Genomic DNA, 56,771 nt, shown 5'->3' on the forward strand with positions numbered 1-56,771 from the left:
GCCTGCGCCCCCGGGCTGCGCCCCCGGACCCCGCCCCCGGACCCCGCCCCCGGACCCCCGCATCGGCATGGCGGCCTCGTCCTCAATCGCCGGACGGGCTGGATGTGCCCGGGGCGGGCTTGAGGATTGAAGGGCCGAGGGTCGAGGGCCCCGGAACGGGCCTGGCGAAGGCCCATTCGGGCAGCCCAGGCGCGGAGCGCTTGCGAACGGGGTCTGGGGCGGAGCCCCGAGGCGTCCGGAGCGGAGTTCCCCGGGAGTCCCCAGGCAGACTTGGTGAAGTCCGGTCCGGTGTGGCGCCCTGTAAGTAAGGGGCGCGGAGCCGTATCGATTTGCGGTCCCGCCGCGAGGGGGAGCGACCGGCGACCCGTCGGGGGCGCGGGACAGTGTCGATTTGCGGCTCCGCCGCGGGGCGCGACCAGCCCTCACCGGCCCGAAGCTTCATCACGGTTCCTCCAGCGGGGCGCCCAGCAGCAGCCACCGCGGCGTCCAGGGGCAGAGCCCTTGGCGGGTAAGGGGCGAAGCCCCGCCCCTTACAGCCCTTACACCCCAAGGCGCCGCAGGCACCCACAGCGGTAGGGTGTCGCCCTCGGGGGATCGCCATCTGCACGGAGGGGCTGACTAATAACGTGAACCTGCGCGACAACCTGCGCCGCTTGCTGCTCAGGGTCTACGCACGCAGGGTGGAGGTCCACCTCGACCACGACCAGGTGCCCAAGCACATCGGGGTCATCATGGACGGCAACCGGCGCTGGGCGAAGGCGGCCGGGAGCACCACGGCTCAGGGACACCGTGCCGGCGCGGACAAGATCGAGGAGTTCCTCGGCTGGTGTTCCGAGACCGACGTCGAGGTCGTCACCCTCTGGCTGCTGTCCACGGACAACTTCGACCGGCCGCAGGAAGAGCTGGGCCCGCTGTTCGGGATCATCGAGAACGTTGTGCGCACGCTCGCCGCCGACGGCCGCTGGCGCGTCCACCATGTCGGTACGGCGGACATCCTGCCCTCGCATGTGCAGACCGCGCTCAAGGAGGCCGAGCAGTCCACGGCCCATGTCGACGGGATAGTGGTGAACGTCGCCATCGGTTACGGCGGCCGTCAGGAGATCGCCGACGCCGTCCGCTCGATGCTCCTCGACCACGCGGACAAGGGCACCTCAATGGAGCAGCTCGCCGAGAGCGTCGACGTCGACATGATCGGCAAGCACCTCTACACGAGTGACCAGCCCGACCCTGATCTCGTGATCCGTACCAGTGGGGAACAGCGGCTGTCCGGATTCATGCTCTGGCAGACGGCCCACTCCGAGTACTACTTCTGTGAGGTCTTCTGGCCGGCCTTCCGCAAGGTCGACTTCCTGCGTGCCCTGCGTGACTACGCGGCGCGACACCGCCGCTACGGAGGCTGAGCCTCCGCTGGCAAAGGGCCTCAACAGGGCGTAGTCAGTGATGTATGTCATCTGGAGTTAACGCGCTCGCCGTCACATGCCGTGGCATGGCCGCGCCTCATCCAGGGCATAAGCCCTCCAGGTCGACACCCGAACCACGGGTGTCGTATCTCAGCGGACGGCACGGGGCCGTCCGCCCGGGAGGCCCTTTGCACCAGCCCGACCGTGCGGTCAGTACGGACGAAGCGGAGGGCCGGTTCTCGGCCCGTGCATCGGTGCCTGAGACCGGTCCAGATCCTCTCCGTCGCTCCCCGACCTCATCCGAGGGGGTACGTCCTTCCGTGGTGACCAGCACAAAGCGCCACCAGCCAGACCGGCGCACTTACGTTCTCGACACCAGCGTCCTGCTGGCCGACCCGCACGCCATGAACCGCTTCGACGAGCATGAAGTAGTGCTCCCCGTCGTCGTGGTCACGGAACTGGAGGCCAAGCGGCACCATCCCGAACTCGGTTACTTCGCCCGGCAGGCCCTGCGTCTGCTCGACGACTACCGGGTGAAGTATGGCCGCCTCGACGCCCCCATTCCCATCGGGGACCTGGGCGGGACGATCCGTGTCGAGCTCAACCACTCGGACCCCAGCGTGCTGCCCACGGGCTACCGCCTGGGGGACAACGACTCCCGCATCCTCGCGGTCGCCCGCAACCTGCAGGCCGAGGGGTTCGATGTCACGGTCGTGTCGAAGGACCTGCCGCTGCGCATCAAGGCGTCCTCCGTCGGCCTCCTCGCCGAGGAGTACCGCGCGGAGCTCGCCATCACGGACTCCTCCGGCTGGACCGGAATGTCCGAACTGACGCTGCCGGGTGAGCAGGTGGACATCCTCTTCGAGGAAGGCCACGTCTTCGTCCCCGAGGCCGCCGAGATGCCCGTGCACACCGGGCTGACGATCCATTCCGAGCGCGGCAAGGCGCTGGGCCGGATGACGCCCGAGGGCAACGTCCGTCTCGTACGCGGCGACCGGGAGGCCTTCGGCATCAAGGGCCGCAGCGCGGAGCAGCGCATAGCGCTGGATCTGCTGCTCGACCAGGACGTCGGGATCGTGTCGATGGGTGGCCGGGCCGGCACCGGCAAGTCCGCGCTGGCTCTGTGCGCGGGTCTGGAGGCCGTGCTCGAACGCCGGCAGCACGAGAAGGTGATGGTCTTCCGGCCGCTGTACGCGGTGGGCGGGCAGGAGCTCGGCTATCTGCCCGGCAGCGAGGCCGAGAAGATGAGCCCGTGGGCGCAGGCCGTCTTCGACACGCTCTCGGCGGTCACCAGCCGCGAGGTCATCGAAGAGGTCACCGCACGCGGCATGCTGGAGGTCCTGCCGCTCACGCACATCCGTGGCCGCTCCCTCCACGACGCGTTCGTGATCGTGGACGAGGCCCAATCCCTGGAGCGGAACGTCCTGTTGACCGTTCTGTCCCGAATTGGCGCGAATTCACGGGTCGTTCTGACCCATGACGTGGCCCAGCGGGACAATCTCAGGGTCGGCCGGTACGACGGAGTGGTCGCCGTCATCGAGAAGCTGAAGGGTCATCCGCTCTTCGCGCATGTGACCCTCACCCGGTCCGAGAGGTCCCGGATTGCGGCACTGGTGACGGAAATGCTGGAGGATGGGCAGATCTGACCGATGTGCTCAACTTCATAGCGGTTGCGCGCTAGTTGGCGCCGTCCAGCAAAGGCACTGAGCCTAGTTGGGCGGCGCCTCGGCGTGTGCGGGTTTCCGAAATCTCCTGGGTCAAACAAGGTGTGAGTTTTCACACGCAGCACAGAATTGCCTCGCACCGTCGGGTTACGGCAGAGTCTCACTCCTGTCAGGCCCCGCATACGACACATCTGTACCCCCAGCGGTACGGCACAACAGCAGCACCCCAGAACTCCATACAGTCGTCGTATGCCGCCCGAGCACCACGCGGCGCTCCCGTCAAGGGAGTTGCCCACCGGGCCCGTGCCTCCCGTGACCCCGCAGTTGGGAGGCCAGCGTCAGGGGCACGATTGCGTCCGCCAGGGTCACCGCGGCGGGCGATGCTGGAAGGAAACCGTGTGAGCCGGATCTCGGTCCGGGGATTCGCAGTGGCCTCGGCCACCGCGGTCACCACTGTCGGCTGTGTCGTCGGTGTTGCCTCGGGTACCACCGCACAGACCTCGTCGGAGGACGCCGAGGCACTCGTCGGCGACTCGACGCTCCTCGCGGACATCCCCGCGGGCCAGCAGGCCCAGGTGCAGACCGCGTCCCTGACACAGCAGGCGGACTCTCAGGCCATCGCGGCGGACACCACCGCCAAGAAGGACGCCGAGGCAGCCGCGCGCAAGCAGGCCGCCGAGAACGCGGTCGCCAAGCAGAAGGCCGCCGAGAAGGCTGCCGAGAAGGCCGCGCAGGAGGCGAAGGAGCGCGAGGAGGCCAAGCAGGAGGCCGCCAGCCGCTCCGCGACGCGTGACCCGTCCAGCTTCCCGGTGCAGACGTCGTACAGCATCGAGGAAGTCAAGGACATGGCCCGGGCGATCGTCCCGGCGGACCAGTTCCAGTGCTTCAGCAACATCGTGGACCACGAGTCGAGCTGGAACTACCAGGCGACCAACCCCTCGTCGGGTGCGTACGGCCTGGTGCAGGCGCTGCCCGGTTCCAAGATGGAGTCCGCCGGCTCCGACTGGCGGACCAACCCGGCCACCCAGATCAAGTGGGGCCTGAGCTACATGAACGACCGCCCGAACTACGGCAGCCCCTGCGCCGCCTGGGAGTTCTGGCAGGCCAACGGCTGGTACTGAGCCGCTCGCCGCTCAACCTTGCGGAGCCCCTCACCGTCCTTCGGTGAGGGGCTTTCGGCATGTACGGTCGGACGCGACAACTCCGGGGGGAGTGGTGGGCGGCTCAGGGGGAAGAGGACGGATCATGTCGCGAGTGCCAGGGTGGCTCGGCCGGGTCGGTGCCGGGTTCACCCGCATGGGAGAGCGCCTGGAGGAGCGGCGCCGCGCCGAGGCCGAGAAGGACGTCCAGGAGGACGCCGAGGCCCCCGCTCCCGACCACGCGCCGCCCCCGCCCCCGCCGCCGTACGCACCTGCCGTCGCCGCTCCCCGCCCCGATCCCGCCGCGGCCGTGCCGTGGGGGATGCGGGTCGCCGCCGAGGCCGGCTGGCGGCTACTCGTCCTCGCGGGCACCCTCTGGGTGCTGATGCGGGTCATCAGCGCCGTACAGCTGGTCGTTCTCGCCTTCGTGGCCGCGCTGCTCATCACCGCTCTGCTCCAGCCGACGGTGGCCCGGCTGCACCGGACCGGGGTGCCGCGCGGGCTTGCCACCGCGCTCACCGCGATCCTCGGCTTCGTCATCATGGGGCTCATCGGATGGTTCGTGACCTGGCAGGTCATGGAGAACATCGACAACCTCTCCACGGAGATCCAGGACGGCATCGACGAGCTGCGCCGCTGGCTGCTCAACAGCCCCTTCCACGTCACCGAGGACCAGATCAACGACATCGCGCGGAACCTGCGCGAGGCGATCAGCGCCAACACCGACGAGATCACCTCGGCAGGCCTGGAAGGCGTCACGGTCATCGTCGAGGCGCTGACCGGCATCCTCCTGACGATGTTCTCGACGCTGTTCCTGCTCTACGACGGCAAGCGCATCTGGCAGTGGACGCTCAAGCTCGTCCCGGCCGCCGCCCGCCCCGGCGTCGCGGGCGCGGGCCCGCGGGCATGGCGGACGCTCACCGCCTACGTCCGCGGCACGGTGCTGGTGGCGTTGATCGACGCCGTCTTCATCGGCCTCGGCATCTTCTTCCTCGATGTCCCGATGGCCGTTCCGCTCGCCGTGTTCATCTTCCTGTTCGCGTTCATCCCGCTCGTGGGTGCCGTCGTGTCGGGTGCGCTGGCGGTGGTGGTCGCGCTGGTGACGCAGGGCGTGTTCACGGCGGTCATGACCCTGGTCGTCGTCCTGGCGGTCCAGCAGATCGAGGGCCATATCCTCCAGCCCTTCATCCTGGGGCGCGCGGTCCGCGTCCATCCCCTCGCGGTGGTGCTGGCGGTCGCGGCGGGCGGCCTGGTCGCGGGGATCGGCGGCGCGGTGGTCGCGGTGCCGCTGGTCGCCGTGACGAACACGGTGGTCGGCTACCTGCGCGCGCACTCCCGTGAGGCGTCACTACGGCACTCTCCGGCGCCGCACGGGGCCACGGCGACGGACGCGGCGCTGGGGGCGGGGACGCGTCCTGCGCCGGAGGCCGGTCCGGCTTCGACTTCGGCCCCGCCTTCAGCGGAGGCGCCGCCTTCGGACAAGCCGTGACCGACGTAGCCCCTGCGGCTACTCCGCCAGCACGGCCTCCGCGTCCAGCGTGACGGCCACGGCCTGAATCACTGCCGCGATCTTGAACGCCTCCTGGATCGTCGCGCGGTCGACTCCCGCCCTGCGGAGTGCCCGCTCGTGGGAGTCGAGGCAGTCGCCGCAGCCGTTGACGGCGGACACGGCGAGGGACCAGAACTCGTGGTCCGTCCTGTCGGCCCCCGGACGACCGAGGACGTTCGTACGGAGGCCTGCGCGCAGGTTCCGGTACTCCGGGTCGGAGAGCAGATGCCGTGTGCGATGGAAGACGTTGGTCATCGCCATGGTCGCGGCGGCGGACTTGGCGGCCGTAAACGCCTCGGGAGACAGCTTCGCGGCGGCCTCCTCGGCCAGCTCACGCAGCACACGGGGCGAGCGGGAGGCGATCGCGCAGGCCAGCACCGTTCCCCACAGCCGCTGCCGGGGCAACTCGCTGCCGACGATCACGGATTCGAGGTTCCGCCGCAGATCCTTGGCGTAGTCGGGAAGGGCGGACTTCAGCGCCTCGAGAGCCATGCGGCAACACTATGCCGGAAGGGCTGAGTACCAGCCCCTCCGGCATTTGGGGAGCGGGGGACAGGGCGCGGAGCCCTTTGTCCTCACTCCGTGCGCAGCCCTTCCGGCCGCATCAGCCGCAGCTGGGGCGGCAGACTGCGGAGGTGTATTTCAGCCCCTCCGGCGTTTGAGGAGTCGGGGGTCATAGGGGCGCGGAGCCCCCTGTCTTCACTCCGTGCGCAGCCCTTCCGGCCGCATCAGCCGCAGCTGGGGCGGCAGACTGCGGAGGTGTATTTCAGCCCCTCCGGCGTTTGAGGAGTCGGGGGTCATAGGGGCGCGGAGCCCCCTGTCCTCACTCCGTGCGCAGCCCCTCCGGCCGCATCAGCCGCAGCAGGGGCGGCAGGCTGAAGAGGGTCACGACGAGGACGACTCCCGCGCCTATGCCCGTCATCGCGAGGACGCTCGGCCAGTCGACGCGTACCGGGGTGCTCGTCATCTTCAGCAGGACGGCGCCGAGGGTCAGGCCCACCGCCGAGGCGAGGGCCAGGCCGAGTGCGATCGGGATCGCCGTCTGCCACAGCACCGACAGGCTCAGCGTGCGGCGCCGGGTGCCGAAGGCGACCAGGGCGGACAGGAGCCTCTTGCGCTCGCGAAGCTGCTCCAGCTGGGAGACGAGCAGGCTCGCTCCGATGAGGAGCAGGACACAGGCCGCACCGACGAACAGGCCCGTACGGATGGACTCGAAGCGCCGGGTCTGCTCGGTCGCGGCCATGGTCGTGGAGTCCGCGAGCGGGTCGAGCCGTGCCGCCGTGTTACGTACGTACTCGCCGGCGTCCGGCACCGACGAGTCGAGCCCGACGTAGACCCCGACGGTGAGGGCCGACGCGGCCTTCGCGGGCAGGGCGCCCGGTGTGGCCAGGATGCCCTCGCGCGCCCAGCCCGTCGGGTCCTTGCCCTCGGTGGCCTCCCTGATGCCCTCGGGCATCGTCCAGACGACCTCCTCGCCCGCGGAGCCGGTGTACGACGGGTCGATGTACAGCTTCCGGCCAGGCTTGCCCAACTGCGGCGCGCTCGTGTCGTATTCGGCGTTCTGTACGGTGAAGACGTCACCGTCGCGGCACGAGGGCAGCTCGGCCACCTCGCGCAGCGCCGCGCAGTCGCCGACGGTCAGGTTCGCGACATTTTCGGGGTCCTTCCTCCGGTCGCCCACCCCACCGTCGGACAGGGCCAGTGTGTGCCGTACGCCCTTGGTCTGCTTCAACTGCCGGTCGGCCTCGGCAATGGGGACCTCACTCGGCAGGCGAACCGTCATCTGGGCGCGTGAGAGGTCCTGGCCCGTGGGCTTCGTGTAGTCGTCGGAGACCCCGGAGAACAGCATCTGCAGGGCGATCGCGCCGGCCACCGCCACCGCGATGCCGTTGACCATCCGGGCCGCCGTGCCGCTGCTCAACTGGAGGCGGCGTACGGCCAGTTGCCAGGCGACCGAGCCGGAGCCGAGCCGTCCGACGACCGCCTCCACGATCCAGGGCAGCAGCGCGGTGATGCCGACCAGCAGCAGGATGACACCGGCGGTCACCATGTACTGGTTGAAGTCGCCGTTGTCCCGGCCCTGCCCGACCATCGGATAGAGCAGCCCGAGTCCGCCCAGCGGCAGCAGCAGCCGCCACCACAACCGTCGCCGCGACGGCTTGGCGGTGCGCACCACGCCGAGCGGCTCGATGACGACCCCGCGCAGGGCGAGCAGCGTCACCCCCACCGCCGCCGCCGGGACCGCGATCGCGACCAGCAGGGCGAGGGTGGGCGTCGGGTCGAGGTAGCTCGGGAAGACGCTGACGTGGAGGATCTCGGCCGAGCCCGCGATCTGACGTCCGATCAGGAAGAAGCCGGCACCGAGGACCAGCCCGAGCACCGCGCCCGCGAGCGCCTCACCGGCGGCGATGCGCCGGGTCATCCGGCTGTCGGAGCCCACCAGCCTGAGGGCCGCGAGCCGCCGGTCGCGCCGCTCGCCGCCGAACCGTACGGCCGCTGCGATGAATACGGCGACCGGCATCAGCAGCACCACGAAGACCACGAGGATCAGCAGCAGGAGGACGGGGTCCGTCCTCTCCCGCTCGCCGGCCTGTTGCGGCCCGAACCGGTCGATGCGAGCCACCCGGTTACCGCTGCCCGGGTCGGAGAGTCCGTCGGAGCCCCGGTAGAAGGCGAGTTCGGCCGAGCCGATCAGCCCGCTCTCGCCGATCGTGCCGACGATCCGCTGCGGCAGCCGTTCCCGCAGCAGCTTTCCGGAGTCGGACTCCAGAAGCTCCTTCAGCGCGGGGGAGACCACCATCTCGCCCACCGCCGGGAACTCCTCGAGGCCGGGCGGCAGCGGGGCCCGCGGCCCTTCCGGCTTCAGCTCACGTCCCCGGACGTCCTTGTCGCGAAAGGTCGTATCCGTGTGCGTAATGAGGAGTGAGCGGTCCGATCTGGGCACGTGGGTGCTGGTGTCTCCATAGTGGAGGTCGCTGCGGGCCTCCTCCCGGTCCTGCCGCGCCGCCAGTGCGCTCGGGATCGCGGTGGTCAGCAGCAGCAGCGCCACGCCGAGTCCGACACCGGTGGCAGTCAGCAGGGCGCGCCCCCACCCCTCACGCCCGCCGGTGAACGCGAACTTGAACCCCATGCCGAGGTCGCGCGACCACTGGCGCATCCTCATACGATGCGCTCCATGTCCCGGGACTTCCCGTCGCGTACGACGATCTCGCGGTCCGAGTACGCGGCGACGCGGGCCTCGTGCGTGACGAGGACGACGGCGGCGTTGGCGGAGCGGGCGGCGTCCGTGAGCAGGTCCATCACGCGCTCGCCGTTGAGGGAGTCGAGTGCTCCGGTGGGCTCGTCGGCGAACAGGACGCGCGGGCTGGTGACCAGTGCTCGGGCGACGGCGACGCGCTGCCCCTGGCCACCGGAGACCTCGCCGGGCCGCTTGCCCCTGAGGTCGTCGACCTCCAGGCGTTCCATCCACTGCAGGGCGGTGCGCTCGGCCGACTTGCGGCTGGTGCCGTTCAGGCGCAGGGGCAGGGCGACGTTCTCCACGCAGGTCAATTCCGGTACGAGCTGGCCGAACTGGAAGACGAAGCCGAACTCCGAGCGCCTGAGCGCGCTGCGCCGGGCGTCGTTCATCGTCGCCATCTCGTGGCCGTCGTACGTGATCGAGCCCGAGTCGGGAGTCACGATCCCGGCGAGACAGTGCAGCAGGGTCGACTTGCCGGAGCCGGACGGGCCCATCACCGCGACGACCTCGCCTGGGTGGATGGAGAACTCCGCGCCGTCGAGCGCGGTGGTCGGGCCGTACGTCTTCCGCAGGTCGACGGCGGCGAGCAGGGAACCCTCGGGGGTCATCGGATCACCGCCTCGGCGAGCTTGTCGAGGCGGGCGGCGGTGAGTTCCAGCCACCGCAGGTCGGCCTCGAGGTGGAAGAGCGCGTGGTCGCAGATCAGCTGGTCGGCGAGATCGCCCTTGCGCTTGCGGTCGGTGAGGATCCGCATCATGCGCAGATGCTCGGAGCGCTGCGCGTCGAGGATCTCGACGGCGTTGCGGTGCGTGAGCAGCGCGAGGACGACCTTGGTGTAAAGGGTCGACTGGAGGTACGGCTCCGGCTTCTCCGGCGTCGCGAGCCACCGCTGGACGTCGGTGACGCCCGCCTCGGTGATCGCGTACCGCTTCCGCTCCGGGCCGTCGCCCGCCTCTACGCCGTCGACCTCCACGAGGCCGTTCTTCAGCAGCCGGGACATCGTCGAATAGACCTGGCCGTAGTGCAGCGGCCGGTCGTGACCGAACTTCTCGTCGAAGGCCCGCTTCAGGTCGTAACCGTGACGCGGTCCCGACTCCAGGAGCCCCAGAAGGGTGTGACCGATGGACATGCGGAGCACTCTACACACGGCGTATACACCTCGTGTATACGCGCTGTATGTAGACAGCGGCGGGGTGTACGGGGATGCAGGTGGGGGCCGATTGTCACAGTTCTGCTACGCGGGTCGGGGGCGGCCTCGTGGGCCGGGAGGGCCCGAAGCGTCCGGCGCGAGACGGCTCACACGTACTGGCGCAGAGCAACCTTCCGCGCCCCTCGGTCGTCGATTCCTTTGGGCAGGTGCTGATTGTCACGTCCTGAAAAGACCGGATCGGCCGTCCTATGTCACAACGCGTGGTGTTAGTTTGCTTAGCTGACTTGAACGGCGAACCTGTGTGACGCGTGAGTTGAACAGACACTGAAGGCGAAGCGGAGCGGATCGGACCCATGGGAAGAGCGGAAGACAGACGGGCGCGGCAGGGCGGTGGCCGCCGCCGTGCCGCCCCGAAGCGCTCCGCCGAACGGAGCGGCATACGCCGGTTCTTCACCTGGAAGAAGGTCCTGGGCTCGTTCTTCGGCTTCTGCCTGCTCGGTATGGCCGCCTTCGTCGTGATGTACCTGATGATCGACATCCCCAAGGGCAGCGCGGCAGCGGCGGCGGCCCAGCAGCAGAGCAACGTCTACAAATACAGCGACGGCACGATCATGGCCCGTAAGGGCAAGGTCAACCGAGAGATCGTGGAGCTCGCCGAGGTCCCCAAGCCCGTCCAGAAGGCCTTCGTCGCCGCCGAGAACAAGTCCTTCTACAATGACGCCGGCGTCGACTTCAAGGGGACCACCCGAGGTCTGCTCAACACCCTCTCCGGCAAGGGCAAGCAGGGTGGTTCGACGATCACCCAGCAGTACGTCAAGAACTACTACCTCGACCAGGACCAGACCGTCACGCGCAAGCTCAAGGAACTGGTCATCTCGCTGAAGGTGGACCGCACCACGTCCAAGGACGACATCCTCGCGGGCTACATCAACACCAGCTACTACGGCCGCAACGCCTACGGCATCCAGGCCGCGGCCCAGGCGTACTACCGCGTCGACGCAAGCAAACTGACGGTGGAACAGGGCGCCTATCTCGCCGCGGTGTTGCAGGCCCCGAGCCAGTACGACTGGGCGGTGGCGACGGACACCGGCAGGGAACTCGTCAAGCAGCGCTGGGAGTACGTCCTGAACAACATGGTCGAGGAGAACTGGCTCGACTCCGCCAAGCGCGACGACATGAAGTTCCCCGAGCCCAAGAATCCGAAGGGCACGCCGGGCCTGGAGGGGCAGAACGGCTATCTGTGGGACGCGGCCAACAGGGCGCTGCAGAAGCAACTCGTCGCCCAGGGCACCGCCCCCGACCTGGATGAGGCCGAGAGGATGGTCACCGCGGGCGGCTGGACCATCACGCTGAACATCGACAAGAAAAAGCAGGCGCTGCTCGAGAAGGCCGTCAAGACACAGCTCACCAGCAAACTGGACGCCAAGAAGCGCAAGGTCGACGCCGACGTCCAGGCCGGAGCCGTCTCCGTCGACCCGAAGACCGGCAGGGTCGTCGCGCTGTACGGCGGCGTCGACTACTTCAAGCACTACACGAACAACGCGACCCGCACCGACTACCAGCCCGCCTCCACCTTCAAGCCGGTGATCCTCGCCGCAGCGGTGGAGAAGGAGGCCGAGACGCAGGACGGCACGCCGATCACGGCGGACACCATCTACGACGGCACCAGCAAGCGCCCCGTCACGGACAACGGCAAGAAGGTCGGGTTCTCGCCCCCGAACGAGGACGACGTCGACTACGGCGACGTCACCGTGCAGACGGCGATGAACAAGTCCATCAACTCCGTCTTCGCACAGATGGGCGTCGACGTCGGCATGGACCAGGTCATGAAGACCGCGCGCGATCTCGGCATGGACGACGCGGACCTGCAGGCCGTGCCCGCGCAGACCCTCGGCTCGATGGGCGCGAGCCCGATGGAGATGGCCGGGGTGTACGCGACCCTCGCCAACCATGGCAAGAAGGTCACCCCCGCCCTGATCAAGTCGGTCGAACACAAGGACCGTACGGTCGAGATCCCGGACGCGATCGGCGACCAGGTCATCAGCCCCGAGGCCGCCGACACGGTCACGTCGGTCCTCACCGGGGTGGTCGACGACGGTACGGCCAAGACGTCGGTGCGCGACAACCCGGCCCGTAACGGCCAGCAGGTCGCGGGCAAGACGGGTACGTCCGACTGCAACAGGTCGGCCTGGTTCACCGGTTACACGCCGAAACTCGTCACCTCGGTGGGCCTGTTCGGCGAAGCGGCCAAGGCGGGCACCACGCGGTGCGAGAAGGACAAGCCGGCAGTGAAGGTCAAGGCGTTCAGTCAGGTCACGCTGTCGGGCGCGGCCGGTGGCGGCCGGGTCAACGGCGGTGGCTTCCCGGCCGCGATCTGGGCCGCGTACACCTTCAACGCCATGGGCGACGTCAGCAAGTTCGACCTGGACACCGAGCAGGGTTCGGGCGTCCAGCCGACGTTCACCCCGCCGCCGGCCGAGGAGCCGGAGCCGACGGAGGAGCCGACGTCGGAGGATCCCGCGACGCAGCCTCCGACCGAGGAGGAGCCGCCGACGCAGGAGCCGACGGAGGAGCCCCCGCCGGAGGAGCCCACCGAGGACCCGACGACGGACGAGCCCACGCAGGACCCGATCCCACCGACCGAACAGCCCCCGGAGGACGGCGGCGGGGACGGCGACGCGGACACGGGCCCGGTGGTCCCGTAGCGAAACAGTGCCCCGCGCCTCTTCAAGAGGCGCGGGGCTTCAGGCACTTGGCGAACGGCGGTGCCGCCCGAGCGGTCAGCCTCGGTTCAGCTCGAACCAGACGACCTTGCCGGTACTGAGCCGGGTCCGCCCCAGCGCCTGGCCGGCTTGTTCACCAGGTACGGCCCGCGCCCGCCCTCGTCCGTGGAGCGCGCCTGGCGCAGTCGCGGCAACTGCGGTACGTCGTCGCCGGCCTCGCAACGCAGTACGTCCGTGCGCAGCAGTGAGCGCGTGAGAAGGGCGCCCGGAACCACACCGGGCGCCCTTGCTTGTCCCGGCAGCCCCACTCCTTGAGGTCTTTCTTCCCGTCGCTGGACAGCCGCAGGATCTTGCCCTTGTAGCCGGGGTCCATATACAGGCACCAGTAGTCGGCGAAGGCTCTTCTGCCGTCGGCGTGGCCGTGACAGACGGCTCAGTTGTGGGCTCGTCGGCGTGGGCCGCCGCGCCAAAGGAAAGACGGCGACGCCTGTGCCTGCTCGCCGGGTTCAGCTAATCCCGGCCCGTTGGTAACGCAACGAGATCAATTCACCTTGCGTGATGCCGATATCGCGGCATGACGATGTAGAAACCCCATGAAGACGTCATCCACCCGTAGGTGACGGCGCACTTGTGCGGCGGCCGGGTCAAGGTCACCGGAATGCGGCGGTCACCATAGGCACAACACAAGTTTGCGGGCAAGAGTGCGAACTCGGCATGGCTGGAATGGGGTGGTCGAACAGGCAAGACGCAAAGAGCGTCGAATCCTGTGTGACACCAGCGATCAGCAGGGTGGCAGGGCAATCGGGTGGGTGATCGACGTGGCTGGATATTGTCCACCAGTCATGTGAAAGGCTCGCGACCTGGTCCGACAGTGAAGCCCTCGGTCGGGGACCCTGTCCCGTGCGATAATTCTTGATTCTGGACATTGTGGGGTGAAATCCTCTTTGTGTGCAGCCTTTGCCTCCGGAGGAAAAAGCTTGACGACCCCTCTCGATCGGGTTTATTTTTTCTCGACTCCACCGAGTTGCGGTGGTTGCATATTTGCGTGTTCTTTGCCCGCTGGTGCCTTTCCTCGGTAATTCCGCAACGGCACTGGTGGGTGAATTTCACCTGCAAAAAAAGAGGGGGAAGATTTCTGTGGCCGATGAGATGGTCAGACGGGCCCAGCAGTTCGTGAACCAAGTCTACGGAAGCCGCATCGGCATGACCGTGGCGGAGAACGGTCAGACGGGTTGGAACACCATGTACGCCCTCACCCGCGCTCTCCAGTACGAACTCGGAATCTCGTCGCTCTCCAACAGCTTCGGGCCCACCACGCTCTCCACGCTCACCTCGAAGCACCCCAAGCTGAACGCGTCGACCGTGCCGTCCGCGGACTTCTGCCGCATCATCCAGTCGGCGATGTACTGCAAGGGCTACGACGGCGGCGACATCGACGGTAAGTACAACTCCCGCGTCGAAGCCGGGATCTCCAAGCTGAAGGCCGACATGGGCCTCGAAGACGCCTTCCCGGGCGGCAGCCTCGAACCCAAGGTGTTCAAGGGCCTGCTGAACATGGACGCCTACGTCACCGTCAACTCCGGCTCCGACGCGATCCGCAACGTCCAGCGGTGGCTGAACGGCCGATACGTGAAACGCAGTGACTTCTTCATCATCCCGTGTGACGGTCACAACTCTCGCGACGTGTCCAAGTCCATGCTCTACGCCATCCAGTACGAGCTCGGCATGGCTGACGGAACTGCAAACGGCGTATTCGGGCCGGGGACCCAGAGCGGGCTGAAGAGCCACACGGTGACGGTCGGGGAAACCGGCACCTGGGCCCTGCTGTTCTCCGCCGCCATGATCCTCAACAGGCGACCGGTGTCTTTCGGAGGCTTCACCGCGGCCACGCAGACGGCGGTGGAGGACTTCCAGCTGTTCGCGCGGCTCACCGTCAGCGGCAAGGGTGACTTCCCGACCTGGGCCTCCCTCCTCGTCTCCTACGGCGACCAGTCCCGCAAGGGCGAGGCCTGCGACGGCGTCACCAAGATCACGCCGGCCCGGGCCGCCGCCCTGAAGGCGGAGGGCGTCAAGTACGTCGGGCGCTACCTCACCAACCCGAGTACGACCAGCCTGCCGGAGAAGGAGATCCAGCCGGGGGAGCTGCAGACCATCGCCGACAACGGCCTGCGTTGCTTCCCGATCTACCAGACGTACGGCCGCGATGCCTCCGGCTTCAATTACGCCGCCGGGCGGGCGGCAGGCCAGGCCGCGGTCAACGCTGCCCTGGATCACGGATTCAAGCCGGGCACCCGCATTTTCTTCGCCGTCGACTTCGACGCCCTGGACGCGGACGTCACCAGCAACGTCCTGCCCCACTTCAAGGGCATCCAGGACGCCCTCCAAGAGGATGGCATCCGGTTCGCGATCGGCGTGTACGGACCGCGCAACGTGTGCACGCGGGTCGGCGAGGCCGGCCACTCCGGTGCCTCTTTCGTCTCCGACATGTCCTCCGGCTTCTCGGGCAACTTCGGCTACCCGCTGCCCAACGACTGGGCCTACGACCAGATCGTCACCAAGTGGGTCGGCTCCGGCGACGGACGGATCGAGATCGACGTCAACATCGCCTCCGGCCGCGACATCGGACAGAACTCGTTCAACAAGCCGCGTACCGCCATGGCGGACGTCCGGTTCAACGGCGACTACCTGGCCTCCCTGCGCACAGACGTCGGTAAGTACATGCAGTCGATCGGCTTCCCGAACGACGGCGGCAACCGCATCTTCACCCACGCAGAGTGCTTCGATACGATCCTCGCCAACGACGACGTCATCACCGCGCAGTCGAACCGGTTCAACATGCGCAAGGCGCTGATCCAGACGTCGGCGTACTGGGAGATGCGCCACTACGACCTCGTCGACCAGACGGTGGACCACCAGGTCGCCTCGTACCACCTCAACGGCGTCGGTGCGGTGAAGGATTCCTCCACGGGCATCGCGCAGATCAGTGGTGACGTCGGAATCCGTGCCTGGAACCACTGCATCGACGCAAGCCGGGCGGCAACAATCCTCCCGATGGCGAGAAACCCCTGCGGTTCATGAGCCTCGACTACAAAGAGTCGGAGATATTCCAGATCCTGCGCCGTTATCAGGGATGGGGAAACGAGGCGGAGGAGCATGCGACCAAGCGCATGGGCCTCTACCAGGTCTTCGAGAAGTACAACGGAATTGTCCGAAACCTTTGAGTGGGGCCCTGTGAGCGACAGCCAGCCGAACGTCCTGGCCGTACTGGTGATCGTCCTCGTCGGTCTGGCCGTAGCGGGGGCTCTCGCCGTGTACGGCTGCACCACGCTTGCCCGGCACGGTGTGAGACGTTCGGGCCCGGCTGTCCTGCTCCGCGGCTGCGCCGCACTCGCCGGCTGCGCCGCGGCGGCCCTGTACGTCTGGGGCGCTGTCCACCTCATACGCGACGAGACGATGACGGACCAGGCATGCAAGGAAGCGGTGCCGTCGGCACAGGCGGCCGGCATCGAAGGCTACTCCGTTTCCTACGTCCCGCTGCAGTTGGACTGCCACGTCAAGGGCGCCGGCACGTACGCCGCGGCCGTCCCGGACTACGTCAACCCCGGCGTGATGGCTCTGGCCCTGCTCGCCGCCGTACTCGGAATCTCGGCGGGCTTCGCGACGGAGCTCCGCGCAAGAGCCGACTTCAGGAAAGAGACTTCCAGTTGAACCCCTCCCACATCACACGACGTGGCCTCCTGGGCCGTGCGGCGGCGATCACGGGTGCCGCGATCGCCGCCTCTCTCCCCGCCTCCCAGTTCCTTGCCTCCCCTGCGTACGCAGCCGCGCAGGACCCGACCCCGGCGGAGGTGCGCGAGGCCGTGCGCAGAGCGCAGGAACGCAACAGACGTGTGCTGACAGGCAAGCCGTCAGGCAACGGCTGGGAGATGGAGCGGGTCGCCGACGGCGGCGGTTCCGTCTACACCCGTCCCGTCCCTGGCACGCCCCTGGCCGGCATCGCGGTACGCATGGGCGAGGTCGAGACCGTCCTCGTGCATGTCGTGCGCCGTTTTCACTACGAGATCGACGAACTGCGCGCGGGCGATGTCGTCGGATGGCGCTCCCCGGCGACGGTCCGCAAGGGACTGGCGGAGTCGAACCAGGCGTCCGGCACGGCCGTGCAGATCCGGCCGGGCCACTACCCGAGTGGGGCGCGCGGCGGCTTCTATCCCCAGCAGTTGCTGGTGATCCGCGATGTCCTCGCCGAACTCGACGGTGTCGTCCGCTGGGGCGGGGACGACAGGAGAGCCGACGAGGCGCTGTTCTACATCGACGTCAAGCCCGGCGACAAGCGCCTGGCCAAGGTCGCGGCCAAGATCCGCGGCTGGAGCGATGACCCCGCGGCCGGGGCCGGCGCTCCGGTGAACGTGTTCTCCAGCAGTCGCCGCGAGGCGGCCGGGGCACTCGCGGAACGTCAACGCGACGCGGCGTAGGAAACGGCGGTCGGTCTGCCGTCCGAGTGCCCGGTGCCGAGCGGCGGCCCCGGGCACTCGCGCGTTGAACGGACGGTCCGTCAGTCCACTGCGGCGGCCGGACCACGGCACGAATGTCACGCGCCATTCAGGACGGGTAGTCGCCGCGCTCGATCGACTCCTGCAAAACGCGGCGGGGCAGTCACCCCCGGTTCATTTCGAACCAGACCACCATGCCTGTACTGGGCCGGGTCGCGCCCCAGCGTTGTGCGGCTTCGCCGCGTGGGCAGCACGCCTCCTACGCGGCGGAGCCGCAGCCAGGTCTGCGGTGTCCACCCCAGCAGTCAACGCTGCTCGCTGGCTCTCGGCAACGCGAGTGAGGGTGTAGGGCTACGCGGACTGCCGCGTTCACCCAATACTCACCCAAATGTCGCCATATCGGGACCGTTCGGTGGCACCGGCATGCCCCCCGGGGCCGCCCGCGCCGCACCGCCCACCGCGTACGTGCCGCCCGATGGAGGGCCGGGCCGCCGCAAGGAAGCCGGGAGGGATGGCCGCGGTCGAGGGCGGCCGTACGGGAGGCGCTCGTGCGGCCGGGGCCGCTGCGCGGAAGCAGGTGTGAAGAGCGGAAGCAGGTGTGAAGAAGGGACGGCCGCGGCCGTCGGCCGGGCGTGCGAGAAGTCACCGTGGTGCGCTGAGGGCGGCACCGCGGTCGTCGGCCGACCGGGGGACCGCCCCTTACGCCCCTACCCCTACGCCCCTACCCCTGCGCCGCTACGAAGCGGACGGCACCCCGAGCTCGAACCAGACCACCTTGCCGGCGGAGAGCCGGGTCGCCCCCCACCGCCTGGCCACCTTGTTCACCAGGAACAGGCCGCGCCCGCCCTCGTCCGTGGCGCGCGCCTGGCGCAGGCGCGGGAGCTGGGGAACGTCGTCGCCGACTTCGCAGCGCAGCACGTCCGTGCGCAGCAGGCGCAGCGAGACGGGCCGTGAGGCGTAGCGCACGGCGTTGGTGACGACCTCGCTGACGAGCAGCTCCACGGAGTCGCTCATGTCCTCCATGTCCCAGCGGGACAGTGCGCGCCGGGCGAGGCGCCTGGCCTTGCCCGGCGCCGTTTCCTCGGGGTCCAGATGCCAGACCGCGACATCGCTGGGCGCGATGCCGTCGAAGCGAGCGGCCAGCAGGGCGATGTCGTCGTCCCGGTCGCCCGGGCCGAGCATGTCGAGGACCTCGTCGCACAGCGCCTCCAGTGGCGGCGAGTGGTCCGCACCGGTCAACTGGGCGGTGGCGGCGAGCCTTTCGCGCAGCTGCTCTATCCCGGTCCACACGTCGCGCAGCCGGGACTCGACCAGACCGTCGGTGTAGAGGAGCAGCGTGGCCCCGGCGGGTGCGTCCAGCTCGACCGCCTCGAAGTCCACCCCTCCTACGCCGATGGGGGCGCCCGGCGGCACCCGCAGCACCTCGGCCCGGCCGCCCAGGTGCAGCAGGACCGGTGGAGGGTGGCCGGCGTTGGCGATGGTGATCCGGTGTGCGACCGGGTCGTAGACGGCATACAGACAGGTCGCCATGCGATCCGTGCCCAGCCGCTGGGCCTGCTCGTCGAGGTGGTGCAGCACCTCCTGCGGCGGCAGATCGAGCCCGGCGAGGGTCTGCGCGGTCGTGCGCAGCTGGCCCATGATGGCCGCCGAGGTCATGGAGTGGCCCATCACGTCACCGACGACGAGGGCGACCCGGCTGCCTGGCAGCGGAATCGCGTCGTACCAGTCGCCGCCGACCCGCGCAGTCTCGGCCGCCGGCAGGTAGCGCGAGGCGAGCCGCACACCCGTCGGTCGCGGCAGCGTCTCGGGGAGCATCGTGCGCTGCAACTCGTCGGCGATGTACGCCTCGCGGCCGTACAGCACCGCCTTGTCGATGCCGAGCGCGCTGTGCGTGGCGAGCTGGGCCGCGACGAGGAGATCGTCGGCCTCGAAGGCCGGCCGGTCGGGGCGGCGCAGGAAGAGCGCGGCGCCGATCACGCGTCTGCGACCGCGCAGCGGGGCGAGGATCGCGCGCTGGCCGCCCGGAACGGTCAACTCCTCGCCGATCAGCTCGGGCAGCGCGGCGCGCGCCGCGGGCGCGTCCGCGAAGACGGGACGCACGCCGCGCAACACCTCGGCGAGCGCGCCGCCGGGCCGCACCTCGCACAGCTCGGAGGTCGTCCCGAGGTCGGGCTCGCTCTGGAGCGCGGGCAGCAGGAAGCCCTCGGTGTCCCGGTCCTCCGGGATCCGGTCCGTACGCCGCAGCCGCAGTACGACGGGCCCGGTGGGCCGCTCGTCGCCGACCGGCAGCGGATCGCGCAGATAGACGAGGATCGCGTCCGAGTAGGTCGGAACGGTGGCCCGGCACAGGCCCATCACGATCTCGTCGAGGTCTATGCCACGGGCGATCCGCCGGGTGGCGGCACCCACGAAACGCAGCCGGTCGCCGTCACGCCGCATGGGCATGGGCGTACCGGGCGCCGGGCCCTGCCCCTTACGTCGGTCCGGCACGGCGGGCGCCTCCGACTGCACCGGAATGGATCCCGGCACCGGGCGCGGCCGGTGCGGATCGGGTTCGGCGGCCGACGGCTGGGAGTGCTCGGGACCCGCGGGCGCGGGCGTCCCGGCCGGGCCGTGACCGTCGGAGGGAGCGGGCGTGCCGTGGCTGCCCGCGGGCGTTCCGGTGGCGGCACGACGGGCTTCGGCGGGAGCGGGGGAGCTCAGCGGGCCGCCCTGTGCTGGTAAAGCCGTGGAGCCGGAGCCCTGGGCCGACGGATCCGGGGTACGCAGCAGCGCCCCGCGGGGGTCCGCGGGGGCGTTGGGCCCGGCAGCTCCTGGCTGGTGGCCCTCGTGGGAGTTGGGGTGCTCCGTCACGCGTGTCGAATCCATCCGTCCGGGGCTGCGTGCCATGCGTGCGGTTCGTCCCGCAGGAATGCCGATACCCGGATTACGCGCCCCAGGAACGGAATTCCCGCGTGCTCAGACAGCCTCTCAGGACCGGGCCCGGCCGGCGACGCCGACGGGGACAGCCCGTCCAGCCGTTTCCCAGCCGTACGACCGTACCCCTCGTACCCCTCGCTCACGTCCTGCCGCCCCTCGGTGACGTATGGTCAAGCCCAGCGCATGCCGCGGGAGTTGTTGCTGCTCTGCAGCCCTTGCGGAGGACGATCCTACGGTTGTACCACGGGGGCGCAACAAGGGTCTCATGTGGACACGTGGGTGGGCGTACGGTCCCAGTCGTCCGGCAACGACGGCACGGACCAGGCCGGATCCGGGCGCCAGTGCTGCCAGCCGTCCGAGAACGGCGGGCCCCAGGCGCGGATCACCTCCACCGCCGACCGCCCCGCCTCCCGTACATCTTCGGCCACTTGAAAATCCATCAGACCGTCCCGCTGAGCCTGCGCGAACTCGTCCTCGTCGCGCCAGCCCCAAGTCCGGTCCGGATACACGCTGATGTCCAGGAAGTGGTCCTCGGAGTCGACCCCACCAGCCCATCTGACCAGCGGTTCCTCCAAGTTGACGTACCAGTTCTTGAACTTCCAGCCCGGCTCCCAGAACAGCCACACCGACCACGCCTCACGGGGCCGCGCCAGCTTCAGCACGCCCGTGCCGAACCAGCGGTCGCGCTGTACGGTCCGCGGCCTGGTGTAGCGCGACTCCAGCGGCTCGGCATGCAGGGGCGTGCCGTCGGCGAGCACCGGCTTCACGCACTCGGTGCCGGGGGCCATCCATACGGCGAGCAGCTCGGCGTCGTCCCGCACGACGGTCACGGGACGGCAGATATGGACGCGCGCGCCGCCGTTCTCCCGGTACCGCCACAGGATCTGACTCCCGGGCGCCCAGAACGCCGCCGTTCCGCCCGCCTGCACGTCTGCCACCGCTCCACCCTCTGTCATGGCCAGATTTTAGGTGCCCAGGACATACGACGCTGCGGTGCGCGTCACGGTTCGCGCGCCTGGCCGCAAGGTGTTACGGGTGCGTCATCCCCAGGACATCCAGCGCCTCGTCCAGCTGCTCGAGCGTGAGATCGCCGCGGTCGACGTACCCGGACTCCAGGACGACCTGGCGGATCGTCTTGCGCTCGGAGAGGGACTTTTTGGCCACCTTCGCGGCCTGCTCGTAGCCGATGTACTTGTTGAGCGGCGTCACCACGGACGGCGACGACTCGGCGTACTCGCGGGCCCGTTCGCGGTTCGCGGTGATCCCGTCCACGGTCCGGTCGGCGAGCAGCCGGGAGACGTTCGCAAGGAGGCGTACGGACTCCAGGACGTTCTTCGCGATGACCGGGAGCATCACATTGAGCTCGAAGTTCCCGGCCGCGCCCGCCGCGGCGACGGTGGCGTCGTTTCCGGTCACCTGCGCGGCGACCATGAGGACGGCCTCGGGAATGACCGGATTCACCTTGCCCGGCATGATCGACGAACCGGGCTGGAGATCGGGGAGTGCGATCTCGGCCAGTCCCGTACGCGGCCCCGAGGCCATCCAGCGCAGATCATTCGCGATCTTGGTCAGCCCGACCGCGATCGTCCGCAGCTGCCCGCTCGTCTCGACGATCCCGTCCCGCGCCCCCTGCGCCTCGAAGTGGTTGCGCGCCTCGGTGAGCGGCAGCCCGGTGGCCCGGGCGACCTCGGCGATGACGGCGGCGGAGAACCCGGGCGGGGTGTTGATGCCGGTGCCCACGGCCGTTCCGCCCAGCGGCAGTTCGGCGAGCCGTGGCAGAGAGGCGCTGAGCCGCTCGATCCCGTACCGCACCTGGGCCGCGTACCCCCCGAACTCCTGGCCCAGCGTCACGGGCGTCGCGTCCATCAGATGCGTACGCCCCGACTTCACGACGTCGGCGAACTCCTCGGCCTTCCGCTCCAGTGAACCGGCCAGGTGCTCCAGGGCGGGGACGAGGTCGCGGGTGACGGCGGCGGTGGCGGCGATGTGGATGGAGGAGGGGAAGACGTCGTTGGACGACTGGGACGCGTTCACGTGGTCGTTGGGGTGTACGTCCCTGCCGAGCCGTTCGCTCGCGAGGGTGGCGACGACCTCGTTGGTGTTCATGTTGGACGAGGTGCCGGATCCGGTCTGGAAGACGTCCACCGGGAAGTGCTCGTCCCAGCGCCCCTCGGCGACTTCGCCGGCCGCGTCCTGGATCGCCTCGGCGACGTCCTTGTCGAGAACCCCCAACTCGGCGTTCACCTGGGCGGCCGCCGCCTTGATCTGGGCCAGTGCCTCGATGTGGGCGCGCTCCAAGCGCCGGCCGGAGATCGGGAAGTTCTCGACGGCACGCTGGGTCTGGGCCCGCCACTTGGCGTCCGCGGGGACCTGGACCTCGCCCATGGAGTCGTGCTCGATGCGGTAGTCGGTCATGCGGGGTATAGCGCCCCCGCCGCCCCTGCCCATTCCCGTCCCTGGGGCTCCGCCCCTGGACCCCGCTGGGGCTGCGCCCCGACCCCATCGGCCTGAACGGCCTCGTCCTCAAACTCCCCCAGCTACCGCCGGGAGGTGCCCCCAGACGGGCTGATTGATGCCGGCCTGCGCTGACAAGGTTCGGCCGCGCAGAGGGAGTCCGTCGGGCGGAAAATCAGCCCGTCCGGCGTTTGAGGACCGGGGGTCCGGGGGCTGGCCCCCGAATCGAGGTCCGGGGCGGAGCCCCGAAGGGGGTCTGGCGTAGCCCCCAGCGGGGTCCAGGGGCCGGCCCCGGGACGGGACGGGTAGGGGCGGCGGGGGCGAAAACACCTAGCCCAGCCCCGGCCCCCGCACGGGAATCGACGTGAACGTAGGAGCCGGCGCCGGGTCCTTGAAGAAGTCGTTGCCCTTGTCGTCGACCACGATGAACGCCGGGAAGTCCTCGACCTCGATCTTCCAGACCGCCTCCATGCCGAGCTCCTCGTACTCGACGACCTCGACCTTCTTGATGCAGTCCTGGGCGAGCCGGGCCGCCGGGCCGCCGATGGAGCCGAGGTAGAAGCCGCCGTGGGTGCCGCACGCGTCGGTGACCTGCTGCGAACGGTTCCCCTTCGCCAGCATCACCTTGGAGCCGCCCGCCGCCTGGAACTGTTCGACGTAGGAGTCCATGCGCCCCGCGGTCGTCGGGCCGAAGGAACCCGACGCGTAACCCTCCGGCGTCTTGGCCGGACCCGCGTAGTACACGGGGTGATCCTTCAGGTACTGCGGCATGTCCTCGCCCGCGTCAAGCCGCTCCTTGATCTTGGCGTGCGCGATATCGCGCGCCACGACGAGCGGACCGGTGAGCGAGAGCCGGGTCTTCACCGGGTACTTGGTGAGTTCCGCGAGGATCTCGTCCATCGGCCGATTGAGGTCGATCTTGACGACGTTCCCCTCTTCAGAGAGGTGCTCGTCCGTCGTCTCGGGCAGGAAGCGCGCCGGGTCCGTCTCCAGCTGCTCCAGGAAGACGCCCTCCGCCGTGATCTTCGCGGTCGCCTGACGGTCGGCCGAACAGGAGACGGCGATCGCCACCGGACAGGACGCACCGTGCCGGGGGAGGCGGACGACGCGTACGTCATGGCAGAAGTACTTGCCACCGAACTGTGCCCCGATCCCGATCCGCTGCGTCAGCTCGAAGACCTTCTGCTCCAGCTCCTTGTCCCGGAAGCCGTGGCCGAGCGGCGAGCCCTCCGCCGGGATCTCGTCCAGGTAGTGCGCGGAGGCGTACTTCGCGGTCTTCAGGGCGTACTCGGCGCTCGTACCGCCGACAACTATGGCGAGGTGGTACGGGGGACAAGCGGCCGTACCCAGCGAACGGATCTTCTCCTCCAGGAACTTCATCATGGAGGCCTCGTTCAGGACGGCCTTCGTCTCCTGGTAGAGGAACGACTTGTTGGCGCTTCCGCCGCCCTTCGCCATGAACAGGAACTTGTAGGCGCCGCCGTCCGTCGCGTACAACTCGATCTGCGCCGGCAGGTTCGAGCCGGTGTTCTTCTCCTCCCACATGGTGAGAGGGGCCATCTGCGAGTAGCGCAGGTTGAGGTTCAGGTAGGCGTCGTAGATGCCACGGGACAGCGCCTTCTCGTCCTCACCTTCGGTGAGGACGTTCTGCCCGCGCTTGCCCATGACGATCGCCGTGCCGGTGTCCTGGCACATCGGCAGCACGCCCGCGGCCGCGATGTTCGCGTTCTTCAGGAGGTCCAGCGCCACGAACTTGTCGTTCGACGACGCCTCGGGGTCGTCGATGATGCGGCGCAGCTGGGCGAGGTGGGCCGGCCGCAGATAGTGCTGGATGTCGTGGACGGCCTCCTCGGCGAGCTTGCGCAGCGCCTGAGGCTCGACCTTGAGGAATGTGCGCCCGTCGGCCTCGAAGGTGGAGACACCCTCGGAGGTCACCAGCCGGTACGGGGTGGTGTCCTCTCCCTGGGGGAGCAGATCGGTGTACGCGAACTCAGGCATCTCGCCCATTCCTCACTCGACAGACAGCGGCTGGCCTCCGTTGGCAGCGCCCACCAGCGTAGAACCTGCGTCGGACGGCGAGCTTGTGAGGTAAGGCTCAGTTCGTCGCCCACACCCCTAGTCGCGATCTATCGCGTTTGGGTACGCTGCTGCCGTGGACCTTCAGAAGCGCCCCACCCAGGAACCGCCGTCTCCGGCCGAGCTGCGCGCCTCCGACGCCGACCGCGACCGCACCGCCGACATCCTGCGCGACGCTCTCGCCGAGGGACGCCTGACCGCGGAGGAGCACGCCGAGCGGGTCGAGGGGGCGCTGGCCGCCAAGACCGTCGGTGAACTCGAGCCGCTGGTCCGCGACCTGCCCGGCGAGCACCGGACGCGAGCGACAGGCACGTATCAGCCGCCGCCCAACCACCCCACTCCGGGCGCGATACCCATGGTCGCCGACGAGAACGTGGTGGCGGTGCTGAGCTCCGCGACCCGCAAGGGCCGCTGGCGAATAGGCCGCCGCACACATGCGTACGCCATTTTCGGCAGCATCGAGATAGACCTCAGCGAGGCGATCTTCGAGCACCGGCAGGTCGTCATCAAGGCCGTCTCGGTCTTCGGCAGCGTGGAGATCCGCGTCCCGGAGAACGTCTCGCTGCGGGGCAGCGGCGGCGGTGTTCTCGGCAGTTTCGAGGTGCGCACGCTGGATTCGGGCGAGCGGGACGCACCCGTGGTTTATGTGGACGGACTTGCCCTATTGGGAAGCATTGAGGCAAAACCCAAGCGCGGCAAGCTGGTTGAGGACCTTCTGGACCGGTTCGGTGACCGGGTGAACGACAAGTTGCGCAAACACCTGGGTCATTGACGGTCGCGAATTCGAGGGCGGCTCGGCGGCAGTGCGGCGGCGCTTCGGCGGCAAGCGGAGCGATCTGATCCGCTCGTACCCGCTCGGACCTGCGAAGAACTCCCGTGCTTCGGAACTCAGTGCATAGGCGCGCGCACAGCGGGTAGGCCTTGTCGCATCGTCGCTCGCTCCCGAAGCCGTCGTCAGGAGTAGACCGTGCTGCATCCGCCGCATCAGTCCCTGCAGGTCGCTGCCGTTCCGCCCCAGGGGGTTCCGGTGCGTGAGAGGGACCAGGACGCCCCGTGGCATACGGAGGCCGTGTGCCGCCGCGACGAGGCCGGGCTGTTCTTCGCACCCTCAAAAGAGCCCACAGCGGCCCGGCTGTCCCGCGAGGACGCGGCGAAGCGGGTCTGCGCACGCTGCCCGGTGATGGTCCAGTGCCGCGAACACGCACTGCTGCAACCCGAGCCGTACGGAGTATGGGGCGGCCTCACCGCCGCCGAGCGCCGCGTGGTCCTGGCCCGACGCCGCCGCCGCGACCTCGAACTCAAGAAGGCGGCTCGCTCCACGGCGGGACAGATAGCGGCGGCTGGATAGTCAGGCATGAGAATGGGGCGCCCCTCCGCACAAGGGGGCGCCCCATTCGCGTACGTACGACGTTCAGGTACGTACGACTTCTACTTCGCCCGGTCGAAGTCGATCGTGCTGTAAGCGCGCAGCTTGCTCAGCCGGTGCTCGGAGCTGATCTGGCGGACGGTGCCGGACTTGGAGCGCATGACGATGGAGTCGGTCGTCGCCGTCTCGGCGCGGTAGCGCACGCCGCGCAGCAGCTCGCCGTCGGTGATGCCGGTCGCGACGAAGAAGACGTTCTCGCCGGCGACCAGGTCGTCGGTGAACAGGACGCGGTCGAGATCGTGGCCCGCGTCGACGGCCCGCTGCCTCTCCTCGTCGTCCTTGGGCCAGAGCTTTCCCTGGATGGTGCCGCCCAGGCACTTGACCGCGCAGGCCGAGATGATGCCCTCCGGCGTACCGCCGATGCCCAGCAGCAGATCGATGCCGGTGCCCTCGCGCAGGGCGAGAATCGAGCCCGCTACATCGCCGTCGGAGATCAGCTTGATGCGTGCGCCGGTCTCCCGGATCTCCTTGATGATGCCCTCGTGCCGTGGCCGGTCGAGGATGACGACGGTGACGTCCTCGGGCGTGGACCGCTTGGCCTTGGCGACCCGGCGGATGTTCACGGACACCGGGGAGTTGATGTCGACGAAATCGGCGGCCTCGGGGCCGGTGACCAGCTTGTCCATGTAGAAGACGGCGGACGGGTCGAACATGGTGCCGCGGTCGGCGGCGGCCAGCACGGCGATCGCGTTCGTCATGCCCTTCGCGGTCAGCGTGGTGCCGTCGATCGGGTCGACGGCGATATCGCATTCGGGGCCCGTCCCGTCACCGACGCGCTCCCCGTTGAACAGCATCGGGGCCTCGTCCTTCTCGCCCTCCCCGATGACGACGACGCCGTTCATCGAGACGGTGGAGACGAGGGTGCGCATGGCGCGTACGGCGGCGCCGTCGGCGCCGTTCTTGTCACCGCGGCCGACCCAGCGGCCCGCGGCCATAGCGGCGGCTTCGGTGACCCGGACGAGCTCCAGGGCGAGGTTGCGGTCGGGGGCCTCGGACGGGACCTCGAGTTCGGAAGGCAAGTGATGCTCGGTCATCGGAGCGCACCTTTCTGATACGACGACGGCCGGATGAGGGTGTGGCTGACTCTATCCTCAGTCCGACAAAATGAGCAGGGCCCCCCACGGATGAGCAGACCAGTACACCTGCGACGATGAAGGGCGTGGCAGGTATGAAAGGCAAGCAGTCGGTCCGGGACATGGTGCTCTCCCTGGGCCTGATCGGAATCGTTGCAGGAGTCATCTACGTCTTCATTCCCCATGACGAGTCCGAGCCTCCGCTCAAGCGGGTGGACTATCGCGTGGAGCTCCTCACGGCACGCCGCGCGGCCACCTATCCCGTGGCGGCCCCCGAGGGCCTGTCCAAGGAGTGGAAGGCGACGTCGGTGCGGTTCGAGGGCGACAACTTCGACGCCTGGCACCTCGGCTTCCACGATCCCGACGGTGAGTACGTGGCCGTCGAGCAGTCCACTCAGAAGCCCTCGACGTTCATCGAGGAGGCCGGCCAGGGCGCCGAGGAGACGGATGTCACTGAGCGCATCGGCGAGCGGACCTGGACGCGGTACGAGGGCCAGAAGTACGACGCGCTCGTCCTGCGGGAGAAGGGCTCCACGACGGTGGTGACGGGAACGGCGTCGTTCGGGCAGCTGACGAAGATGGCCGAGGCGCTGAAGATGTCCTGAGGGATTACGTCGAAGATCTCCCGAAGGTTACTCGGAGTCGTCAGCTGCATCTTTGGTCGCATCGGCGGCCGACGACTCCGCCTCCTCCTCGGCCAGCGCCGCGTCCAGCCGCTTGCGCGCCCCGTCCAGCCAGCGGCGGCACACCTTGGCGAGTTCCTCGCCGCGCTCCCAGAGGGCCAGGGACTCCTCGAGCGTCGTGCCGCCCGCCTCCAGGCGGCGTACGACCTCGATCAGCTCGTCCCGCGCCTGCTCGTACCCGAGCGCCTCGTCCACTTTGCTGGTCATGCGCCCCACCCTATGCATCCACTCGGACTGTGCTGTGCTGTCCCGGGGGACAAACCCCGGACCCCCGGCAGGACCGGGAACGGGCCCATGCTGTTCAGTCGGCCCGGATCACCGTGAACTCACCCTCGGCGACCCGCGCCCGCAGCGGCTCCTCGGCCGTCACCTCGTCCGGGGCCCGGACCACGTGGCCGTCGGTCTTCTGCAGGACCGCATAGCCGCGCCGGAGGGTCGCGGCGGGGGAGAGGCCCACCACGCGCGCGTGCGTGTGCGACAGCTCCGAATCGGCACGGTCGAGGAGGTGCCCGAGGCAGCGCCGGGCGCGGTCGAGCAGTGCGGAAACCTGGTCCTCGCGCTCGTCGATCATGCGGTGCGGATCCTCTATCGAGGGCCGGGCCAGCGCGTGCGCAAGCCCGCGCTCCTCCCGCTCGATGAAGGACAGGACGCTGCGCCGAGCCCGGTCCTGAAGGAACCGCACCCGTTCGTACTCCTCGCCGACGTCCGGCACGACCTTCTTGGCCGCGTCGGTGGGCGTGGACGCGCGCAGGTCGGCCGCGTAGTCGAGCAGCGGGTTGTCCGGCTCGTGCCCGATCGCCGAGACCACGGGCGTACGGCAGGACACGACGGCCCGTACGAGCTGCTCGTCCGAGAACGGGAGCAGGTCCTCCACGCTGCCGCCGCCGCGCGCCACGATGATCACGTCCACGTCGTCGAGCGCGTCCAGCTCCTTCACGGCCTGGATGACCTGGGGCACCGCGTGCACGCCCTGCACGGCGACGTTGCGCACTTCGAAGCGGACGGCGGGCCAGCGGTGCCGTGCGTTCTCCAGCACGTCCCGCTCGGCGGCGGAGGCCCGCCCGCAGACGAGGCCGATGAGCTGCGGGAGGAACGGCAGCGCCTTCTTGCGCTCGGGCGCGAACAGGCCCTCGCTCGCCAGGGCCTTCTTCAACTGCTCCAGGCGGGCGAGCAGTTCACCCACGCCCACCGGCTTTATCTCGGCGGCCCGGAGGGAGAGCTGGCCCCTGGGCGCGTACCACTCCGGCTTCGCGTGGACCACCACGCGCGCGCCCTCGCTCACCACGTCGGCCACCGCGTCGAACACCTGCCGATAGCAGGTGACGCTCACGGAAATGTCGTACGACGGATCGCGCAACGTCATGAAGACGACGCCCGCGCCCGGCCGCCGCGACAACTGGGTGATCTGCCCCTCGACCCACACGGCACCGAGCCGGTCGATCCACCCCCCGATGAGCCGCGACACCTCACCGACGGGCAGCGGGGCGTCCGCGGACGTGTTCAGAGCCATGCGCCCGAGAGTAACGGCCGGGTCCGACAATGCGGGCGCCTCCGGCGGTTGAGCGGGGTGCGTGCGGCTTCGTCGTGGGTCGGGGCCGCGACGGGGGTGTCCGTCCTCGGTCTGGCGCGGGATCGGTCGGCTGGTAGAGGTTGCCCGTGTTGGCGCGCCATCCGTTGCGGGCGGACACCCCCGCCCCGTCCCCTTCCCGCGGTGGGCGGCCGCGGGTCCATGGGGGTACGCGTCCACCCTCCGGCTGTGGGGCGGGCCGTACGAGGGCCGGGACGACGACCTTCGGTGCGCCCCCGTCTGTCCACAACGGCGATCTTCGGCCCGCCGGGCGGGCCCTTACGATGGTTGGCATGACTGCTTCGACTGGCCGCCGTGTCCTGCTTGCCGCCCCCCGGGGCTACTGCGCGGGTGTGGACCGCGCCGTGATCGCCGTCGAGAAGGCCCTGGAGCAGTACGGGGCCCCGATCTATGTCCGTCACGAGATCGTCCACAACAAGTACGTCGTGCAGACCCTGGAAAAGAAGGGTGCGATTTTCGTCGAGCAGACGGCGGAGGTCCCCGAGGGGTCGATCGTCATGTTCTCGGCCCACGGCGTCGCGCCCGTCGTCCACGAGGAGGCCGCCCAGGGCAAGCTCGCCACCATCGACGCGACCTGCCCGCTGGTCACCAAGGTGCACAAGGAAGCCGTCCGGTTCGCCCAGGACGACTTCGACATCCTCCTGATCGGTCACGAGGGCCACGAGGAGGTCATCGGCACGTCCGGTGAGGCGCCCGACCACATCACGCTCGTCGACGGCCCCGAGGATGTCGCCAACGTCGAGGTCCGCGACCCCTCCAAGGTCGTCTGGCTCTCCCAGACCACCCTCTCCGTGGACGAGACCATGGAGACGGTCGACGCCCTCAAGGAGAAGTTCCCGCAGCTCATCGCCCCGCCCAGCGACGACATCTGCTACGCAACGCAGAACCGTCAGCTCGCCGTGAAGCAGATGGGCGCCGATTCCGACCTGGTCATCGTGGTCGGCTCGCGCAACTCCTCGAACTCCAAGCGCCTGGTGGAGGTCGCCAAGCTCGCGGGCGCGCGTGAGGCGTACCTCGTGGACTTCGCGGACGAGATCGACGAGGCCTGGCTGGAGGGTGTCACGACGGTCGGTGTCACCTCGGGCGCGTCCGTGCCGGAGGTACTGGTCGAGCAGGTTCTGGAGTTCCTCTCCATGCGCGGCTTCGAGGACGTCGAGCTCGTCAAGGCCGCCGAGGAGTCCATCACCTTCTCGCTGCCCAAGGAGCTGCGCCGCGACCTGCGCGCGGAGGCGGCGGAACTGGTGGCGGAGCGCACGGCCGAAAAGCAGCCGGAAGGTACGGCCGAGAAGTGACTGTCAGTCGTACGTCGTAACGTGGGCCCATGCAGATCTTCGGCGTGGACATCGGTGGATCCGGGATCAAGGGCGCTCCCGTGGACCTGGATCGGGGTGACCTCGCGGCTGAGCGCCACAAGGTCCTCACCCCGCACCCCTCGACCCCGGACGCGGTGGCCGACGGTGTGAAGGAGGTCGTCGGCCACTTCGGCTGGACGGGCCCGGTAGGGGTCACGTTCCCGGGTGTGGTCACCGGCGGCGCCACCATCCGTACGGCCGCCAATGTGGACAAGGGCTGGGTCGACGTCGACGCGCGGGTGCTGCTCAGCGAGCGGCTCGGCGGACTACCGGTGACGATCCTGAACGACGCGGACGCGGCGGGCGTGGCCGAAATGCGTTTCGGTGCGGGCCGCGATCGTCAGGGCACGGTCATCGTCCTCACCTTCGGTACGGGCATAGGCAGCGCACTCTTCATCGACGGCATCCTCGTGCCGAACACTGAGCTGGGCCACCTCGAACTGCACGGCCACGACGCCGAGAAGCACGCCTCGACCAAGGCCAAGGACGACCTCGAGCTGAGCTGGGGGCACTGGGCCGGGCGCGTCCAGAAGTATCTCGCGCATGTGGAGATGCTCTTCTCGCCCGAGCTCTTCATCATCGGGGGCGGCGTCAGCCGCAAGTCGCACAAGTTCCTGCCGCTGATCGAGGGCATCAAGGCTGAGATCGTCCCGGCGCAGCTGCAGAACAACGCGGGGATCGTTGGGGCGGCCATGCGGGCGGCGAAGGCGGGGTAGCGGCGGGGGCCCCGGCGTCTCGTACGACGAGTGGAGGTCCGTCTCGTACGACTGTGGAGGGCCCGTCTCATACGACTCTGGAGTGGCCAGTACGGGACGGCGGGCGGGCCGGCTGTTGCGGGGAGACGGGTCTTCCGGCCTCAGACCTCGCCTCAGGCCGTGCGGCGTCCCGGCTGAGCCTGCGCCCTGGCCTGGGCCGGGCGCCTCTTCTGGGCCGGAGGCCGGGGGGATTGGGCCGCCGCCCGGCGCTGTGCCGCCCGCCGGCTCATGAGGCGGATCTTGCGGACGGTCACGATGAGGCCGGCGATCAGCGTGCCGCCGTACAGCCAGCCCGCGTGCATCGCGAGGGCGGTGAACAGGCCCATCAGCCCGCCCCAGAACCCTCCGTCGCTGTCGGCGATGGGCAGCAGCCCGAAGGCGAACGCGATGGGCACGGCGACCGGCGCCGTCACCAGGTCGGCCCGGCGCACCCAGATCGCGGTGAGCGCGCAGACCGGCAGGAACAACACCCCGTAGACGACGAGGGACGACCCGAACAGCAGCCGGTCGAGAAGGGCGAGCGCGAACATCGTCGCGACGCAGAACAGACCGCTGCCGAGTCCGGTGAGCCGAGGGTTCGGCATCCTACGTACGGCCAGTACCAGCGGGGACACGGGCAGCGGGCTCCGGGGAACGCCGGGCCGGTCCTGCTGGGTCGTACGGGCTCCGCCGCGCCCGGCCTGCGGGGGAACGGGTGGGCTGCTCCGCGGCCCGGGCCGGGGCTGGGGCCGGGACTGAGGGGGACGCGTCCTGTGTTGCTCCACTGGTCCAACTTAGGTCGGTTTATGTGTGGAATGGCTGCCGGGACACGCGCTTTGATCGACCTTGGCCATGCGTTCGATACGTCGCCGGTCCGGGGATCGGCACGCCGTAGACTGGTGGACCGGTCCGCCCGGGTCTCCTCCAACCTCAGTTACGGGAAGTCGCAACGTGTCGCTCACGATCGGAATCGTCGGTCTGCCGAATGTCGGCAAGTCGACCCTGTTCAACGCCCTGACCAAGAACGACGTGCTGGCGGCCAACTACCCGTTCGCCACGATCGAGCCGAACGTCGGCGTGGTCGGCGTCCCCGACGCCCGGCTGGCGAAGCTGGCCGAGATCTTCGGTTCGCAGAAGATCCTCCCCGCCACCGTCGACTTCGTCGACATCGCGGGCATCGTGCGCGGCGCGAGCGAGGGCGAGGGACTGGGCAACAAGTTCCTGGCGAACATCCGTGAGTCCGACGCGATCTGCCAGGTCATCCGTGCCTTCAGGGACGAGGACGTCGTACACGTCGACGGCAAGATCTCGCCGAAGGACGACATCGAGACGATCAACACCGAGTTGATCCTCGCGGACCTGCAGACGATCGAGAAGGTCCTGCCGCGCCTGCAGAAGGAGTCGCGGATCAAGAAGGACGTCGCGCCGAAGGTGGCCGCGGTCGAGGCGGCCAAGGAGATCCTGGACGCCGGTCAGACCCTGTTCGCGGCGGGCATCAAGCAGGACTCGGACCAGGAGGCCCTCCTCCACGACCTGCACCTGCTGACCACCAAGCCGTTCCTGTACGTCTTCAATGTCGACGAGGACGAACTGACCGACGAGACCTTCAAGGCCGAGCAGCGCGCCCTGGTCGCCCCCGGCGAGGCGATCTTCCTCAACGCCAAGCTGGAGGCGGACCTCGCCGAACTCGACGAGGAGGACGCCCTGGAACTCCTCCAGTCCGTCGGCGCCGAAGAACCCGGCCTCGCCACACTCGCCCGAGTCGGCTTCAACACCCTCGGCCTCCAGACCTACCTCACGGCCGGCCCCAAAGAATCCCGCGCCTGGACCATCAAGAAGGGCGCCACGGCCCCCGAGGCGGCCGGCGTCATCCACACCGACTTCCAGAAGGGCTTCATCAAGGCGGAGATCATCTCCTTCGAGGACCTGGTGGAGATGGGCTCGGTCGCCGAGGCGCGCGCCAAGGGGAAGGCGCGTATGGAGGGCAAGGAGTATGTGATGCGGGACGGGGATGTGGTGGAGTTCCGGCACGGAGGAACCTCTGGAAGCGGGAAGAAGTAGTCCCCCGCAGGAGAGAACGATGGCCCACGAATCCTCTGAACCTTGACGAGGCCGGCGAATGGGCTGGCCTGTGGTGGCTGCCGGACGACCCTGACGAGCAGGTCCCGGGCGTGCTCCGGTACGACCCCGAGAGCGGCCTCTCGCTCTCGTTGATCGGCGCGTTCGCGGACCGCATCACGTCGAACCCTGCTCCTGGGGTGACCGCGTACCACGAGGGCACCGTCCGACGCGAGCCGCGGCACCTCCCGCGCATCCGCGGATCCGGTGCTCCAGGCCTGCTCGAAGCCCTCGTAGATCCAAAGCGCCTTGCCCAGCTCCTCCTGCGCGAGGACCGTGAGCGAGCGGGCCCGGCCGAACGATCCCCGCTCGAGCAGGGCGTGGGCGTCCGCGATCAGCCCGGACGCGCCCTCGCTCCGTGATCGAGCGGATGGAGCGCTACGGCAACGGCGAACTCGACCTGGAGTTCCGACAGATCGCCATCACCGCCGATGACGTCCGCTCCGGCCAGCTCACCACCCACGACGTCAACATCCGCGATGTCAACTTCGCCCGCTACCACGAGAGTGCGACGGGCCGACCCGTAGGGCTGGGTAGTTGAGCAGGGCGGTGTTCCGAGTCTGCGCTATTGGGGGATGGTGAGCAGGATGCGGCCGTGGCCACCGCCGGCGTCGACGTGGTCGTGGGCCTTGGCGATGTCGTCCAGCGGGTGACGGTCGCGGACGTCGACGGTGAGGGCGCCGACGGCGGCGGCGGAGGTGAGGTCGCGGGCGGCCTGGCGCTTGGCCTCGGCGGGGAAGTCGTCGCTGCCGAGTAGCCGCAGGGTGACGTTGTTGAACAGCAGGGGCCAGAAGGGGATCTCGGTGCGGTCCGTGAGGGTGGCGTAGGCGGCGATGACGGCGTTGTTGGCGGCGACGGCGTTGTCGAGGTCGGCGTTGTCGGACAGCGCGACCTCGATGATCCGGTCGACGCCCCGCGGCGCGTACGCGCGGATGGCTGTGGCGGGGTCGCCGGTGTCCAGGGCGATGGCGTGGGCGACGGCCGGGTCGACGTGGTCGAGGTCCGCGGTTCGGCGGACGGTGGCGATCACGGTGGCGCCGGCCCAGTGGGCGAGCTGGGCCGCCAGGGAGCCGACGCCGCCGAGAACTCCGTGGACCAGAACCAGTTGGCCGTCGACCGGGCCGTCGGCGAAGACGGTGCGGTGGGCGGTGATGCCGGGGATACCGAGGCTCGCGCCCAGCTCGTCACTGAGGTGGTCGGGCAGGGGTGCGGCCTGGTGGTCGGGTACGACGGTGTACTGGGCGGCCGTGCCGAAGGGGCGGTAGGACTGGGCGCCGTATACCCAGACCCGTTGTCCGACGCGGTGGGCGTCGACTTGGGCGCCCACCGCGTCGATGACTCCGGCGGCGTCGCTGTGCGGGATCACTTGTGGGAAGGGCATGGACGAGCCGAGCCAGCCGCGCCGTTTCTTGGTGTCGCCGGGGTTGACGCCCGAGACGGTGACGCGGACGCGGACCTCGCCGGGGCCGGGGACGGGATCAGGGAGTTCGCCGACGTGCAGGACATCGGCGGCGGGTCCCTGGTCGTCGTACCAGGATGCAAGCATGGGGGTACCTCCGTGGGCAGTCAGCTCGCGGGAGCGGCGGGCGCATGTGGATCGCTGTCGGTGCATGCGGTGTCGAATGCGGGCGGTTCCTCGCCGAGGGTCTCGCGCAGCCAGGTCCGTTCGGCGCGGCTGGTGGCGCGGGCGGTGAGCAGCATGCCCCGCCGGTAGGGGTCGGGGATCTCCTCGGCACGCAGGGGCCGCTCGCTGTCGTAGAAGAAGCTCGCCGGTTCTTCCAGGAACTCCAGCCGTCTGCGCAGCACCGCGTGCTGTTCGGCCACGTCGGGCAGGTGGGAGAGGAAGGCCAGGACGACGTAGAACCGGGTGAAGTCGGTGATCTCGTGGTCGGCGGGCTTGCGCAGGCGCTGAAGCATGTCGGCCCGTCCGGCCGCGGTCAGGCTGAGCACGTACCGGGCTGCCCCCGCGGCCGGGTCTGCGCGCCGCTCGATCAAGCCCGCCCTGGTCAGACGATTGATCGCCGGATACAGGCTGCCGTCACTGACCGGCCGCGTATAGCCGGTCAGCTGTGAGACGCGGCGGCGCAGCTCGTGTCCGGGCAGGGGGCCCTCGGCGAGGAAGCCGAGTATCGCGAGTTCCAGCATGAGTCCATCTTCGCACGCGTAACATCGAATCGATGTGAACATCGATTCGATGTTACGCTCGCAGGTACCCGCTCAAACGTCTCTGGAGAGGCACAGCAAGATGCCGTCGCAGTCCACCGAGTCAGTGATGAACCGCTTCGTCGAGTTCATCAACACGGGCAACGAGGATCTCGCCCGCGAGGTCATTTCTCCGGACGCGGTGTTCCACGCGCCGAGCCACCCGGAACCACTGCGGGGGCCCGGTGGGTACTTGGAAGTCATCGGGATGATGCGCAGCGCCTTCCCCGACGTCCAGTGGACGCTGGAGGAGACGGTCGCCGAAGGCGACACCGTGGCCGCGCGGTTCACCATGCGAGGAACCCACGACGGTGAATTCTTCGGGATCCCGGCGAGCGGCAACAAGATCTCGGTGCAGGCCATGAACTTCTACTACCTGGCCGACGGCCGGATCGTCGGCGAACGGGGCCAGCCCGATCTCCTCGGGGTGATGCAGCAGATCGGTGCCCTACCGGCGCCGTGAACCTCGTAGCGCCGGGTGAGCCTTCTGCCGCGCGGGATTGCCGCTGCCGGGAGGGGCCCGTACGGCGCGGTGGCAGAGGGCGAAGGCCCGCACCGGAGCGCGGGCGACCGGCGCGGGTTCACCGCAAGAGGCCGGTCTTCTTCTTGATCCGGCGTCTTCGCGCAGACAGCGCCCGTTGCGGCGAGAGCTTTACACCTTGTCACCGCTGACGTGACCGAGCCGGTACGGAACTGCTCGCTCTACGGCGAATACTGCAACCATCGAATACCGACAGTCCACCAGTGTCTTCGAAGACGAGGCCCGGTTCTCCATGACGCCGCCGGTCGCCCGCACCTGGGGCCGGCCTGGTTTTCACATCACCGACCCCGCCCTGAAAACCTCAGTAACTGCGCCAGCAACCAGACGGGACACCAAGCAACGAAGGTCCGACAAGCCCAGTGGTCACACCTCTTCGGAATCGGTTTCGAGCTGGGTCGTCTGGGCCCGCAACCATGCCGTCAGTTGGCGGACGCGTACGTCTTGCTCGGGTGGTTGACGACTGAGGAGGTGGTAGCTGGTGCCGTCGGGGACGAAACCAAAGGGTGCGACGAGTTGTCCCCGCTCCAAGTCGTCGCGGACGACGGCATACGGGGCGATCGCGACCCCGACGCCGGCCGCGGCAGCCTGGAGAGTCAGGTAGAAGTGCTCCAGGGTCTGCTGGGAGGCGGGCTCTGCTTTCATGCCGGTGATGCGTCGCCAGTCGTCCCACGCCTGCGGCCGCGTACCGGTATGGAGAAGGGCGGCCCCCGTGAGGCCGGCGGCGCCGGTCAGGCGGGCCGCGAGATCGGGCCGGCAGACGGGTCCGATCCGCTCTGCGAACAAGCGGGTCCGGCTCACCTTTTCGGGAAACGGGAAGTCGTCTCGGCGGATCGCGAGGTCGATGTTGTCGCGCTCGAAGAAGACGGGGCCGCCGCCTGCGGAGAGGTGGACGGTGATGTCCGGCGCGTTCACGGCCAGATCGGGCAGCCGGGGAATGAGCCACCGCATCAGGAGTGTGGGCTCGCACGAGAGGGTGAGCGGTCCTGCGGGTGTGCGCTGTGAGATCTGCCGGGCGGCCGCATCGATCTGATCGAGTGCGTCTCTGACGACGGCCGCCAGCTGGCGCGCCTGCAGGGTCGGGCGCAGGGCGCGTGTCTGCCGCTCGAACAGCGATATCCCAAGGGACCGCTCCAGGTTCTGGACCTGTCGGCTCACCGCGCCGTGCGTCACATGCAGCTCCTGCGCCGCCGCGGTCATGCTCGCGTGCCGAACGGTCGCTTCGAAGGGCAGCAGAGTATTCAGAGGAGGCAGACCCGACCATCGCATACGTGAATTTTACTCACAGGTCTCGTGAGAATGAATCGCTTGTCCAGCTCTTTTGCCTGCCTGACTATTGATCCAGTCACGGAAACGCTGACCAATGGAGAGGTGGGGCATGACATTCCGCAACGACGAGCGGTCGGGCATCGCCATCCTGGCGGATGACCTCACCAGCGCCGGGGACGGTGCCGCGCCGTTCCGCCGGGCCGGGCACGACGCCCGGATCCTGCTCTCCGCCCCGGCAGCGGTGCCGCAGCACACCACGGGCGTGAGTGCGGTCGACCTTGGAAGCCGGGTGCTGGACGAGGAGGCCGCCACTAGGCGTACGTGGCGGGCGGCGCGCCTGTTCGCCGACTCCGGGCTGCTCTTGAAAACGGTGGATTCCACCTTGCGCGGTCATGTCGCGGCAGAGGTCCGGGCTGCATGGGCGGGATCGCGGAGGCGGGCCGTCGTCATTGCTCCTGCCTTCCCCGCGGAGGGCAGGGTGACGGTGGAGGGAGTCCAGTATGTGCGGGGCGTGCCGGTCCACGAGAGCGACTTCGCACGCGATCCGGTACATCCCGTGCGGTGCTCGGACCTCACCGTGTTGTTCCCGGAGGCCGTTCTCAGTCAGCCGGACCGGGCGGCCGAGCTGCCCGAACTGATCGGGAACGGTGACCTGATCGTCTACTCCGCAGCGGGTGATGACGACCTCGACCGCCTGGTGGCAGCGGTGCCGCGCCTCGACGAAGTGTTGTGGGTCGGCTCCCCGGGGCTGGCGGCCGCCCTGGCCCGAAGGTGCGCACGCGCTGCCGGCAGCGCTACTTCGGTGCCTGCGCCCGCCCGACGTCCGCTGATCGTGGTCGGCAGTGCCAACCCGGCGACACGGCGGCAGTTGGCCGCGCTCCACGCCCGGGCGGATGTCCAAGGGATCACCGTCAGCGGCGATCCGGCCACGGCAGTGGAGACGTTGCGCGGCCTGACGGCCCCCGTTCTCACCCTGCAGACACCCGAAGAACGCCGCGCGCCACAGACCGCGCGAGCACTCGCCCGCTCGCTGGCAGCAGTCGTCCAGGCTCTCACCGAAGAGCACACGATCGACGCGCTCATCGTCACCGGGGGAGAAACGGCCGCGACCGTGCTCCAGACCCTCGGTGCCACCGGCATCGGCCTGCTGGACGAACCCGAACCCGGCGTCGCCCGCGGAACGCTGCTCGGGCAGCTCCCCCTCCCCGTGCTGATCAAGGCGGGCGGCTTCGGCGACGACGCCATGCTCCTGCGCCTGTGCCACCTCATCCGACATCCCCTCGACCCAGGAGAGCACGCATGACCCCGATCGCCATCACCATGGGCGACCCCTGCGGAATCGGCCCCGAGATCACCCTCAAGGCGTGTGCCGATCCCCGGCGCACCGTGCCCGTCGTTGTCATCGGCGACGTGGGCGTCCTCGCCCGCGCCGACCGGGTCGCCGGAACCCGTCTCACCCTTCGCCCCGTCGCATCCGTCGATCAGGCGGCGTTCGCGCCCGGCACGGTGGACGTCCTCACCGAGGACGGCCTTCCGGCCGACCTGCGCTGGGGCACGCTCGACGCCCGCGCGGGAGCGGCGTCCTTCCAGTACGTCCGCCGCGGTATCCAGCTCGCCCTGGCAGGCGAGGTACGGGCCCTGGTGACCGCGCCGATCAACAAGGAAGCACTGCGCATGTCCGGCGTCCCCTACCCCGGGCACACCGAGATCCTCGCCGACCTGTCCGGCACCAAGGACTACGCGATGATGATGGCCACCGACGAGCTGCGGACCGTCCTGGTCACCGTGCACCAGTCCCTGCGCACCGCGATCGACGCGATCACCACCGCCCGCGAACTCGACATCATCCGCCTCACCCACCGCACACTCCAGCGCGGCGGCCTGCCCGCCCCGCGCATCGCCGTCGCCGGCCTCAACCCCCACGCAGGGGAGAACGGCCTGTTCGGCCGCGAGGACCTGGACATCATCACCCCCGCCATCCAGGCCGCGCAGAGCGAAGGCATCCAGGCCAGCGGACCCTGGCCCGCCGACACCGTCTTCATGCGAGCCCGCGCCGGAGCCTTCGACGCCGTGGTCGCCCAGTACCACGACCAGGGCCTGATCCCCGTCAAGTACCTCGGGATCGAACACGGCGTCAACATCACCATCGGCCTGCCCTTCGTCCGCACCAGCGTCGACCACGGCACCGCCTTCGACATCGCAGGTCTGGGCACGGCCGACCACACCAGCCTGCTCACCGCCCTGCGCCACGCCGACCGCCTGTCCTCAGGGCCACCGGCCCGCCCCTGACCACCGACTCACACCAACCCGGAACACAAACCGGAACAGAAAGCCGAAGGACACCGTGGACTTCATCTTCATGCTCACCCGCGACGACCGCACCGTCACCGACTGCCTCGAGGTCCTCGACACCATCAAGGACCTCGGCATCACCCACATCGGATTCAAGGACATCGGCGTCGACCGCGACACCCTCGCCCAGCTGCACGCCCGCATCAAGGACATGGGTGCCACCACCTACCTCGAAGTCGTCAGCACCGACCGGGAGCAGGCCCTTGCCTCCGTACGGACGGCCACCGAACTCGGCGTCGACTGGCTGATGGGCGGCACCTGGATCGAGGAGACCCTCGATCTCCTGCAGGGCACGGCCATCGGCTACCTGCCCTTCGCCGGAGAACCCCTCGGGCACCCCACCCGCCTCGCCGGAAACCCGGACCGCATCGCCGATGACTGCCGACGGGCGGAAGCCGCGGGCTGCGCCGGCATTGACCTTCTCGCCTATCGCGCCACCGATGCCGACCCCCTCGACCTGGTCCGCGCCGCCCGCGGCGCCACCACCGGCCGCCTGGTCGTCGCCGGCTCCATCACCAGTACCGACCAGATACAGGCACTCGCATCAGCTGGAGCCGACGCCTTCACCATCGGATCCGCCGCCTTCGACGGCTCCCTTCAGCCCAACACAGGAACCATCCGATCCCAACTGGCCCCCGTGGTCGGCCTGTAGCGAGAGCCGCCCCCGGGAGCCCAGAAGAAGCGACCAAGCAAGGTCACGGGCGGGGTGAGGTCGAGTCACACGGCCATCGGCTGGCTCTCTTGACTCCTCCCTAAGCCGCTGTCACTCTGTGCCGAATACCAGCACGATGTACCACATTGTGGCACGACGGAAGGGTCCGGGGGCTGGGGTGGATCCCCGAACCCGGGACGAATGCGAGCGTTGGGGCCCCAAGGGCGCGCCCCCTCCAAGTCGCTACCAAGCATCCTCACGCTCGGGACCCGGCTTGCGGCCCCGGCGATACGAAAGGAAACCCCCGTGTCAGCTGCCAGGAAGCGCGTCGCCGTGGTCGGCGTGGGAACGATGGGCAGCCAGGCCGCCTGGCGGCTGGCGGCCCGGGGCGCCGAGGTCGTTGGCTACGACCGGTTCGCCCCCGGCCACGACCGCAGTGCCGCGGGCGGTGAGACCCGGGTCTTCCGCAGTGTGCAGACCCACGACGGCCGCTATGTGCCGCTCGTCCGGCACGCCGACGCCCTCTGGAAGCAGTTGCAGGCGGAGACCGGACGGGAACTGCGCCGCCTGACCGGAGCCCTGGTCATGGGGCCGGCCGACCACCCCGAGATGCGTACCGTCATGGACGGCATCGCCGAGCACGGCCTCGACCACGAGGTGATCGACGCCGAGGCGATGGCCAAGCGCTTCCCACAGTTCCGCGTCGGCGAAGGCGACCTGGTCGTCCTCGACTCCCACGCGGGCTTCATCCGCCCCGAGCTGACGGTCCAGACCGCAGCCCGGCGCGCCGAGGAACTGGGCGCCCAAATCCGCCGCTACACCCCGGTGCGGGAAGTCACTCCCGTCCCCGGGGCAGGCGTGGAGATCCGCACCGACACCGACACCGAGCGCTTCGACGCCGCGGTGGTCACCCTCGGCCCGTGGGTGGGCGACCTGCTGCCCGACCTGCCGTGGGAAGTGAGCGTCTACCGCGCGATCAGCGCCTGGTTCCTGCCCCACGAGCACCACCCGGCAGACGCCGAGCGTCCCGCCTTCATCCGCTGCGGCGACATCCCCTTCTACGGCATCCCGTCCCCGGACGGCCTGACCGTCAAGCTCGGCCTGCCCCAGCCCCACCACAAGCCCGTGGACGACCCGAACCGGCTGAACCGGACCGTCGCACCGGAGGAACTGGAGTCCTTCACCACGGCGGTGCGGCGCCACCTGCCCGGCCTGAACCCCGATCCGGTGCGCCTGTCCGTCTTCATGGACGGCTACACCGACAGCACCCGGCCGCTGGTCGGCCCCCTGCCGGGCTGCGACGACATCGTCCTGCTGGCCGGCTTCTCCGGCCAGGGCTTCAAGCTCTCGCCCGCCATGGGCGACATCGCCGCGGACCTCGCCCTGGAAGGCCGCACCTCCCAGCCGATCGACTTCATCACCACAAACGGCCGCACCGCGGCCTGAGCCCGAACGAGGAAAGCCATGACGCTGACCATCGGCCCGCTGCGGGCCGAGCCCGGCCAGAAAACCCGCGGGAGCCTGCCCGCCGACCTCGGCGCCACGACAGTGGAGGTGCCCCTGATCCTCGTCAACGGATCCCGACCCGGCCCCCGGGTGGTGATCACCGGTGGCGTCCACGGCGGCGAGTTCATCGGCGTCGCCGCCGCCACCCGCCTGGCCGGGCTGCTGGAACCGGACGAGGTCGCCGGCCAGGTGGTGATCTGCCCCGTGGCCAACCCCCCGGCCGTCTACGGGGGCAGGCTCAACATCTCCCCGCTGGACGGCGTGAACATCAACCGCGTGTTCCCCGGCGACAAGGACGGCGGCCCCACCGACCGGATGGCAGCCTGGCTGTTCGAGCACCTGATCGACGGCGCCGACTCCTACGTGGACCTGCACAGCGGCGGCATCGACCAGCATCTGCTCGACTTCGTCGGCTACCGGCTGACCTCCGACGACGAGCTGGGTGGGAAGATCAAGGCGATGGCCCACGCGGTCGGATACGAGCGAGTCATCTTCGGCACCAGCCCGGACGGCGGCAACAGCCACGCCGCGGCGAACCGGCAGGGTGTCCCCGCGATCCTCGTCGAGACCGGGCAACTCGGCGACCGTGACCCCGCCACCGTGCGCAGGCTGCTCGACGCGCTGTACCGGCTGCTGCACCACCTCGGCGTCATCGAGGCGCCGCAGCACCTCGCACCGGTGACCGTGCAGCCGCGCGACTGGATCTGGACCGGCGAGGTCGAGTCTGCGGTCGCAGGCCTCTGGTACCCGGACGCGGCCACCGGTGACGAGGTGACCGAGGGGCAGAGCATCGGCCGCATCATCGACCCGGTCGACGGCGCCGAGCACAAGGTCGCCGCCGTCTCCACCGGAACGATCATCTACTGCATGAACGGGCTCTCCGTCCGCCCCGGCACGCACCTCGCCGCCATCGCCAGCCCCCACGACTGACGGGCTTCCTACCCGCCCACTGAACCGCCCGCGCCGTCGCGTGCTCGGGGCTGCCGGGCTATGGGGCCTCGGGCCGGGGAATCTCCAGGACATCCGGGACGATGCCGCCAGATCTGTAGTTCCGGTTCAACCTGTGATAAGAGGCGGCTTCACCAGCGTAAATACTCGAGTCTGAGGCGCTGAGGGTGCGATCCGTGCCCCTACACCGACTAGTGGAGTTCCGCTTCAACGTTCAGCTTCACCTCGAATCGCCCCCTGGTCTGCGTTTTCGCAGGTCAGGGGGCGATTCGATGCCCGGAGCCGTACGTTGCGGCGGAACGTTCAAGGTCTGGGTTCGCGAGATGCAGCAAGGTGTTTGCGCAGGTCGGGTGCTGGCGGTCCGGTAGTTGAATCTGGGCGGGGTTTCCGGTCCCGCATCCGCGTTCTGGGAGGCGACACCCAGACCCTTACCTGAAAGAGGGTGGTACAGGAGCGTTTAGGGGGGCGACTCGAGTCGATGTACCGGGCCTTCGTACGTCACTGTGGACTTGCCGGGCAATGCCTCCGCCGCGGCCATGGGCCTGGCGGTGTCAGCGGTCGGCGGCGTGCGTACGGGCACGGTCGTCCTGCTGTCGTCCGGTGAGATCGACGAGGCGGTCCGTCAGAAGGTGGAGTACCGCGCCCCCGGCGCATGACGCCACCGTTGCCGGCCGCCGGAAACGACCCGCGCCCGCGCCACTGATTGCCGTGTGGGCCCCCGTCCGGTTGGTGGAGTTGGTGCGTCACCGGCACCGTGGGATTATGTACATAACTGGACAAAAGGGGATCGAAATGTCTGCGATCAAAGAAAGCGTCGACATCTCCTGCCGCCCCGAAGAAGTCTTCTCCTATGTGACCGATCCCTCGCACCTCCCCGAGTGGCAGGAGAGTGCCGTGTCGGTACGCCCCGTGGGAGACGCTCCTCTGGCCGTGGGTTCGAGAGTCGTCGTGACCCGGCGGATCGGTCGCCGGGACATCCCTATGACCTCGGAGGTGACCGAGCTTGATCCGCCGAGAAGCTGGCGGGTCGACGGCATTGACGGTCCCATCCGAGGGCACGTGAAAGGAACGATCGAGCCGCTCGGCGACGGCGAACGGTCGCGCCTGACGATGTCCCTCGACTTCGAGACGCATGGGATCGGCAAGGTGCTCGTTCCGCTCGTCGTCCGTCCGCATGTGCGCAAGGAGATGCCGAGGAACGAGCAGACGCTGAAGAGACTGCTCGAGGGGAGTGCGTGAACCCGGCGTCGCTCTCTGGCTTCGGTGCCGGCACAGGCGCCGCCGCCTTTGTGGGCCGCGGCGGAGCCCGCCGCGGACGCCCCCCAGTCGTCTCCCGCGGAGGCAGGCCGGACCTGGCCGGCCCCAGACTTCCGATTGCGTGAGGTCGCCAGTTTCATGGCCCGCGATCTCGCCGGTCACCTCGAGCAGTTCCACCACCACACCGCCGTAGCACCGGCTGGCCCATCGCCACCGGCGCCGTCGAGGCCGCCAGCCGCCACCTGATCGGCGACCGTCTTGACGCCACCGGCGCCCGCTGGGGCCTGGCCGGAGCCAAGGCGTCCTCCAACTCCGCGTTCTGATCGCGAACGGCGACTTCGACGCCTCTTGGGCCTTCCATTTCGCCCGCGAGCACCAATGCCTCTATCTCACCCCCGACCAGCAGAACTACGACCTCACCGCGGGATCTCGGCCTTCAAGAAGTCGACCTCGCCGACCGGTTCGACGCAGCCGTCGAGACGCGCACCGGGGCGCTCGTCGAGCACGGCATGAGCAGGCCGGTGGCCGAGCAGATCGCTGCGGCGCAGGACGAGACGATGGGCCGGGTCCTGCTCGCGCTCTACCGTTCGGGCGCGCAGCTGGTGATGGCACAGCTCGGTCGGGACCTGGAAGAAGACCTTCAAGCGCCGAGGCCGGGGCCACGTACCGGCCTTGAGATGTCCGCCGGACGACGGAACCCTCGGTGTCGAGCTGTACCGCAGGCCGTTTGGCCCGCGCGTGGCCACCCCGGCCGGACGCGGCGGCCCCACTCCTGGATCCGTGCTGGATCGTGTTCCGAAAACGGCGGCCTTTGCAGTTCATTGCACCGCTGCCGATGTTCCGCTTCAACGTCCAGTTTCGTCTCGAATCGCCCCCTGGTCTGCGTTTGTGCAGGTCAGGGGGCGATTCGCTGCTCGGATCCGTGCGTTGCCGTGGAGCGTTCAAGGTCTGGGTTCACGAGATGTGGCTCAGTGTTTGCGCAGGTCAGGGCGTTGTCATCCGGTAGTTGAATCTGGGTGGGGTTTCCGGTTGCTGGATTGGTGCGCAGCCCACAGGTCGCCGAGCTGCGGCGGATGCCGACCACGGCCGGGAACGTACGCACGGGCCGCGGCCGGCGACGTGGAGCCGCACGAGCTGACGGAGCGTCAGATGCCCTTGGAGCAGTCGTTCATGGACCTGACGCGCGATGCGCTGGAATACCGGGCGGAGAAGGAGGCGAGCCGATGAGCCGGATGGCCGCGCAGACCCGGCTGAGGGTAGGGGACGCGCTCGCGCGAGTGCGGCCGCAAACTTCGCCCGCGGCCCCGAAGCCGACGGGCCGGGCGTCGTTCCGGCACTGTCTGCACGCCTCCCTGATCCGGATGCTCACCGGCCTGACCGTGCCCACCGACGGCAAAGTCCTGTGGGACGACACCGACTTGGCCACTGCCCATGCGGAGTCGGTCTGGCGGCACGTTGGACGCAGAAGAACGGCCATTGGCCGCAAAGGTGCATGCATGGACTGCTGCGACGGCGGGGCACACAGACAGACGATGCGGCGTCGCTTACCGGCTTCCGGCGGCGATCCGGACGCAGTCGTGTGAGTGGGCCCGGCCCGTCGGCCGGTCTTCGGCCTGTCGTTCGCCCCACGTGCTGCGGCTGGAAAGGCATCGCCTGTCATGTGGCCGTTCAGCCCCATTACAGCCACGGGACATCTGCGGTCCCCAGGATGCACGGCATCCAACGTGTCCCGGGAGTGATGGTCTTGAGAGAACTGCCGCAAAGAGCCGATGGCTGGAATCGCAGACGTTTCCTCGGTGCGATGGGCGGCATTGCCGGCCTCGCCGCGCTCGCGCAAGTGCCCCTCGCGCACGGAGCGCTCGCCGCTCCACGCCCGCCCTCGGGCGGCTATCCGTTCTCGCTGGGTGTCGCTTCCGGTGATCCCTCGCCCGACGGGTTCGTCCTGTGGACGCGCCTCGCGCCGGACCCGCTGGCTGCCCACGGCGGCGGCATGCGGCCGCAGCCGGTCGCCGTCGAGTGGAAGGTGGCCACCGACGAGGCGATGACCAAGGTCGTACGGCAGGGCACGGTCGCGGCGCTGCCCGAACTCGCCCACTCCGTGCACGTCGAACCGACCGGGCTGCGTCCCGACCGCGAGTACTGGTACCAGTTCCGCTACGGCGCCGACCTCTCGCCGGTCGGCCGGACCCGCACCACGCCCGCGCCGGGCACGCGGGTGTCGAGCATGTCGTTCGCCTTCGCGTCCTGCCAGAACTGGTCCAACGGCTACTACCCGGCCTACCGGCACCTCGCCGGGGAGGACATAGACCTCGTCGTGCACCTGGGCGACTACGTCTACGAGGGCGGCATCCCGGCGGACGGCGGCTACCGGCGCACGCCCGTACCGGCCACACTGAGCGAGCAATGCCGGACGCTGGACCGCTGGCGGCTGCAGTACGCCCTGTACAAGACCGACCCGGATCTCCAGCTCGCGCACGCGCGGTTCCCCTGGATCGTCACCTGGGACGACCACGAGGTGGTGAACGACTACGCCGGCGAGGAGTCCCAGTACGCGGGCAGCATCAAGGAGTTGCGTGCCGCCGCCTATCAGGCCTTCTACGAGCATCAGCCGCTGCGCCGTGCCTCCATCCCGCAGACCGATGAGATGCGCCTGTACCGGCGGCTCGGCTACGGCGACCTCGCCGAGTTCAACGTGCTCGACGGCCGGCAGTACCGCAGCGTGCCCCCGTGCGGCTGGGGGGAGGCGCCTGCGTGCGCCGCCGGCTACGACCCATCCGTGACGATGCTCGGCCGACGGCAGGAGAGCTGGCTGCTCGACGGGCTCGCGGCCTCGGGTGCCAGGTGGAACGTCCTGGCCAACAACGTCATGATGGGCCGCCTCGACCACGACGGGCCGTCCGGCGACATCCTCTGGCACGACGCCTGGGACGGCTTCCCCGCGGCACGCAACCGCCTGACCGACCACCTCGCCCAGGCCGAGGTCAGCAACCCCGTCATCATCACCGGCGACTGGCACTCGACCTTCGTCAACGACATCAAGCGGGACTTCGACAGGCCCGACTCCCCGGTCGTCGCAACGGAGTTCGTCGGCACGTCCATCTCCAGCAACGGTGATGGCGAGGTCTACGGCCCGTACTACGGCCCGATGATCCAGTACAACCCGCACATCCGCTTCTTCGACGGGGACCGCCGCGGGTACGTCCGCTGCACCCTGGACCGGGGGCAGTGGCGGACGGATCTGCGGATGGTGACCACCGTCAGCCGCTCCGACGCGCCGGCGTACACCTTCGCCTCCTTCGCCGTCGAGGACGGAACCCCCGGCGCACACCAGGCCTGAGCGCTGAGCCACACCTCGACGGGCGCCCCGCCGTCCCGCCCTTCCCGGGCAGGGCGGCAGAGCCCGCCGCCTGATTGCTCTGTAACGCCGAGGGCCAAGCCCTCGGCCCGGCACACATGCCCAGGAGCGGTATCAGGATGCTCTGCCAGGGCCCCTCACCCAATCTCGGCCGTCACGAAGAGTGACCGCGCCATATAAGTTGAGACAGGGCCTGAGTTTCAGTAACGCCTTGCCTCGATCCGGATCCATCGCCTTCTGCGCGAAGAGACGGCCCGGAAGCCTCAGTTCCTGCCCGAGCGGTGATGTGCGACAAGCGCGCTCACGGCACGGTGACCACGGCCTTGCCGCGGGCGTGGCCCTGCTCCACATGGCGCACGCCCTCGGCCGTGTCGGTCAGGGAGTAGGTCCGGTCGACCACCGGGGTGAGCTTGCCTGCCTCGATGAGCGCGGTGACGGCGAGCAGGTCCTCGTGGGTCGGCCCGGCCGGGGCCGCCGGGAGGATCAGACGGAGCTGCTGCCGTACGAATGCGTTGACCGCGATCAGGTGCAGCATGGAGCCCACCGCCCCGAACACGTGGCCGGGCGAGCCGCCGCCGTTGGCCACCAGGGTCCCTGTCGGAGTGAGCGCCTGGCGCAGCCGGCTCAGCGGGCGGTTGCCCACGTTGTCCAGGATCACGTCGTAGCGCACGCGCCCGTCGGTGAAGTCCTCCCGGGTGTAGTCGACGACGTGGGCGGCGCCCAGTGAGCGGACCAACTCGGCGTTGCGGGCGCTGCACACCCCGGTGACCTCCGCGCCCAGGGCCGCGGCGATCTGCACGGCGAACGTGCCCACGCCACCGGCGGCCCCGTTGACCAGCACCCGCTGCCCGGCCTGCGCATGGCCCACGGTCCGGATGCCACGCAGGGCGGTCACCGCCCCCATCGGCACGGCTGCGGCCTGTTCGAAGGTCAGGGTCGCGGGCTTTTGCACCAGCAGATCTGCCGTGGTGCGCGCGTACTCGGCGAAGGAGCCCGGGCAGAAGCCCAGGACCTCGTCGCCGGGCTCAAGCCCGTGCACGTCGACGCCGACCGCCTCCACCTGTCCGGCCGCGTCGATCCCCGCCACCCGGGACTTCGGCCGGGTCAGTCCCACGGCTCCCATCAGCCGCGCCACGTACGGATCGCCGCGCATCATGTGCCAGTCGTAGGGGTTGAGTGCGGCGGCGCGCACCCGCACCAGCACCTGGCCGGCCCGGACCTCGGGCCGCTCGGTGTCCGCCAGGTGCAGGATGTCCGGCGGGCCGAACCGCTCCTGAACGATCGCCTTCATCGAGTCTCCCTCATCGCCTCGAGATCGATTACCTGCTCGCTGTCCTCGTCCGGTACGGCACCGACACATCAGCCGCGAGACAAAGGTGTACGTCGTACACCTCGTACGGGCACCGTAGGTGTACGCCGTACACCTGTCAAGGAGTGAAGAGGGCCGAGTGTGGGGCGCGTGAGCCGCGCGCGGGACTAACGGGAGCAGGAGCGGGGTTCTGGGCGACGGCGCCGACTGAAGGCCTCGGGCAGGTGCTGCCAGGTCCTTCACCAGCGCGTCAGACCGTGCCCCGGAGCCGCTCGAGGCCGTCCAGCGTCAGGTCGAGGGCGAACTCGAACTCGAACTGGTCGTCGCAGCCTGAGCCGACGACGGACTCCGGGTCGTGGGCGACCGCCATGGCCAGTTCGGTGATGTGGGGGTAGCGCGCGGCCATCTCCTCGGGCGGCATGGCGTCCGGATCCGGCGCGCGGTCGGGGGTGTCCTCGAACAGCTCCTGGGAGAAGCCCAGCAGGCGGCTGCCCATGACGTGCATCGCGTGATGGACCAGGTCGATCGAGAACCCTCCGGCCCGGAAGATCCCGATCATCGAGTCCAGGTACTCCATCACCACCGGGGTCGGGGTGGTCCGCGCCTTCATCCGTGACTCGATGACCCCGGACGCCCACGGGTGGCGCAGCAGCATACGGCGGGCCGACAGTACCCGCCGACGGATGGCGGTCTTCCATTCGGTGTCGGTGGCCGGCGGGTCGATCTCGCCGACGAGGACATCGATCATGCCGTCCAGCAGCTCGTTCTTGTTGGCCACGTGCTTGTACAGCGCCATGGGCACAACGCCGAGCGCCTGCGCGATCTTGCGCATGCTGAGCGCGTCGACCCCGCCTTCGTCGGCCAGAGCGACGGCGGTGCCCAAAATCCGCGCCCTGCTCAAGGGTGCGCGGGGCTGCGCGGCGGCGTCGGCCTGCGTGGCTATCTCCACCATCCCCTCTCGTCGTACGGGCAAGGCCCGGAGTCGGCCGCCCTTCCCCTTGACGGGTGTACAGCGTCCACCTACTCTACTTCCACGGGAGGTGTACGCCGTACACCCCTTCTTTGTCGGTGCCCGAGACCACCGGAACGATCGGATTGCCTGATGCCGGAAACCGGAAACGATGGCGCGCGAGCCAGGGTAGCTCCCGACCTCCACGACGAAGCCACCGCCGCCTACGAGGCCCGCAAGGAACTGGGCCCGGAGTACGAGCGCGCCGTATTGGAGTCCTTCATCGCCGGAGCCACGGAATCGATCGACCAGCGGGTGGACACCCGCCTGGCACAGCAAGGCATCGGCAAGGCTCCCCGGAAGCCACAGGGGCAGCAGCCCGACAACTCGCATCTGGCAGTGCCGGTCTTCTCCCTGCTCTTCGGGGTCCTCGGCTCGATCTGGCTGACAGCTGGCGCGGGCGCGGACTCGGACAGCGTGTTTGCCATGTGGCTGGGGATCGTCCTGGTCAACCTCGTCTTCGTGCTCCTGTTCAGGAAAGCGCAGTAAACCGGAGCCCCATCCGCGGCCGGCGCGGCACCAGGACATGATGGGCGCACCCAGGGCACCGGACGCCGACGACGGTTACAGCCGCCCGCTCGCCTTCTGCACCGTGGCGCAGCCGACCCCCATTCCTGCGCATCACGGCCCCTGGCACCGCAGCCCCGACGGAGATCGCCGCGTCCCGCTCGCCCCTGGACTTCGGAGCCGTCGACGCACCCTCAGCGGTATGGAGCACATCCATGCTGCGACAGCAAGCCTCCGAGTGTTGCCAGATCTCGATCTCACCGATACCCGCACAACTCCATCCGAGGCGTTCTCGTCCCTGAGTGACAAGTGGCGTCAGGTTCCACGATCTGCCTCAAGACCTTCGCCGGGTTCTACCGGCTCGGCACTCGAGGCGGTGCGCCCAGTCGGGCGGACCGGTGCCACGCCAGGGGCTTTTCGCCGCCGAATCGGTCGGCCACCTGGTCGCCGCCGACTCGGCGGGCACCAGCAGCTCGGCGGCCACGGCCGACGGGGTCCAGGCCGAGTTCGGCGGCGAGTACGGCGATGACGGCCCGGTCGGTGAAGACGGCGACGACCTCGGCCGGGCACGCCTCACCGGCCATGTTGAGGGTCAGACCCGCGGGTCCGTCCTCTCCGCGATGCGGCCCGACGAGCCCGAGCAGCAGCCGGCCGGGGTGCTGTCTGAGGAGCGCACCGAGCAGAAAGCGGGACGCCGGTGCCTGTGCCGTACGGCGAGCCGGAGCATTGAACACAGGTGACTCGGAGACCGTCGCGCGCACCCACAGCCCGATCACGACCAGCACGGTGCTGAGCAGGAACGGGATCCGCCAGGCGCCGTTCGTGAAGCCGTCCCGGCAGGCGATGTGGAGGGTGGGCAGGATGACGGCACTGGACAGCAGGAAGCCGAGCGATGGGCCGACATTCGGGATGGCCGCGTACATCGCACGGCGTCCGAGCGGCGCGTGCTCTGCGGCAAGCAGCACTGCCCCGCCCCATTCGCCGCCCATGCTCAGGCCTTGCAGCAGACGCAGCGTCACCAGCAGTACGGGAGCGAGGAGTCCGGCGGTCTCGTACGTGGGGAGAAGGCCGACGCCGACCGTTGCCACGCCCATCAGCAAGAGGGACGTGACCAGGGTCTGCCGGCGGCCCAGCCGGTCACCGATCGTCCCGAACAGTACGACGCCGAGGGGGCGGGACAGGAAGGCGGCGGCGAACGTGAGGAACGCGGCCAGGGAGGAAGCGGTGGCATTGCCGGAGGGGAAGAAGGCGGGTCCGAGGACGAGCGCGGCGGCAGTGCCGTACACGGCGAAGTCGTAGTACTCGATCGTGGTGCCGACCAGGCTCGCGACGGCGACCCGCGACGCCTCGCCCTTCGGTGCCGCCGATGGTGCCGCGGCCGGTCCGGGGCCGGCGGTCTCGGAAAGGTCTTGGACGTTGAATCGGGCATGGGGGGATCACTTCCGGTACGCCTGGAGCGGGGGAACAGTCCGGGTCCAGGTGGGGGACGGCCTCGCATATAGCACGAACCGGAGTGCGCCTGTCACCCTAATCCCGGGAATTCAATTTCAACAAGGTTGCCCCCTCGTCCGATTTACCGAACAAGGCCGCCGGGATCCACGAAGGAATAAGCACCCATTGACACGTGGCACCAACAAATAAGGCCTCGATGCGGCTGTGAGCAGGGGCAGGCCGCCTCAGTGCGCATGCGGCACACTGCACCCACCTTCTGACGATTTACCGCACAAAACCCCCACGATCACCACACCTCGGCGCCGTCAACCCCGTCATTCCTGTCAATTCGCTGTCAATATTCATGCGGCCGATGGCATAGAAATTCGCCGGGGATCACACCTTGCCAACCCGAGATCACCCATGAATGCTTACACGGGGTCGAACTTGAAAGTTCTACGACCCTCGTTTTTCGGACACCGGGACCTCAAACGGGATGATGCTGTTCGACTTTCCGAAGTGTTCAATCGAAGCCGCTGCCGGACCTTTGCCATGCAGCCTTTGGGCTGGGAAGGCGCATTATCCATGCTGAAAACTGGCAAGCCATTGCGTATGCGAAGACTGTCGTTGGCGGGTGATGACCGGTACCTGTTCGTCCCGCTCGACCACAGCGTGTCGGACGGCCCGCTCGTCCCCGCCGGCCAGTGGGACGATCTGCTGCGGGCGCTGGTCGCCGGCGGGGCCGACGGGATCATCGTCCACAAGGGACGTGCCCGTGCCCTCGCACCGGAGGTCATCAGAAGCTGCGCGCTGGTGGTGCACCTGAGCGCCAGCACCGCCTGCTCCGCCGATGTCGATGCCAAGGTGCTGGTCGGCGACGTCGAGGAGGCGCTGCGGCTCGGCGCGGACGCGGTCAGCGTCCATGTGAACATCGGCTCGGACACCGAGGGCCGGCAACTCGCGGATCTGGGGGCGGTGGCCAGCTCCTGCGATGACTGGGGCATGCCGCTGATCGCGATGATCTACCCTCGGGGCCCCCGGATCGAGAACCCGCGCGATCCCGCCCTCCTCGCGCACCTGGTCAATGTCGCCGCGGACCTGGGTGCCGACATGGTGAAGACCTCCGTCGCCCTGCCGCTCGACCGGATGGCCGAGGTGGTGGCCCACAGCCCCATCCCCGTCCTGGCGGCCGGAGGGCCGCCGGACGGCTCCGACCTCATCGAGTACGGCACCGCGGTGATGGCCTCCGGCTGTCAGGGGCTGGCCGTCGGTCGCCGGATCTTTTCGGCCCCCTCGCCCGCTTCTCTGGTGTCCGGGCTCGCCGCGGTCGTGCACGGCCGTGGTGCCGACGGCGCCACGCCGGGGGACACCAGGCAGGCGACGCGTCCCGACGGAACGACCGATGGCATGGGCATGACTCACTACTCGACGATCGTGGCAGGTGTCGCATGAGGTTCGCGTGGATCGATCTCCGTGAAGTCCCACGGCCGCAGCTCCAGGCGGTGGTGGACGCGGCCATCCACACCAGGATGGCCGGGGTGCTGGCCGCCGATGCCGAGCTGCTCGGGACGCTGCCCCCGACCATCACCCGGGTGCTGGTCCCCGCGAGTCCGGCCGCGGCCGCCGCGAAGAAGCCGGGCGACAAGGAGGTGCAGGGCACCGGGGGCACGAAGGACGCCAAGGGCGCCAAGGAGGCGAAGTCCTCGGTCGACGCCACTTCCTCAGCCGCCGCCACCTCCCCGGCCGGAGCCGGAATCGACGTCCTGTTGCGGCAGTTCAGCACCCAGGACGAGCTGGACGCGCTCGCCGCCGACAACCGTGCCGCCGGTGGCACGGTTGTCGTCGGCCTCATCGACGTACGGGACGACCGCACCCTGCAGCTGTCGTGCGCGGGCGCCGTGGCGCTGCCGTACACCGTCATCCACTTCGCCGACCCGACCAAGATCCCTCTGGAGATCGTGCTCGCCGCAGCAGACTCCGCCGACGGCAAGCTGGTGACCGTCGTCGACGACCTGGAGGAGGCTGCGATTGTCTTCGATGTCCTTGAGCGCGGCTCGGACGGCATCCTCTACGCGCCCCGCAGCGCCGACGAGGTGTTCGCGCTGGCACGGCTGCTGGAGGCCACCACACCCCAGTTGGAGCTGTCCACGCTGACCGTGGAGAGCATCCGGCACGTCGGGCTCGGCGACCGCGTCTGCGTGGACACCTGCTCGCACTTCGATGAGGACGAGGGCATCCTCGTCGGCTCGTACTCCTCCGGGTTCGTGCTCTGCTGCAGCGAGACCCACCCGCTGCCGTACATGCCGACCAGGCCGTTCCGGGTCAACGCCGGTGCCCTGCACTCGTACACGCTGGGGCCCGACAACCGCACCAGCTACCTGAGCGAGGTCGGCTCCGGGATGGCCCTGCTGGCAGTCGGCGCCGACGGCCGCACCCGGCGGGTCGTGGTCGGCCGGGCCAAACTCGAATCCCGGCCGCTCCTCGAGATCCGCACCCACGCCGAGGACGGACAGCTGGTCAGCCTGACGGTGCAGGACGACTGGCACGTACGGGTGCTCGGCCCGGGAGGGAAGGTCCTCAACGTCACCGAACTGCAGACCGGTGACGAGCTGCTCGGCTATCTGGCCCAGGACAAACGCCATGTGGGCCTGCCGATCGGCGAGTTCTGCAAGGAGGTCTGATGGGTGAGCCAGTGGACCTCGTGGATGACGCGGACGACGAGATGGGCCCTTTCATCCAGCGGCTGTTCGACGCGCGGGACGACGGCCTGCCGTATCTGACGCATCAGCAGGAGACCGTCACCCGGGCCGAGTTGCGGGAACGGGTCGCCAAGCAGGCCGCGGTGTTCGCCGGATACGGCATCGGTCCTGGCAGCACGGTGGGCCTGCGGACACCGCCCAGCTTCACCCAGGCCGAGGTGCTGCTCGCGCTGTGGCGGCTGGGCGCCCAGGTGCTGCTCTTCGACTTCCGGCTCAAACCGGCCGAGGTGGAGGCGCTCTGCGCGTCCTGCCGGCCGCAGTTCATGGTCGGCGCCGGTGTCAACGTCCGGGCGACGTTCGGTTTCCGGCCCGAGTACGAGGTCGTCACCGAGTGCCGTGGCACCGGCCGGGCCGCCACCACCGGGCACCGGCTGGTCCAGTTCAGCTCGGGCTCCACCGGGCGGCCGAAGGTGATCGGCAGGACCGCCCGCTCGCTCGCCGCCGAGGTGGAGGCATTCGCCGCGGTCCCCGGCATGCCGGGCGAGGGCGACCGGCTGCTGCTGCTCAGTTCGACGGCGCACAGCTTCGGCCTGATCGGCGGGCTGCTGTACTCGCTGGCGGCCGGTGTCTGTGTGGTCTTCGCACCCCGGGTCTCGGCCCGCGACCTGCTGCGGACCGCGGTGGACCACCGGATCACCGCCCTCTTCGGTGTACCGATGCACTACGAACTGCTCGCCGCCGCCGTCGATCCCCCCGAACTGCCCGACCTGCGGATCGCGGTGTCGGGCGGCGAGATGATGCCCCCGGAGAGCGCGGCACGGTTCGCCGAACGGTACGGCGTCGCGGTCGGCGAGGCGTACGGGACCACGGAGACCGGCATCGTCGCCATCGACGTCGGCGGCACGCTGCGACCGTCGGTCGGCCGGGCCGCACCGGGGGTGGTGCTGCGGGAGCACAAGGGCGAACTGGACGTCGCTCTCGATGAGTCGCCGTATCTCTTCGACTCGGGCGGTACGCAGTACGCGGACGGCTGGCTGCACACCCGCGACCGGGCCACGGTGGACGGCACCGGAGCGGTCCGGCTGCACGGCCGCGCCGACTCCCTCGTCGTGATCGGCGGGCTCAAGGTGGACCTCACCGAGGTCGAGAACGTGATCCGCGAGCACCCGGCGGTCGAGCAGGCGGTCCTGGTCCACGAGGGCATGACCGAGGCGTATGTCGCGGTGGCCGCCGGCTATGAGCCGCCCTCCGCCGAAGAGCTGCTGCGCTGGTGCCGGGAGCGGCTGGCCGACTACAAGCTGCCGCGGGTGATCCGGCTCCTGGAGTCCCTGCCCCGCACGTCCAACGGAAAGCTTGTGCGCGACGCGGCGACGTTGCGGGAGCGGGAGCGCTCCGCTGGGTGAGCCGGGGTACGCCGGTTGTTTGTTGTCCGCGGGCACGTCGTGGCTGGTCGCGCTCACGCGGCGGAGCCGCAAATTGACACAGCCCCGCGCCCCCAAAGGGGCACATCCCCTGGCGCGCGCATGAAGGGGCGCTCAACTCACTCACCTGAACGATTCAATGGAGATTCTGATCATGAGTACATCAACCTTGGAAGACGAGATCCGCGAGTTCGTCCTGACCGCGGTCATCGACGAGATGAACATCCTGACCAGCCGCGACGGCATCACGGACGAGAGCCCGGTGACCGTCGGCGGGCTGGATGTGGACTCACTGAGCCTGATCGAGCTCACCCTGCGGCTGGAGTCGCGGTTCGGCGTGGAGATCCCGGACACCGACATCGAACCCCTGGCCTCCCTGACCCTCGGCGGACTCGTCGCCGAGGTCGTCCGACGCGGTGCGAAGGCATGAGCGCGGGAGCCACGGCGAGCGACGCGGACTCCTCGCTGTCCGCCATCACCACCGACACCGTCCGGGAGCTGCTGTCGGACCGCAAGATCTTCCCCGGGCTGCCCGACGAC

At 69.1% G+C, this 56,771-nt stretch carries 48 protein-coding genes and 6 pseudogenes (1 of these 54 running past the window's edge); 33 read left to right on the forward strand and 21 right to left on the reverse strand.

What is annotated here, in order from left to right:
- Window positions 1–626 precede the first annotated feature (626 nt).
- From ABD357_RS29030 to ABD357_RS29045, 4 genes are all read left to right on the forward strand, one after another.
- The gene (locus tag ABD357_RS29030) at window positions 627–1,400 is read left to right on the forward strand and encodes an isoprenyl transferase (protein WP_344393984.1); all 774 of its coding nucleotides are present in this window, start codon (window positions 627–629) and stop codon (window positions 1,398–1,400) included.
- 320 nt (window positions 1,401–1,720) lie between these two features.
- A complete protein-coding gene (gene phoH2 / locus ABD357_RS29035) occupies window positions 1,721–3,046 on the forward strand; it encodes an RNA 5'-3' helicase PhoH2 (RefSeq protein ID WP_344393985.1) in 1,326 nt (441 codons plus the stop codon).
- 416 nt (window positions 3,047–3,462) lie between these two features.
- Entirely contained in the window at window positions 3,463–4,185 is a 723-nt protein-coding gene (locus tag ABD357_RS29040) for an aggregation-promoting factor C-terminal-like domain-containing protein (RefSeq protein WP_344393986.1), read from the forward strand.
- A 124-nt stretch (window positions 4,186–4,309) separates the two neighbouring features.
- Window positions 4,310–5,692 (forward strand): AI-2E family transporter, encoded by a 1,383-nt coding sequence (locus tag ABD357_RS29045; protein WP_344393987.1) that lies wholly within the window; start codon window positions 4,310–4,312, stop codon window positions 5,690–5,692.
- Window positions 5,693–5,710: 18 nt separating this feature from the next.
- Here ABD357_RS29045 and ahpD read toward each other — a convergent pair whose 3' ends face one another.
- The 4 genes from ahpD to ABD357_RS29065 all read right to left on the reverse strand — a co-directional run bounded on the left by ahpD (window position 5,711) and on the right by ABD357_RS29065 (window position 10,119).
- Entirely contained in the window at window positions 5,711–6,244 is a 534-nt protein-coding gene (gene ahpD / locus ABD357_RS29050; protein WP_344393988.1) for an alkylhydroperoxidase, AhpD family, read from the reverse strand.
- A gap of 331 nt (window positions 6,245–6,575) precedes the next feature.
- A complete protein-coding gene (locus ABD357_RS29055) occupies window positions 6,576–8,915 on the reverse strand; it encodes an ABC transporter permease (RefSeq protein ID WP_344393989.1) in 2,340 nt (779 codons plus the stop codon).
- Window positions 8,912–9,598, reverse strand: a complete 687-nt coding sequence (locus tag ABD357_RS29060) for an ABC transporter ATP-binding protein (RefSeq protein ID WP_344393990.1) — start codon at window positions 9,596–9,598, stop codon at window positions 8,912–8,914. The genes ABD357_RS29055 and ABD357_RS29060 overlap by 4 nt, the downstream gene beginning before the upstream one ends.
- Window positions 9,595–10,119: a PadR family transcriptional regulator gene (locus ABD357_RS29065; protein WP_165343978.1), complete on the reverse strand. Its 525-nt coding sequence runs from the start codon at window positions 10,117–10,119 to the stop codon at window positions 9,595–9,597. Before ABD357_RS29065 ends, ABD357_RS29060 begins: the two co-directional genes overlap by 4 nt.
- A 374-nt stretch (window positions 10,120–10,493) precedes the next feature.
- Between ABD357_RS29065 and ABD357_RS29070 the strand changes: the two genes are divergently transcribed.
- On the forward strand, window positions 10,494–12,845 hold the full coding sequence (locus ABD357_RS29070) for a transglycosylase domain-containing protein (RefSeq protein ID WP_344393991.1): 2,352 nt from the start codon (window positions 10,494–10,496) through the stop codon (window positions 12,843–12,845).
- A 75-nt stretch (window positions 12,846–12,920) separates the two neighbouring features.
- Here the strand turns inward: ABD357_RS29070 and ABD357_RS29075 are convergent.
- Window positions 12,921–13,120: pseudogene (locus tag ABD357_RS29075) on the reverse strand (ATP-binding protein); the annotation flags it as partial.
- Window positions 13,121–14,000: 880 nt separating this feature from the next.
- Here ABD357_RS29075 and ABD357_RS29080 point away from each other — a divergent pair.
- The 3 genes and pseudogenes from ABD357_RS29080 (at window position 14,001) to ABD357_RS29090 (ending at window position 17,335) form a co-directional block, all read left to right on the forward strand.
- Window positions 14,001–16,084: pseudogene (locus ABD357_RS29080) on the forward strand (glycoside hydrolase domain-containing protein).
- A 10-nt stretch (window positions 16,085–16,094) separates the two neighbouring features.
- Window positions 16,095–16,571 carry a hypothetical protein gene (locus ABD357_RS29085; protein ID WP_344393992.1) on the forward strand — a complete coding sequence of 159 codons (477 nt, stop codon included), beginning with the start codon at window positions 16,095–16,097 and terminating at the stop codon, window positions 16,569–16,571.
- Window positions 16,568–17,335 (forward strand): hypothetical protein, encoded by a 768-nt coding sequence (locus tag ABD357_RS29090; protein ID WP_344393993.1) that lies wholly within the window; start codon window positions 16,568–16,570, stop codon window positions 17,333–17,335. The genes ABD357_RS29085 and ABD357_RS29090 overlap by 4 nt, the downstream gene beginning before the upstream one ends.
- A gap of 753 nt (window positions 17,336–18,088) precedes the next feature.
- Here the strand turns inward: ABD357_RS29090 and ABD357_RS29095 are convergent.
- The 4 genes from ABD357_RS29095 to ABD357_RS29110 form a co-directional block, all read right to left on the reverse strand.
- On the reverse strand, window positions 18,089–20,206 hold the full coding sequence (locus ABD357_RS29095; protein WP_425585049.1) for a SpoIIE family protein phosphatase: 2,118 nt from the start codon (window positions 20,204–20,206) through the stop codon (window positions 18,089–18,091).
- Window positions 20,207–20,535: 329 nt separating this feature from the next.
- The gene (fomD, locus tag ABD357_RS29100; protein WP_344393995.1) at window positions 20,536–21,228 is read right to left on the reverse strand and encodes a cytidylyl-2-hydroxypropylphosphonate hydrolase; all 693 of its coding nucleotides are present in this window, start codon (window positions 21,226–21,228) and stop codon (window positions 20,536–20,538) included.
- Window positions 21,229–21,301: 73 nt separating this feature from the next.
- Window positions 21,302–22,687, reverse strand: a complete 1,386-nt coding sequence (locus ABD357_RS29105; protein WP_344393996.1) for a class II fumarate hydratase — start codon at window positions 22,685–22,687, stop codon at window positions 21,302–21,304.
- A 369-nt stretch (window positions 22,688–23,056) separates the two neighbouring features.
- Window positions 23,057–24,724, reverse strand: a complete 1,668-nt coding sequence (locus ABD357_RS29110; RefSeq protein WP_344393997.1) for a fumarate hydratase — start codon at window positions 24,722–24,724, stop codon at window positions 23,057–23,059.
- A 154-nt stretch (window positions 24,725–24,878) separates the two neighbouring features.
- Between ABD357_RS29110 and ABD357_RS29115 the strand changes: the two genes are divergently transcribed.
- Together ABD357_RS29115 and ABD357_RS29120 are read left to right on the forward strand one after the other, a co-directional pair.
- Window positions 24,879–25,574 (forward strand): DUF1707 SHOCT-like domain-containing protein, encoded by a 696-nt coding sequence (locus ABD357_RS29115; RefSeq protein ID WP_344393998.1) that lies wholly within the window; start codon window positions 24,879–24,881, stop codon window positions 25,572–25,574.
- Window positions 25,575–25,769: 195 nt separating this feature from the next.
- Window positions 25,770–26,150 carry a WhiB family transcriptional regulator gene (locus tag ABD357_RS29120; RefSeq protein WP_344393999.1) on the forward strand — a complete coding sequence of 127 codons (381 nt, stop codon included), beginning with the start codon at window positions 25,770–25,772 and terminating at the stop codon, window positions 26,148–26,150.
- A gap of 80 nt (window positions 26,151–26,230) precedes the next feature.
- On the opposite strand, the gene glpX is transcribed toward ABD357_RS29120, so the two are convergent.
- The gene (gene glpX, locus ABD357_RS29125) at window positions 26,231–27,262 is read right to left on the reverse strand and encodes a class II fructose-bisphosphatase (RefSeq protein ID WP_344394000.1); all 1,032 of its coding nucleotides are present in this window, start codon (window positions 27,260–27,262) and stop codon (window positions 26,231–26,233) included.
- 125 nt (window positions 27,263–27,387) lie between these two features.
- Between glpX and ABD357_RS29130 the strand changes: the two genes are divergently transcribed.
- Window positions 27,388–27,906, forward strand: coding sequence for a DUF4245 domain-containing protein (locus ABD357_RS29130; RefSeq protein ID WP_344394001.1), 519 nt, complete (start codon window positions 27,388–27,390; stop codon window positions 27,904–27,906).
- A gap of 27 nt (window positions 27,907–27,933) precedes the next feature.
- On the opposite strand, the gene ABD357_RS29135 is transcribed toward ABD357_RS29130, so the two are convergent.
- Both ABD357_RS29135 and xseA read right to left on the reverse strand, forming a co-directional pair.
- On the reverse strand, window positions 27,934–28,191 hold the full coding sequence (locus ABD357_RS29135) for an exodeoxyribonuclease VII small subunit (RefSeq protein WP_344394002.1): 258 nt from the start codon (window positions 28,189–28,191) through the stop codon (window positions 27,934–27,936).
- 94 nt (window positions 28,192–28,285) lie between these two features.
- Window positions 28,286–29,494 (reverse strand): exodeoxyribonuclease VII large subunit, encoded by a 1,209-nt coding sequence (gene xseA / locus ABD357_RS29140; protein ID WP_344394003.1) that lies wholly within the window; start codon window positions 29,492–29,494, stop codon window positions 28,286–28,288.
- 341 nt (window positions 29,495–29,835) lie between these two features.
- On the opposite strand from xseA, the gene ABD357_RS29145 reads away from it, so the two are divergent.
- Together ABD357_RS29145 and ppgK are read left to right on the forward strand one after the other, a co-directional pair.
- The gene (locus tag ABD357_RS29145) at window positions 29,836–30,864 is read left to right on the forward strand and encodes a 4-hydroxy-3-methylbut-2-enyl diphosphate reductase (protein WP_344394004.1); all 1,029 of its coding nucleotides are present in this window, start codon (window positions 29,836–29,838) and stop codon (window positions 30,862–30,864) included.
- A 29-nt stretch (window positions 30,865–30,893) separates the two neighbouring features.
- Window positions 30,894–31,640, forward strand: a complete 747-nt coding sequence (gene ppgK, locus ABD357_RS29150) for a polyphosphate--glucose phosphotransferase (protein WP_344394005.1) — start codon at window positions 30,894–30,896, stop codon at window positions 31,638–31,640.
- Window positions 31,641–31,792: 152 nt separating this feature from the next.
- Here ppgK and ABD357_RS29155 read toward each other — a convergent pair whose 3' ends face one another.
- Window positions 31,793–32,263, reverse strand: coding sequence for a DUF6542 domain-containing protein (locus tag ABD357_RS29155; protein WP_344394006.1), 471 nt, complete (start codon window positions 32,261–32,263; stop codon window positions 31,793–31,795).
- A 346-nt stretch (window positions 32,264–32,609) separates the two neighbouring features.
- Here ABD357_RS29155 and ychF point away from each other — a divergent pair, with 346 nt between their 5' ends.
- Window positions 32,610–33,719, forward strand: a complete 1,110-nt coding sequence (gene ychF, locus ABD357_RS29160; protein WP_344394007.1) for a redox-regulated ATPase YchF — start codon at window positions 32,610–32,612, stop codon at window positions 33,717–33,719.
- A gap of 68 nt (window positions 33,720–33,787) precedes the next feature.
- Window positions 33,788–33,961: pseudogene (locus ABD357_RS29165) on the forward strand (ApeA N-terminal domain 1-containing protein); the annotation flags it as partial.
- 57 nt (window positions 33,962–34,018) lie between these two features.
- Here ABD357_RS29165 and ABD357_RS29170 read toward each other — a convergent pair.
- Window positions 34,019–34,114: pseudogene (locus ABD357_RS29170) on the reverse strand (AbiV family abortive infection protein); the annotation flags it as partial.
- A gap of 20 nt (window positions 34,115–34,134) precedes the next feature.
- Between ABD357_RS29170 and ABD357_RS29175 the strand changes: the two are divergent.
- Window positions 34,135–34,317, forward strand: a complete 183-nt coding sequence (locus ABD357_RS29175; protein WP_344394008.1) for a hypothetical protein — start codon at window positions 34,135–34,137, stop codon at window positions 34,315–34,317.
- A gap of 24 nt (window positions 34,318–34,341) precedes the next feature.
- Here the strand turns inward: ABD357_RS29175 and ABD357_RS29180 are convergent, their stop codons facing one another.
- Entirely contained in the window at window positions 34,342–35,322 is a 981-nt protein-coding gene (locus ABD357_RS29180; protein WP_344394009.1) for an NADPH:quinone reductase, read from the reverse strand.
- A 20-nt stretch (window positions 35,323–35,342) separates the two neighbouring features.
- Window positions 35,343–35,921 carry a PadR family transcriptional regulator gene (locus ABD357_RS29185; protein ID WP_344394010.1) on the reverse strand — a complete coding sequence of 193 codons (579 nt, stop codon included), beginning with the start codon at window positions 35,919–35,921 and terminating at the stop codon, window positions 35,343–35,345.
- A gap of 127 nt (window positions 35,922–36,048) precedes the next feature.
- Between ABD357_RS29185 and ABD357_RS29190 the strand changes: the two genes are divergently transcribed.
- Together ABD357_RS29190 and ABD357_RS44865 are read left to right on the forward strand one after the other, a co-directional pair.
- Window positions 36,049–36,441, forward strand: a complete 393-nt coding sequence (locus ABD357_RS29190; protein ID WP_344394011.1) for an ester cyclase — start codon at window positions 36,049–36,051, stop codon at window positions 36,439–36,441.
- Window positions 36,442–36,721: 280 nt separating this feature from the next.
- A pseudogene (locus tag ABD357_RS44865) lies at window positions 36,722–36,790 on the forward strand (transposase); the annotation flags it as partial.
- 92 nt (window positions 36,791–36,882) lie between these two features.
- Here the strand turns inward: ABD357_RS44865 and ABD357_RS29195 are convergent.
- Window positions 36,883–37,785, reverse strand: a complete 903-nt coding sequence (locus ABD357_RS29195) for a LysR substrate-binding domain-containing protein (protein WP_344394012.1) — start codon at window positions 37,783–37,785, stop codon at window positions 36,883–36,885.
- Window positions 37,786–37,894: 109 nt separating this feature from the next.
- Here ABD357_RS29195 and ABD357_RS29200 point away from each other — a divergent pair, with 109 nt between their 5' ends.
- The 8 genes and pseudogenes from ABD357_RS29200 to ABD357_RS29235 form a co-directional block, all read left to right on the forward strand.
- Window positions 37,895–39,088 carry a four-carbon acid sugar kinase family protein gene (locus ABD357_RS29200; RefSeq protein ID WP_344394013.1) on the forward strand — a complete coding sequence of 398 codons (1,194 nt, stop codon included), beginning with the start codon at window positions 37,895–37,897 and terminating at the stop codon, window positions 39,086–39,088.
- Window positions 39,085–40,074, forward strand: coding sequence for a 4-hydroxythreonine-4-phosphate dehydrogenase PdxA (gene pdxA / locus ABD357_RS29205; RefSeq protein WP_344394014.1), 990 nt, complete (start codon window positions 39,085–39,087; stop codon window positions 40,072–40,074). Before ABD357_RS29200 ends, pdxA begins: the two co-directional genes overlap by 4 nt.
- 55 nt (window positions 40,075–40,129) lie before the next feature.
- Window positions 40,130–40,789: a HisA/HisF-related TIM barrel protein gene (locus ABD357_RS29210; RefSeq protein WP_344394015.1), complete on the forward strand. Its 660-nt coding sequence runs from the start codon at window positions 40,130–40,132 to the stop codon at window positions 40,787–40,789.
- 306 nt (window positions 40,790–41,095) lie between these two features.
- Window positions 41,096–42,235, forward strand: a complete 1,140-nt coding sequence (gene solA / locus ABD357_RS29215) for an N-methyl-L-tryptophan oxidase (protein ID WP_344394016.1) — start codon at window positions 41,096–41,098, stop codon at window positions 42,233–42,235.
- An 18-nt stretch (window positions 42,236–42,253) separates the two neighbouring features.
- Window positions 42,254–43,225: a succinylglutamate desuccinylase/aspartoacylase family protein gene (locus ABD357_RS29220; RefSeq protein WP_344394017.1), complete on the forward strand. Its 972-nt coding sequence runs from the start codon at window positions 42,254–42,256 to the stop codon at window positions 43,223–43,225.
- A gap of 527 nt (window positions 43,226–43,752) precedes the next feature.
- Window positions 43,753–43,899: a hypothetical protein gene (locus ABD357_RS29225; RefSeq protein ID WP_344394018.1), complete on the forward strand. Its 147-nt coding sequence runs from the start codon at window positions 43,753–43,755 to the stop codon at window positions 43,897–43,899.
- A gap of 136 nt (window positions 43,900–44,035) precedes the next feature.
- Window positions 44,036–44,482: an SRPBCC family protein gene (locus ABD357_RS29230; protein ID WP_344394019.1), complete on the forward strand. Its 447-nt coding sequence runs from the start codon at window positions 44,036–44,038 to the stop codon at window positions 44,480–44,482.
- A gap of 162 nt (window positions 44,483–44,644) precedes the next feature.
- A pseudogene (locus ABD357_RS29235) lies at window positions 44,645–44,924 on the forward strand (ISKra4 family transposase); the annotation flags it as partial.
- On the opposite strand, the gene ABD357_RS29240 reads toward ABD357_RS29235, so the two are convergent.
- Window positions 44,917–45,144, reverse strand: a complete 228-nt coding sequence (locus ABD357_RS29240; protein WP_344394135.1) for a hypothetical protein — start codon at window positions 45,142–45,144, stop codon at window positions 44,917–44,919. The pseudogene ABD357_RS29235 and the gene ABD357_RS29240 sit on opposite strands and share 8 nt — an antisense overlap.
- A gap of 1,157 nt (window positions 45,145–46,301) precedes the next feature.
- Here ABD357_RS29240 and ABD357_RS29245 point away from each other — a divergent pair.
- Window positions 46,302–47,837 (forward strand): alkaline phosphatase D family protein, encoded by a 1,536-nt coding sequence (locus ABD357_RS29245; protein ID WP_344394020.1) that lies wholly within the window; start codon window positions 46,302–46,304, stop codon window positions 47,835–47,837.
- 319 nt (window positions 47,838–48,156) lie between these two features.
- Here the strand turns inward: ABD357_RS29245 and ABD357_RS29250 are convergent, their stop codons facing one another.
- Both ABD357_RS29250 and ABD357_RS29255 read right to left on the reverse strand, forming a co-directional pair.
- Window positions 48,157–49,146, reverse strand: coding sequence for an NAD(P)-dependent alcohol dehydrogenase (locus ABD357_RS29250; protein WP_344394021.1), 990 nt, complete (start codon window positions 49,144–49,146; stop codon window positions 48,157–48,159).
- 268 nt (window positions 49,147–49,414) lie between these two features.
- Window positions 49,415–50,116 (reverse strand): TetR/AcrR family transcriptional regulator C-terminal domain-containing protein, encoded by a 702-nt coding sequence (locus ABD357_RS29255; protein ID WP_344394022.1) that lies wholly within the window; start codon window positions 50,114–50,116, stop codon window positions 49,415–49,417.
- A gap of 150 nt (window positions 50,117–50,266) precedes the next feature.
- On the opposite strand from ABD357_RS29255, the gene ABD357_RS29260 reads away from it, so the two are divergent.
- Window positions 50,267–50,662, forward strand: coding sequence for a hypothetical protein (locus ABD357_RS29260; protein ID WP_344394023.1), 396 nt, complete (start codon window positions 50,267–50,269; stop codon window positions 50,660–50,662).
- Window positions 50,663–51,033: 371 nt separating this feature from the next.
- Here ABD357_RS29260 and ABD357_RS29265 read toward each other — a convergent pair whose 3' ends face one another.
- Complete coding sequence (locus ABD357_RS29265) at window positions 51,034–51,966, reverse strand: MFS transporter (protein WP_425585050.1); 933 nt, start codon at window positions 51,964–51,966, stop codon at window positions 51,034–51,036.
- A 730-nt stretch (window positions 51,967–52,696) separates the two neighbouring features.
- On the opposite strand from ABD357_RS29265, the gene ABD357_RS29270 reads away from it, so the two are divergent.
- The 5 genes from ABD357_RS29270 to ABD357_RS29290 all read left to right on the forward strand — a co-directional run.
- Window positions 52,697–53,563, forward strand: coding sequence for a 2-amino-3,7-dideoxy-D-threo-hept-6-ulosonate synthase (locus ABD357_RS29270; protein WP_344394024.1), 867 nt, complete (start codon window positions 52,697–52,699; stop codon window positions 53,561–53,563).
- Window positions 53,560–54,792, forward strand: a complete 1,233-nt coding sequence (locus tag ABD357_RS29275) for a 3-dehydroquinate synthase II family protein (protein WP_344394025.1) — start codon at window positions 53,560–53,562, stop codon at window positions 54,790–54,792. The genes ABD357_RS29270 and ABD357_RS29275 overlap by 4 nt, the downstream gene beginning before the upstream one ends.
- On the forward strand, window positions 54,792–56,213 hold the full coding sequence (locus ABD357_RS29280; protein ID WP_344394026.1) for a class I adenylate-forming enzyme family protein: 1,422 nt from the start codon (window positions 54,792–54,794) through the stop codon (window positions 56,211–56,213). The genes ABD357_RS29275 and ABD357_RS29280 overlap by 1 nt, the downstream gene beginning before the upstream one ends.
- 172 nt (window positions 56,214–56,385) lie before the next feature.
- Complete coding sequence (locus ABD357_RS29285; protein ID WP_231976156.1) at window positions 56,386–56,661, forward strand: acyl carrier protein; 276 nt, start codon at window positions 56,386–56,388, stop codon at window positions 56,659–56,661.
- Window positions 56,658–56,771, forward strand: partial view of a hypothetical protein gene (locus tag ABD357_RS29290; protein ID WP_033328120.1) — the start only. It continues 198 nt past the right edge of the window; only the first 114 of its 312 coding nucleotides appear in the window; the start codon lies at window positions 56,658–56,660; the stop codon falls past the right edge of the window. Before ABD357_RS29285 ends, ABD357_RS29290 begins: the two co-directional genes overlap by 4 nt.

This window comes from Streptomyces vastus, from assembly GCF_039532825.1.
Classification (GTDB): Bacteria; Actinomycetota; Actinomycetes; order Streptomycetales; family Streptomycetaceae; genus Streptomyces; species Streptomyces vastus.

Bases quoted from the DNA above. Each gene is read 5' to 3' on its own strand.
- ABD357_RS29045 (WP_344393987.1), top strand. From the start codon at position 4,310: ATGTCGCGAGTGCCAGGGTGGCTCGGCCGGGTCGGTGCCGGGTTCACC.
- ahpD (WP_344393988.1), bottom strand. From the start codon at position 6,244: ATGGCTCTCGAGGCGCTGAAGTCCGCCCTTCCCGACTACGCCAAGGAT.
- ABD357_RS29055 (WP_344393989.1), bottom strand. From the start codon at position 8,915: ATGAGGATGCGCCAGTGGTCGCGCGACCTCGGCATGGGGTTCAAGTTC.
- ABD357_RS29060 (WP_344393990.1), bottom strand. From the start codon at position 9,598: ATGACCCCCGAGGGTTCCCTGCTCGCCGCCGTCGACCTGCGGAAGACG.
- ABD357_RS29065 (WP_165343978.1), bottom strand. From the start codon at position 10,119: ATGTCCATCGGTCACACCCTTCTGGGGCTCCTGGAGTCGGGACCGCGT.
- ABD357_RS29070 (WP_344393991.1), top strand. From the start codon at position 10,494: ATGGGAAGAGCGGAAGACAGACGGGCGCGGCAGGGCGGTGGCCGCCGC.
- fomD (WP_344393995.1), bottom strand. From the start codon at position 21,228: ATGACAGAGGGTGGAGCGGTGGCAGACGTGCAGGCGGGCGGAACGGCG.
- ABD357_RS29105 (WP_344393996.1), bottom strand. From the start codon at position 22,687: ATGACCGACTACCGCATCGAGCACGACTCCATGGGCGAGGTCCAGGTC.
- ABD357_RS29110 (WP_344393997.1), bottom strand. From the start codon at position 24,724: ATGCCTGAGTTCGCGTACACCGATCTGCTCCCCCAGGGAGAGGACACC.
- glpX (WP_344394000.1), bottom strand. From the start codon at position 27,262: ATGACCGAGCATCACTTGCCTTCCGAACTCGAGGTCCCGTCCGAGGCC.
- ABD357_RS29135 (WP_344394002.1), bottom strand. From the start codon at position 28,191: ATGACCAGCAAAGTGGACGAGGCGCTCGGGTACGAGCAGGCGCGGGAC.
- xseA (WP_344394003.1), bottom strand. From the start codon at position 29,494: ATGGCTCTGAACACGTCCGCGGACGCCCCGCTGCCCGTCGGTGAGGTG.
- ABD357_RS29145 (WP_344394004.1), top strand. From the start codon at position 29,836: ATGGTTGGCATGACTGCTTCGACTGGCCGCCGTGTCCTGCTTGCCGCC.
- ppgK (WP_344394005.1), top strand. From the start codon at position 30,894: ATGCAGATCTTCGGCGTGGACATCGGTGGATCCGGGATCAAGGGCGCT.
- ABD357_RS29155 (WP_344394006.1), bottom strand. From the start codon at position 32,263: ATGCCGAACCCTCGGCTCACCGGACTCGGCAGCGGTCTGTTCTGCGTC.
- ABD357_RS29180 (WP_344394009.1), bottom strand. From the start codon at position 35,322: ATGCTTGCATCCTGGTACGACGACCAGGGACCCGCCGCCGATGTCCTG.
- ABD357_RS29185 (WP_344394010.1), bottom strand. From the start codon at position 35,921: ATGCTGGAACTCGCGATACTCGGCTTCCTCGCCGAGGGCCCCCTGCCC.
- ABD357_RS29190 (WP_344394011.1), top strand. From the start codon at position 36,049: ATGAACCGCTTCGTCGAGTTCATCAACACGGGCAACGAGGATCTCGCC.
- ABD357_RS29195 (WP_344394012.1), bottom strand. From the start codon at position 37,785: ATGCGATGGTCGGGTCTGCCTCCTCTGAATACTCTGCTGCCCTTCGAA.
- ABD357_RS29200 (WP_344394013.1), top strand. From the start codon at position 37,895: ATGACATTCCGCAACGACGAGCGGTCGGGCATCGCCATCCTGGCGGAT.
- pdxA (WP_344394014.1), top strand. From the start codon at position 39,085: ATGACCCCGATCGCCATCACCATGGGCGACCCCTGCGGAATCGGCCCC.
- ABD357_RS29220 (WP_344394017.1), top strand. From the start codon at position 42,254: ATGACGCTGACCATCGGCCCGCTGCGGGCCGAGCCCGGCCAGAAAACC.
- ABD357_RS29230 (WP_344394019.1), top strand. From the start codon at position 44,036: ATGTCTGCGATCAAAGAAAGCGTCGACATCTCCTGCCGCCCCGAAGAA.
- ABD357_RS29245 (WP_344394020.1), top strand. From the start codon at position 46,302: ATGGGCGGCATTGCCGGCCTCGCCGCGCTCGCGCAAGTGCCCCTCGCG.
- ABD357_RS29250 (WP_344394021.1), bottom strand. From the start codon at position 49,146: ATGAAGGCGATCGTTCAGGAGCGGTTCGGCCCGCCGGACATCCTGCAC.
- ABD357_RS29255 (WP_344394022.1), bottom strand. From the start codon at position 50,116: ATGGTGGAGATAGCCACGCAGGCCGACGCCGCCGCGCAGCCCCGCGCA.
- ABD357_RS29260 (WP_344394023.1), top strand. From the start codon at position 50,267: ATGCCGGAAACCGGAAACGATGGCGCGCGAGCCAGGGTAGCTCCCGAC.
- ABD357_RS29270 (WP_344394024.1), top strand. From the start codon at position 52,697: ATGCTGAAAACTGGCAAGCCATTGCGTATGCGAAGACTGTCGTTGGCG.
- ABD357_RS29275 (WP_344394025.1), top strand. From the start codon at position 53,560: ATGAGGTTCGCGTGGATCGATCTCCGTGAAGTCCCACGGCCGCAGCTC.
- ABD357_RS29280 (WP_344394026.1), top strand. From the start codon at position 54,792: ATGGGTGAGCCAGTGGACCTCGTGGATGACGCGGACGACGAGATGGGC.
- ABD357_RS29285 (WP_231976156.1), top strand. From the start codon at position 56,386: ATGAGTACATCAACCTTGGAAGACGAGATCCGCGAGTTCGTCCTGACC.